40 protein-coding genes and 2 other annotated features are annotated in these 49,201 nt (G+C 33.0%); of the genes, 12 read left to right on the forward strand and 28 right to left on the reverse strand.

Translation table 11 applies throughout. The features are described 5' to 3' along the window. Positions 1-286 precede the first annotated feature (286 nt). The 4 genes from CLORY_RS13890 to CLORY_RS13905 all read right to left on the reverse strand — a co-directional run bounded on the left by CLORY_RS13890 (position 287) and on the right by CLORY_RS13905 (position 6,440). Positions 287-1,183, reverse strand: coding sequence for a carbohydrate ABC transporter permease (locus CLORY_RS13890; RefSeq protein ID WP_079425469.1), 897 nt, complete (start codon positions 1,181-1,183; stop codon positions 287-289). A gap of 36 nt (positions 1,184-1,219) precedes the next feature. Then, positions 1,220-2,203, reverse strand: a complete 984-nt coding sequence (locus tag CLORY_RS13895; RefSeq protein ID WP_341456645.1) for an ABC transporter permease — start codon at positions 2,201-2,203, stop codon at positions 1,220-1,222. A 210-nt stretch (positions 2,204-2,413) separates the two neighbouring features. After that, the gene (locus CLORY_RS13900; protein WP_079425471.1) at positions 2,414-4,561 is read right to left on the reverse strand and encodes a beta-galactosidase; all 2,148 of its coding nucleotides are present in this window, start codon (positions 4,559-4,561) and stop codon (positions 2,414-2,416) included. Between the two features lie 349 nt (positions 4,562-4,910). Continuing rightward, entirely contained in the window at positions 4,911-6,440 is a 1,530-nt protein-coding gene (locus CLORY_RS13905; RefSeq protein ID WP_079425546.1) for an MBL fold metallo-hydrolase RNA specificity domain-containing protein, read from the reverse strand. A 227-nt stretch (positions 6,441-6,667) separates the two neighbouring features. On the opposite strand from CLORY_RS13905, the gene CLORY_RS13910 reads away from it, so the two are divergent. The 6 genes from CLORY_RS13910 (at position 6,668) to CLORY_RS13940 (ending at position 15,749) form a co-directional block, all read left to right on the forward strand. Then, positions 6,668-6,976 (forward strand): winged helix-turn-helix transcriptional regulator, encoded by a 309-nt coding sequence (locus CLORY_RS13910; RefSeq protein WP_079425473.1) that lies wholly within the window; start codon positions 6,668-6,670, stop codon positions 6,974-6,976. A gap of 94 nt (positions 6,977-7,070) precedes the next feature. Beyond that, complete coding sequence (locus CLORY_RS13915; RefSeq protein ID WP_079425475.1) at positions 7,071-7,364, forward strand: DUF4491 family protein; 294 nt, start codon at positions 7,071-7,073, stop codon at positions 7,362-7,364. An 858-nt stretch (positions 7,365-8,222) separates the two neighbouring features. After that, complete coding sequence (locus CLORY_RS13925; protein ID WP_079425479.1) at positions 8,223-9,062, forward strand: CvfB family protein; 840 nt, start codon at positions 8,223-8,225, stop codon at positions 9,060-9,062. A 19-nt stretch (positions 9,063-9,081) separates the two neighbouring features. Beyond that, positions 9,082-10,275 carry an exonuclease SbcCD subunit D gene (locus tag CLORY_RS13930; protein WP_079425481.1) on the forward strand — a complete coding sequence of 398 codons (1,194 nt, stop codon included), beginning with the start codon at positions 9,082-9,084 and terminating at the stop codon, positions 10,273-10,275. 2 nt (positions 10,276-10,277) lie between these two features. Further along, positions 10,278-13,415 carry an AAA family ATPase gene (locus CLORY_RS13935; RefSeq protein WP_079425483.1) on the forward strand — a complete coding sequence of 1,046 codons (3,138 nt, stop codon included), beginning with the start codon at positions 10,278-10,280 and terminating at the stop codon, positions 13,413-13,415. An 81-nt stretch (positions 13,416-13,496) separates the two neighbouring features. Next, positions 13,497-15,749, forward strand: coding sequence for a M1 family aminopeptidase (locus CLORY_RS13940; protein ID WP_079425484.1), 2,253 nt, complete (start codon positions 13,497-13,499; stop codon positions 15,747-15,749). 40 nt (positions 15,750-15,789) lie between these two features. On the opposite strand, the gene CLORY_RS13945 is transcribed toward CLORY_RS13940, so the two are convergent. The 5 genes from CLORY_RS13945 to CLORY_RS13965 all read right to left on the reverse strand — a co-directional run bounded on the left by CLORY_RS13945 (position 15,790) and on the right by CLORY_RS13965 (position 22,307). Further along, positions 15,790-16,380: a thymidine kinase gene (locus tag CLORY_RS13945; protein ID WP_079425486.1), complete on the reverse strand. Its 591-nt coding sequence runs from the start codon at positions 16,378-16,380 to the stop codon at positions 15,790-15,792. Between the two features lie 245 nt (positions 16,381-16,625). Next, the gene (gene pyk / locus CLORY_RS13950; RefSeq protein ID WP_079425488.1) at positions 16,626-18,371 is read right to left on the reverse strand and encodes a pyruvate kinase; all 1,746 of its coding nucleotides are present in this window, start codon (positions 18,369-18,371) and stop codon (positions 16,626-16,628) included. 536 nt (positions 18,372-18,907) lie between these two features. Further along, complete coding sequence (locus CLORY_RS13955; RefSeq protein WP_207652213.1) at positions 18,908-20,383, reverse strand: flotillin family protein; 1,476 nt, start codon at positions 20,381-20,383, stop codon at positions 18,908-18,910. Positions 20,384-20,385: 2 nt separating this feature from the next. Then, positions 20,386-20,994 carry an NfeD family membrane protein gene (locus CLORY_RS13960; protein WP_079425490.1) on the reverse strand — a complete coding sequence of 203 codons (609 nt, stop codon included), beginning with the start codon at positions 20,992-20,994 and terminating at the stop codon, positions 20,386-20,388. Between the two features lie 224 nt (positions 20,995-21,218). Next, the gene (locus tag CLORY_RS13965; RefSeq protein ID WP_079425492.1) at positions 21,219-22,307 is read right to left on the reverse strand and encodes a DUF3810 domain-containing protein; all 1,089 of its coding nucleotides are present in this window, start codon (positions 22,305-22,307) and stop codon (positions 21,219-21,221) included. 118 nt (positions 22,308-22,425) lie between these two features. Between CLORY_RS13965 and CLORY_RS23315 the strand changes: the two genes are divergently transcribed. Further along, positions 22,426-22,584 (forward strand): hypothetical protein, encoded by a 159-nt coding sequence (locus tag CLORY_RS23315; protein WP_169911629.1) that lies wholly within the window; start codon positions 22,426-22,428, stop codon positions 22,582-22,584. Between the two features lie 159 nt (positions 22,585-22,743). Here CLORY_RS23315 and deoD read toward each other — a convergent pair whose 3' ends face one another. From deoD to CLORY_RS14005, 8 genes are all read right to left on the reverse strand, one after another. After that, the gene (gene deoD, locus CLORY_RS13970) at positions 22,744-23,445 is read right to left on the reverse strand and encodes a purine-nucleoside phosphorylase (RefSeq protein ID WP_079425494.1); all 702 of its coding nucleotides are present in this window, start codon (positions 23,443-23,445) and stop codon (positions 22,744-22,746) included. Positions 23,446-23,544: 99 nt separating this feature from the next. Beyond that, positions 23,545-24,729: a phosphopentomutase gene (locus tag CLORY_RS13975; protein ID WP_079425496.1), complete on the reverse strand. Its 1,185-nt coding sequence runs from the start codon at positions 24,727-24,729 to the stop codon at positions 23,545-23,547. Between the two features lie 152 nt (positions 24,730-24,881). Beyond that, positions 24,882-26,189: a pyrimidine-nucleoside phosphorylase gene (locus CLORY_RS13980; RefSeq protein ID WP_079425498.1), complete on the reverse strand. Its 1,308-nt coding sequence runs from the start codon at positions 26,187-26,189 to the stop codon at positions 24,882-24,884. Positions 26,190-26,314: 125 nt separating this feature from the next. Then, a complete protein-coding gene (deoC, locus tag CLORY_RS13985; protein ID WP_079425500.1) occupies positions 26,315-26,971 on the reverse strand; it encodes a deoxyribose-phosphate aldolase in 657 nt (218 codons plus the stop codon). 215 nt (positions 26,972-27,186) lie between these two features. Continuing rightward, the gene (locus tag CLORY_RS13990) at positions 27,187-28,119 is read right to left on the reverse strand and encodes an ABC transporter permease (RefSeq protein WP_079425502.1); all 933 of its coding nucleotides are present in this window, start codon (positions 28,117-28,119) and stop codon (positions 27,187-27,189) included. Further along, complete coding sequence (locus CLORY_RS13995) at positions 28,112-29,212, reverse strand: ABC transporter permease (RefSeq protein ID WP_079425504.1); 1,101 nt, start codon at positions 29,210-29,212, stop codon at positions 28,112-28,114. Before CLORY_RS13995 ends, CLORY_RS13990 begins: the two co-directional genes overlap by 8 nt. Next, complete coding sequence (locus CLORY_RS14000; protein WP_079425506.1) at positions 29,199-30,737, reverse strand: ABC transporter ATP-binding protein; 1,539 nt, start codon at positions 30,735-30,737, stop codon at positions 29,199-29,201. Before CLORY_RS14000 ends, CLORY_RS13995 begins: the two co-directional genes overlap by 14 nt. Positions 30,738-30,860: 123 nt before the next feature. After that, positions 30,861-31,961, reverse strand: a complete 1,101-nt coding sequence (locus CLORY_RS14005) for a BMP family lipoprotein (protein WP_079425508.1) — start codon at positions 31,959-31,961, stop codon at positions 30,861-30,863. Positions 31,962-32,366: 405 nt separating this feature from the next. Between CLORY_RS14005 and CLORY_RS14010 the strand changes: the two genes are divergently transcribed. Then, positions 32,367-33,017 (forward strand): pentapeptide repeat-containing protein, encoded by a 651-nt coding sequence (locus CLORY_RS14010; protein ID WP_079425510.1) that lies wholly within the window; start codon positions 32,367-32,369, stop codon positions 33,015-33,017. A gap of 35 nt (positions 33,018-33,052) precedes the next feature. After that, positions 33,053-33,523: a pyridoxamine 5'-phosphate oxidase family protein gene (locus CLORY_RS14015; RefSeq protein WP_079425512.1), complete on the forward strand. Its 471-nt coding sequence runs from the start codon at positions 33,053-33,055 to the stop codon at positions 33,521-33,523. Positions 33,524-33,657: 134 nt separating this feature from the next. Here CLORY_RS14015 and CLORY_RS14020 read toward each other — a convergent pair whose 3' ends face one another. Then, a complete protein-coding gene (locus tag CLORY_RS14020; protein ID WP_079425514.1) occupies positions 33,658-34,311 on the reverse strand; it encodes an HAD family hydrolase in 654 nt (217 codons plus the stop codon). A gap of 392 nt (positions 34,312-34,703) precedes the next feature. Between CLORY_RS14020 and abc-f the strand changes: the two genes are divergently transcribed. Further along, positions 34,704-36,431 carry a ribosomal protection-like ABC-F family protein gene (abc-f, locus tag CLORY_RS14025; protein WP_079425516.1) on the forward strand — a complete coding sequence of 576 codons (1,728 nt, stop codon included), beginning with the start codon at positions 34,704-34,706 and terminating at the stop codon, positions 36,429-36,431. Between the two features lie 41 nt (positions 36,432-36,472). Here the strand turns inward: abc-f and CLORY_RS14030 are convergent, their stop codons facing one another. The 4 genes from CLORY_RS14030 to leuA are packed head-to-tail and all read right to left on the reverse strand — an operon-like array spanning position 36,473 to position 40,707. Then, on the reverse strand, positions 36,473-37,555 hold the full coding sequence (locus CLORY_RS14030; protein ID WP_079425518.1) for an Ldh family oxidoreductase: 1,083 nt from the start codon (positions 37,553-37,555) through the stop codon (positions 36,473-36,475). Positions 37,556-37,609: 54 nt separating this feature from the next. Continuing rightward, on the reverse strand, positions 37,610-38,047 hold the full coding sequence (locus CLORY_RS14035) for a 2-thiouracil desulfurase family protein (protein WP_079425520.1): 438 nt from the start codon (positions 38,045-38,047) through the stop codon (positions 37,610-37,612). A 37-nt stretch (positions 38,048-38,084) separates the two neighbouring features. Then, entirely contained in the window at positions 38,085-39,026 is a 942-nt protein-coding gene (locus tag CLORY_RS14040) for a D-2-hydroxyacid dehydrogenase (RefSeq protein WP_079425522.1), read from the reverse strand. A 16-nt stretch (positions 39,027-39,042) separates the two neighbouring features. Further along, complete coding sequence (leuA, locus tag CLORY_RS14045) at positions 39,043-40,707, reverse strand: 2-isopropylmalate synthase (protein ID WP_079425525.1); 1,665 nt, start codon at positions 40,705-40,707, stop codon at positions 39,043-39,045. Between the two features lie 97 nt (positions 40,708-40,804). Further along, positions 40,805-41,076: a binding site (T-box leader), on the reverse strand. Positions 41,077-41,255: 179 nt separating this feature from the next. On the opposite strand from leuA, the gene CLORY_RS14050 reads away from it, so the two are divergent. Then, the gene (locus CLORY_RS14050) at positions 41,256-42,332 is read left to right on the forward strand and encodes a polyamine ABC transporter substrate-binding protein (RefSeq protein WP_079425527.1); all 1,077 of its coding nucleotides are present in this window, start codon (positions 41,256-41,258) and stop codon (positions 42,330-42,332) included. A gap of 127 nt (positions 42,333-42,459) precedes the next feature. Here CLORY_RS14050 and CLORY_RS14055 read toward each other — a convergent pair whose 3' ends face one another. The 5 genes from CLORY_RS14055 to CLORY_RS14075 all read right to left on the reverse strand — a co-directional run bounded on the left by CLORY_RS14055 (position 42,460) and on the right by CLORY_RS14075 (position 47,515). Further along, positions 42,460-42,891, reverse strand: coding sequence for a hypothetical protein (locus CLORY_RS14055; protein WP_079425529.1), 432 nt, complete (start codon positions 42,889-42,891; stop codon positions 42,460-42,462). A 373-nt stretch (positions 42,892-43,264) separates the two neighbouring features. Then, positions 43,265-44,440 carry an aminotransferase class I/II-fold pyridoxal phosphate-dependent enzyme gene (locus CLORY_RS14060; protein WP_079425532.1) on the reverse strand — a complete coding sequence of 392 codons (1,176 nt, stop codon included), beginning with the start codon at positions 44,438-44,440 and terminating at the stop codon, positions 43,265-43,267. Then, positions 44,437-44,916, reverse strand: coding sequence for an Lrp/AsnC family transcriptional regulator (locus CLORY_RS14065; RefSeq protein ID WP_079425534.1), 480 nt, complete (start codon positions 44,914-44,916; stop codon positions 44,437-44,439). The genes CLORY_RS14060 and CLORY_RS14065 overlap by 4 nt, the downstream gene beginning before the upstream one ends. 93 nt (positions 44,917-45,009) lie before the next feature. Then, positions 45,010-45,251: a binding site (T-box leader), on the reverse strand. A gap of 49 nt (positions 45,252-45,300) precedes the next feature. Next, positions 45,301-46,251, reverse strand: coding sequence for a glycosyltransferase family 2 protein (locus tag CLORY_RS14070; protein ID WP_079425537.1), 951 nt, complete (start codon positions 46,249-46,251; stop codon positions 45,301-45,303). Beyond that, positions 46,238-47,515 carry a glycosyltransferase family 39 protein gene (locus tag CLORY_RS14075; RefSeq protein WP_169911630.1) on the reverse strand — a complete coding sequence of 426 codons (1,278 nt, stop codon included), beginning with the start codon at positions 47,513-47,515 and terminating at the stop codon, positions 46,238-46,240. Before CLORY_RS14075 ends, CLORY_RS14070 begins: the two co-directional genes overlap by 14 nt. 136 nt (positions 47,516-47,651) lie before the next feature. Between CLORY_RS14075 and CLORY_RS14080 the strand changes: the two genes are divergently transcribed. After that, on the forward strand, positions 47,652-47,843 hold the full coding sequence (locus CLORY_RS14080) for an H-type small acid-soluble spore protein (RefSeq protein WP_079425541.1): 192 nt from the start codon (positions 47,652-47,654) through the stop codon (positions 47,841-47,843). Positions 47,844-47,936: 93 nt separating this feature from the next. Here the strand turns inward: CLORY_RS14080 and CLORY_RS14085 are convergent, their stop codons facing one another. After that, positions 47,937-49,001 carry an HD-GYP domain-containing protein gene (locus CLORY_RS14085; protein ID WP_242954420.1) on the reverse strand — a complete coding sequence of 355 codons (1,065 nt, stop codon included), beginning with the start codon at positions 48,999-49,001 and terminating at the stop codon, positions 47,937-47,939. Positions 49,002-49,201: the final 200 nt, after the last annotated feature.

A 49,201-nucleotide genomic window follows, 5' to 3' on the forward strand; every position in this document is an offset into this window, starting at 1 on the left:
TGCTACAATGCTGTGATATTGACGGTTATATCTCTCTGTTTTTGAGTTCCTTCGCCGTTAATACTTTCCTCACTGCATTAATTTGTCATGCTGTCAAGGGTGGCGACTTCTTCCTCCTACCTATTTTGCCCTAACTTTCTCTACTCTTTTTTTGCTTTTCAACTTTACTTTTCTTTACTAATTTTTTTCATAGTAAACTTTACACTATCATCAATTTCATATGTCACATCTATTGAAAGCTAATAATAATTAATTAAAGCATTCAACCATAAATTAATAGACTATATTAGCCCTTTACGGCTCCAATCGTAATACCTTGTACAAAGTATCTTTGTACAAATGGATAAAGAAGTATTATAGGTCCAGTAGCTACTACTGCTGTTGCCATTTTCAGAGATTCGGTCGGCAATTGCTGTGCCGATACATAATTAGAAGCTGTTGAAGCACTTAAAAATTGCGCACTTTGAAGTGTTTTATACAGTAAATATTGAAGCGGGTACTTCTCTGGACTCTTTATAAAAAGTGATGCCATAAACCAATCATTCCAATATCCAAGCCCTAAAAACAACCCTACTGTAGCCAATACTGGTTTTGCAAGAGGTAATACTATCCTCCAGTATATTAGGAAATCACCAGCTCCATCTATTTTTGCTGATTCAATAAGCGCCTCGGGTATGGAGCTCATGAAATTTCTTACCAGCAATATGTTAAAAGCACTTGCCATACCAGGAATTATAAGCACAAGATATGAATCCTTTAATGCCAGATATTTAGTTATCAATATATACCAAGGTACAAGTCCTCCATTGAACAGGGTTGTGAAATATATGAAGAATGATATTTTATTTCTATTTTTAAAATCCTTTCTGTGAAGGACATATCCTGCCATAGACATTATTATTATTCCTCCCAGGGTTCCTAACAAAGTTATCATAATGCTGACTCCATAAGCCTTTAGTATTTGCCCTGGATTGTCAAAGAGCAGCCTATACGCCTGTAAGGAAAATTGTTTTGGCATAAGTGAAAATCCATACTTTGAAATTGCTCTATCTGATGTAAACGATCCTGATATTATTAACCAAAATGGTACTAGACACAGTATTGTAAGTATTGATATTATTACATAACCGATTATATTAAAAGTAATGTCAGATGTACTTTTTTTAATTGAATTTGCCGCCATTTAGTTTACCTCCATCCATAAAATGTTTTTCTATCCCTAAAACAACGCATAATCCTCATTTACTCTCTTAATAACCGAATTTAAAGTTATAATAATCACAAATCCGAATACAGATTGATAAAGTCCTGAAGCAGTTCCCATTCCAATATCAAAATTTACAGCTAGGGATCTGTAAACATATGTATCTATAATATCTGTAGCATTAAACAGTACTCCGTTATTTCCTATTACTTGATAGAATAGATCAAACTGTCCTCGTAAGATGCCTCCTATACTAAACAAAAGCAGCATTATAAATGTTGGTTTCAGAAGTGGAAGCGTAAGATATCTTATCTTTTGAAAGATATTACAGCCATCAATATCAGCTGCCTCATATATTTCTCTGTCTATTCCCATTATGGCAGCCAAATATATAACAGTTCCATATCCTAGTCCCTTCCACACATTGAAAAACACTAAAATATATTTCCAATATGAAGGATGTGAATAAAAGTCAACAGGTGCTAGTCCAATACTTTTTAAGAGTGCATTAACAGAACCATGTTCAAAATTAAATAGATTATATACAAAAGCACCTACCAGTACAAATGATATAAAATATGGTAAAAACATCACTGACTGAGTTAGCTTTTTAAATAATTTTCCACTCAGTTCGCTAAGCAAAACTGCCGTTATAATCTGAAGTGAATTACCTATTATGATAAAAGCTAAATTATACAAAACTGTATTTCTTGTTAGTGTCCATATAATAGCTTTGCTTCCTCCTTGAAATAGAAATTTAAAATTATCAAATCCTACAAATGGACTGTTCATCAAACCACCATAAAAGTTGTATTTAGTAAATGCATAATATATACCCATCATAGGAAGATAGGAAAATATTATGAATAAAATAATTGCAGGTGATACCATCAGATATAAGGTTCTATGATCTCTAATGTCTTTAAGAAGACCACTTTTTTTATTCATGTTAGTTCTTCTATGGTGAGTATCTGATTTTCCTACTTGCATACTCCTCATTGTTAGCTCTCCTCTCAAAATATTTTATTTTCATCTGTCATTGGTGCAGCACCTATTCTAAAATAACTCTGAAACGTTTACTGTGTAAATTATACATATACTAATAGGTTGTACATTTCCCCAAAAAGTTATTATACTTTCAGAAAATAATTAGACTTTTATGAACCAGCTTACATTATTTAAATTACTGTAATCCCTGTGTTTACGCGCTTAATAAGAAGTTTTATAACTTCCATCGAAACCGTTTATCGAATAATTTACTATCTGCCCATTTACAACTTTAATTATAGAAACTGACTTTTTACCGCACTCGACTTCAAGCTTTTTATATAACTTTCTATCAAAAATATCTAAATATTGAACTATAATTTTCTTATCACTAATGCCTCTATTATTTATAAATAGATAAATAGCCTTGCTTTCAAAGTTAGCTAGAGATATTACTTCTGCATCTTCTTGTTCTGAATATGCATATCTGGTGTTAACCTTCATCTTGTCTAAAATCTTTTGATAAACTCTTCCATCTATAACATAGTGATCTATAAATATAAATTCTCCCTCTCCAAAACTTCTAGATATAGCTAATGTTTCATTTATCTTACCATCACTAATCTCTTTCCAATCCTCGCCATCTTCGTTAAAGAAAAAGTCTTTAAGCTTCACTGCAGGTTCAAGCTTTAAATCTTTATCTGGAATAATCGGTAAAATAATTAGCTTTCCACCGCCAAGTACGTAATTGATGAGTTTATTCTGAGTTTGAGAATCCATTATTTCTTGAGTTAAAGCTATCATTACAGGAATTTTACCCAAAGCTTTTTCTGAAGCTCTCTGTACATCAATACAGTAATAATCAATGTTATTTTCTATAAATCCTTTCATAACATTCTGCATGAATTCATTAGCTCCAACAGGTATGCTTATTTTGTTACTGTAATACTCTTTTTTTACCTCGCCATATTTTGTATATACATAGGCGTAATTATAGGGTGTATAAAATCCAATAGCCACATCAGCATTGTATTTTGCCTGAATAAACTCTTCACCTTCAGTCTCTGTGAATGTTGTGAGTCTCTTTAGTATTGCATAACAATCTGTTAGGTTACCACTTGCATCTATAGGTGAACTTCCGGGATAAGGTTCTGGACTATTGGAATAAGGTTTTTCATTCAAGGTTCCGCTTTGATTTCCATCAACTATGGTATAGACATTTGTCCCCTTTAAAAACGGCATAGTGTATCTTGTAAGAAAATCAGATCTTCCGGCATCGGACCATCCCCAATTAAGCTCCGGAGCAAAATTGGGTCGGTTTATTTGTCCTCCTTTTAATTGTTTTAATCTTCTTATACCTTGAGTATAAGCATCCATATCATTTTCAGGAGGAGCACTCAGCCAAAAATTAACCCCCATCCACATCACATCAGAAAGGCTGCCGAAATTCATTGGAGCTTCATCTTCAAGCATTCCTGCATTATGGTAAAAAGGTACCGTCATACCTAAGCTTCTAAATATGCTAGCATAAGTTTTAAGCGTTTTAACTCCATAGTATTCCCTAAACATTGTCCAGTCCTGAAAGGCAAGCCAATGCTTTTTATTTAATATCTCTCTATCAAGCTTTCTAGGCGGTTCAATATAGTCAAAACTTACATAGTTAGAAGCATGCTTCTCATTGTAGGTCTGAATATCTCTATGCTTCTCTTTAAGCCACCGCCTGAACATGTTTATAATTACTTCTGAGTATCCCCACGAAAATGGACTTGCAAGTTCACTTGTGCTGTACGGAAATTCATTTTCTATCTGCATAGCCACTATAGGTCCCTGTGGATACTGTCTATCTTTTAATATATTTTCATACACAGCTGTGTACCATTTATCAACATATTTTAAATAGACAGTATTAAGAAAATCCGGCAAAGGTTTATTGTCCTGTCTAAATCCTACAACTCTATTGTTACTATCCTTCATCGCTATTTCAGGATATTTTGCTGTAAGCCAATCAGGTATAGCTCCATGCTGTACCTCCGCACATATAAATGGTCCTGGCTTAGGAAGAAAGTACATACCAAGCTTTTCAATAAGCTTAATAAATCTAACTACATTACAGCGGTCATCCCCTGATTTACCCGTAAAATCGAATCTTCCTTCTTCTTTCTCATGTATGTTCCATGGAATATATGCTGTTATAAATTTGACTCCTGCTGCTTTTATTTTTTTTAACCTGTCTTCCCAATGCGAAGAATTAATTCTATAATATGGCATCTCTCCGGACCAAAAATATATGGGCTTCCCGTTAAACAAAATATCATCCTTTGTTATTTCAAGTCCTCTGTCGAATAGCTTATCTACCTTTTCTAATATCATAAGTTCAAACCTCCAATCAAGATTTACATTTCTAGATTAATTTAAAAATATTTACTCTGTAAATTATAAATATCTGTATCTATATAAACTTTTCCATAAAAACACACTATACTTTTCAGCAAAACTTGCACTTTTTCAATATTTTAAAATCTTAGCAAAATGAATCTATTTGAAAATATAAATGGTTTGCCACCAAAAATAAATATTGGTGGCAAACCATTTATATTTTAATATACTTTTATGGCATACTAATTTGTATTTTGCAGGAGTTAAAAACTCTATTTGTTTGTATTGATATTAGTATTAGAAATAACCTTGTGTATGCTGTTAATTTTGAACAACATTTTTCTTATTCCCAATTTCCGGCCTTTATGCTGTCAATTATCTGCTGCCTGCTCATGTTTTCTATATCCAGATTATTAATAAATTCAATCAATCTTCTCTTGGTAGAGATTTTGTTTACATATTGTCCGTTCTCTTCTATTTGTCCTTTAGCACCTATCTTAATAAGTTCATTATCTGAAACAATTTCAGCATGGATGTTGTCATTGTCCAGCAATTCTTTAAAACTAAACATACTTTCTGGATTACCATGAACTAAAAATACTTTTTGAGGCATTTTCTCAAAACCAGTTATCCATTCATATAAACCATTCCTATCCGCATGTCCTGACAGTCCATGAAAAACATGAATCTCTGCATTTACAGCTATTTCTTCACCAAATATCTTTACCTTTTTAGCACCATCTACTATAGCTCTTCCTAGTGTTCCCTCTGCCTGATACCCTACAAATACTATGGAACTTTCTTTTCTCCACAGGTTATGCTTAAGATGATGCTTTATCCTTCCTGCTTCGCACATTCCGCTTGCAGATATTATTATGGCTCCGCTTTCTATTTTATTTAATTCTGCTGACTCCTCCTGAGATTTTATAAAGGTAAGTCCTTTAAAGTTTAATGGATCATCTCCAGCCTCTACATGCTGCTTAGCTTCTGAATCAAAATACTTATTATGCTTTTTAAATATTGCAGTAGATTCCACTGCCAATGGACTATCCACATATACCTTACAATCCTTGAGTTCGTTATTTTCCACATACTTATTGAGTGCATAAATTACTTCCTGAGCTCTTCCTACAGCAAAAGACGGAATTATAACATTGCCGCCTCGTTTAAAAGTTTTCTTTATAATTCCAACCAATTGTTTCATTTCATCCTTTGCATCAGTATGGAATCTATCACCATAGGTTGTTTCCATTATTACATAGTCAGCAAATTTTATATTTGTAGGATCATTTATAATAGGAATATTTTTATTTCCTAAATCACCGCTATATACTAATCTAATTTCCTTATCTTCTTTAATAATAAGCTCTATGCAAGCTGAACCTAATAAATGTCCTGCATCCCTAAATATAATTTTAAACCCCTCAAATAGCTCAATAGCTTTATCATATGGATATCCATGAAAAAGTTTCATACATTTTGATGCATCTTCACTGGTATACATTGGTTCCAGCAAATCAAGCCCTTGTCTTATCCTTTTTCTGTTTTTCCACTCTATTTCTGCTTCTTGTATATGTCCACTATCAGGCAGCATAACAGAGCATAAGTCTTTTGTTGCGTCTGTTGTAATAACCTGACCTTTAAAACCTTTTTTAAACAGCAACGGTATCCTTCCAGAGTGATCAATATGGGCATGAGACAATATTACATAGTCAATATTTGATGCATCAAATGGAAAATAGCTATTACCCCTTTCATTAGAATCATGACCTTGATATAAACCACAATCTAATAAAACCATTTTATCTTTTATTTTTAGTATGTGACATGATCCTGTAACCGTTTTAGTCGCTCCGTAAAATTGTATCTGCATAAAAACCCTACCTTTCATATTCTTTTGAATATTGATTTTTGCCTTTATTCCTAATTTATAATTTATTTCTTCCATTATCTCATACATTTTTAATAATTAAAACAGCTAGTATAATAAGCAGGATAAACTTTTATTTTCTATGAAGTCTTACTAAAGATTACCTACAAATTAATGTTTATTTACTTTTCCTTTTTAGCGTTGTAAAATATATCTGTGAGGTGAACAATATGAATGATTTTCATCTTTGCCCTAAATTTGAAGCAGCTTTTGAGATGTTAGGGAAAAAATGGACTGGACTTATCATAAGGGTACTTATGGATGGTCCTAAACGATTTTCAGATATAAGACAGCTTATACCCGATTTAAGTGACAGAATGCTTACAGAAAGATTTAAATTTTTGGAATCTGAAGGAATTATTGAACGCAAGGTTTATCCTGAGATTCCTGTAAGAATAGAGTATTCACTTACGGATAAAGGTCAAGATTTGAAATTTGCATTAGACGAAATACAAAAGTGGGCTAATAAATGGAAATAATAAAGTGCTGTGGTGTATAAGTATGTTTCACTTAGTCAATAATTATGAATAAGTGGCTTTCACGCCACAACACTTTATTTAATAGGTGATAAAATTGTATTTAAATTATTTTGGTTTCGCAATGGGATTAGTAATGCTTCTAGCTACTGGTATAGGACATATCATAGTCATAAAAGGTGAATATTATCTTGGGATAAAATGCTGGTCTCTTTTTTTGATAGTTGGTCTAGCATGTATAACAGTATCCCTAGTGGTGCATTCGCCATTCTTGTCAGGATCTTTGGGTATTATTGGTGTAACCTTTCTATGGGGCATTGGCGAATTGTTCAAACAAAAAGAGAGAGTAAAAAAAGGTTGGTTTCCTGAAAATAAAAACAGGAAACATTAGTTGGTGATTTGGGGATGCAATATATAAAAAGTTTTAACAATTACATAAAAATATCAGTAATAAGTATAGCTATGTTGTATTTGGTTTTTCTATATTCGGATTTTACAGGTGTATATAGCTTAGTTCCTACTTATATTCTAAAGTATATATGCATCATTTTGAGTTTTTCTATAACGTTAGCTTATTCGAGAAGTTATTTGAATAAAAAAGACTTGTTTCTGATAAGAGCAGCTCTTTTTTTCACTCTAGTATCTGATTTTTTTCTCGTAGTTGAAAACAAATTTATACTAGGAGTTATGTTTTTCTGTATTGTACAGTTTTTTCACACATTACGGTATTCAAGAAACTCTGTCTATATTGTTATTCTCAGATTCTCAATATCGTTTCTAACGATATTTTCTATTTATATTTTACTTAATTTCGCTGATAAGAAAATTGATATCATTATACCATTGGCATTGTTTTATTTTACTTGCCTCTTAACTAGTGTGTATTTTTCAATCACTGCTTTCAAAAAAAGATTATTTCCACTTCCGAATAATGTGCTTATAGTGATGGGAATGACTCTTTTTCTGCTATGTGATATAAATGTTGGTATTTTTAATATAACCCCCATGATAGACTCAAATTATTGGATAGTAAAGTTTCTATACTCACTGTCCTCTAATCTGATTTGGTTTTTTTATGCACCTTCTCAGCTCTTTCTAGCGATAAGTGGTATAGATTTTGGATCATCACATCCTATTAATAAACAACGTCCTATTAATAAACAATACGAACATTAAGTGTATATTCCTGTATTTATTTTTTCAAATATGGTAGCATATATTCTATAGATAATAAAGTGAGGTAATTGATTTGATTAACATAGGTAAATTAAATACATTAAAAGTAAAACGAAAAACAAATTTTGGCTATTTTCTAGATGGCGGTACAAGAAATACTAGTGATGACATTCTATTGCCTTTGGGAAGTACTCTGGGTAACGAGTTAGAAGTCGATTCTCTCGTAGAAGTATTTATATATTTGGATTCCAAGGATAGACTTATTGCTACGATGAAAAAGCCTTTAGCATATGTAGGAGATGTAGCATACCTAAAAGTTGTTGCTTCGACTCGTATAGGCAGCTTTATAGACATAGGACTTGAAAGGGACGTTTTTGTTCCATTTAAAGAGAAATTATATCCATTGAAGGATGGGTTTTATTACTTGTTTTATCTATATGTAGATAAAACAAAGCGTATAGCTGCAACAACAAATATAGATAAGTATATTGATGTCACTGATGATTATAAAATCGGCGATAAAGTAACAGGAACTGTTTATGGTTTTCAAACAAATAATACAGCAATGATAGCTGTAGATAATAAATATAGGGGCATCATTCTTCCAAATGAATATTTTTCATCATTACATGAAGGTGATCAGCTCCATCTTAATGTAATAAAAATATATGAAGACGGCAAATTAGGCCTCACACCTCGAAAAACCCCTAAGGTAGAGCGGATTGAACTTCAAGATATAATACTAGAGTATCTTAAGGCTCATTCTGGTTCGATGCCTTTTAATGATAAAAGTTCACCTGAAGATATTTATGATGCCTTTCATGTAAGCAAAAACCATTTTAAAAATGCCTTAGGCAGTCTCATGAAGAGGAATCTTATCTCTCAGGATAACAATGGTACACGATTGATTTAAGGTCATTGGAGGATTATAGATGAAATTTATACATACAGGAGATTGGCACATAGGTAAAATAATTAATGAATTTAGTATGCTGGAAGAACAGCGATTTGTATTAAAGCAGCTTGTAGAACTAATAGCAGCCGAGAAGCCTGATGCACTTTTGATTGCTGGAGATCTGTATGACAGAAGTATTCCTCCTGTAGAAGCTGTAGAGCTGATAGATGATGTTTTCAGTAAAATTCTATTAGAATTAAAAGTACCCATACTTGTTATTGGAGGGAACCATGATAGTGGTGAAAGAATATCTTTTTGCAGCAGTATCCTGACTAAAAACGGATTACACATAGTTGGCACGCTGTCGAAAGAAATTAAAAAAATCCAATTAAAAGATGAGTTTGGTGCTGTTAACTTTTATATGGTTCCATATTCAGATCCCAGAGAAGCTAAAAGCATATTTGAAGACGACAGTCTAACAACTCACGAACAAGTTATGCTTAAAATTATTGAAAATATAAAACAGGATATTGCTTTTCATGGTTATGATAGAAATATAATGATAGCCCATGGTTATGTATCAAATATAAAAGGTTCTTCTTCGGAAGATGATTCTGCAGAAGGACCTGTCACTTGCGATTCAGAACGTCCACTGAGTATAGGAGGCACTGATATAATTGACGCCAGCATATTTGACGCTTTCAATTACACCGCTCTAGGGCATCTGCACGGTTCCCAGAAAATAAAAAGTGATAAAATACGATATTCAGGTTCCTTGCTCAAATACTCCTTTTCGGAGGTTAAGCATAAAAAAAGTGCTGCTATAGTTACCCTTGATAATATAGGTAACGTAAATGTGGTTCTGAAGGAGCTGACACCTAAAAGAGACATGCGCATAATAAAGGGTCCTCTAAAAGAGTTATTAAAACCAGAAGTATACAGTTTAGGTAATACTGAAGATTATATATTTGCACAGCTTACAGATGAAGGTGAATTAGTAGATCCTATGCAAAAACTTCGTTCAGTTTACCCTAATGCTATGGGGTTATCTCGAGAAGGCCAAGCAGCTCATTCACAAAGCAGTACTTCTGCGTCAAAAGGTTATAAAGATAAATCCAAGCTCGAATTGTTTTGTGAATTCTATAAATCAGTAAAAGGCTCTGATTTATCGCCTGAAAAATTATATATAGTAACAAATATTATTGAAAAAGTTGAGAAAATGGTGAGATAAATATGCGTCCTATAACTCTTACAATAAGTGCATTTGGTCCATATGCGCAAGTTGAAACAATAGATTTTACAAAGCTAAAAAGTAACAATATATTTCTTATTACAGGTCCTACTGGTGCCGGTAAGACCACTATATTCGATGCAATAAGCTATGCACTTTTCGGTGAAGCATCTGGAACTTCCCGTGATAAAGATGGCTTAAGAAGTGACTTCGCTGATGATTCTATGCCTACCTTCGTAGATTTCCAGTTCAAATTAAATGAACAAGTCTATAGAGTAATACGGTATCCTCAGCAGGAAAGAAAGAAAGTCAGAGGAGAAGGTTTTGCATTAAAAGCAGCTGAAGCTGAACTAATTCTACCAACTGGTAAAGTCATAACAAAGATAAGTGCTGTAGATGAAAAAATCACTTCTCTTATCGGTATTAATAAAACTCAGTTTCGTCAGATTGTAATGCTTCCTCAGGGTGAATTTAGAAAACTTCTTGATTGCGATAGTTCCGAACGAGAAACCATATTCAGAAAAATTTTTTCTACAGAAGATTTCGAAGTAATACAAAAGAAGCTTGATGAAGAAAGTAAAACGCTATATAGAAAAATTGCAGATATAAAAAAAGAGCGTGATACCTATATAAAGCATATTTCTGCAGGTGATGATGAAAGTTTGAATAACCTGCTACAGTCAGATAACTTTAACGTACCGGAAATAGTAGAAAGGTTAAAATATGCTATTTCACATGATAAAGATTCTTTTTCCGACGTTGAAAAACAGATAAATGGATTAAAGTTAAAACAAGAAAACCTTCAGAAAAGCATAATTTCTGGAGAAGAGACAAATAAAAAAATTCGTAATCTAGATAATTTATCTTATAGTTATAATGAATTGATAGAAAAAGGACAGATTTTTGTTGATAAATCAACTCATCTTCAGCTAGCACGAAAAGCTCTTAATGTTACTGCTATCGATAAGACCCTCTCAGAGAAAAAAGAAGAATTGTATTTAAAGCGCATACAATATAAACAAGCATTAGATAATTTTAATAAAATTAACGATGATATCTTAATTGCAAAAAAAAATCTGAAGCTGGAGGAATCTAAAGAAGATTACAGGAAAGAACTTTCTGATAAGATTGCTCTTTTAAAAAGTTACGAAGAGAATATAAAATCATATGAAAATGAACTCTCAACTATTAACATAATGGAAAAAGAGCTTACTTTGAAGCAAAATAATATTTCAGACCTTAAGTTAAAGATAAAAAATAACAAAGAAGCCCTGGATGACTATAGCAAAAAATTATCTGCAGCCCAAAAGGCTTCTGCTGAAAAAGAAAAAATAGATAGAATGGCATTTGAAGTTAAGACGATAATAGATAATCTGCTTTCACTTCATAAGCTATTGACTCAATATGTTAATGCTAAAAATAATTATAATTCGTCTACAAAGGATTTTAATCAATTTGAACATAGGTACTTAAGCAAGAAAAAACAATATGAATTTATGGACGATAGTTATCGTAAAGGTCAAGCTGGAATTCTTGCGTCAAGATTGATGCCGCAAGAGCCCTGCCCAGTATGCGGTTCACTTGAGCATCCATCCCCTGCGGCGCTCATAGACGGAATTCCTTCAGAAGATGATTTAAAAAAATTGAAAGCCGAATACGAGCTGCTGAAAAACGAACGAGATGATAAACTTAAATTTTTAGCTGACCTAAATGGTTCTATTACTAACATGAAATCTAGTATCTGTGAAAAGCTGGAAAACCTAAATGATTATCTTGCTGACTGTAACAAGCTTGATGAGCCAGAACAGCTTTTAGAAACCATAGTAGCTACAGGCAAGAAGCTAAGAGAGCATTTAAACGAGTTGTCTATTAACCAAAAACAACTTCTAAACGTAATTAACTCCATTGCCGGCATCCAAAAATCTATAGAGAGTCTTAATAATTTAGTAAAACAGCATGAAGATACAGTTACTAATTTTGAGGCAGAATATACTGATTTCTTCGCTAAGGTTCAAAGTAAAAAAGAGTTTATTTCAAGGATAGAAAATGAAATTCCGCCTGATATTAGATCTACATCACAGCTGACAAAAAAACTATGTGTAATTGATTCAGAAGTTGATGCACTGGATAAGTCCTATAAGCTGGCACAAAAAAGATTTAATGATTTAGAAAAAGATTTAACTGCTTGCACGACAGATATCAATTTAAAGAAACAGAATATTTCAGAACTAGAAGAATCTATTTTGAAATATGAAAAACTACTTAAGGAAGCTCTATTATCTGCTGGTTTTAAAGACTATGCAGAATATACTAAGCTCAAATTATCAGAAACTGAAATTCAGCAGCTAGATAGTGAAATAAACTCATATTATCAAAATGTAAAGAGTCTAAAGGATAGGCTTAACGATGCACAGAAGGATTGTAAAGGACTCTCTGTAATTGATATTAACACTTTTTCAGATGAGCTTAATGTCATTAAGCTTAATGAGACAAAACTTGAACAACTTAGTAAGGAGATCTTTGCCAGAATTGATAGCAATAAAAGATGTCTAGCTGCCATTACCAATTTAAGTACAAAAATTGAAAAAGAAGAAGATAGATTTAATATTATAGGTGATTTAGCTTATGCAGCTAATGGCTTTAATGCTGAACGGATAACCTTTGAAAGGTATGTGCTGGCAGCTTATTTTGATGAAATAATTTCAGCTGCTAATATAAGACTATACAAGATGAGTTCAGGTAGATTTCTGCTTTATAGGAAAAGAGAAAAAGGAAAAGGAAAAAAACAGGAAGGACTTGAGCTTGAGGTATATGATAATTACACTGGAAAATTTAGGCATGTAAAGACTCTTTCCGGCGGAGAAAGTTTTAAAGCTTCATTATCTTTGGCCCTTGGTCTTGCTGATATAATTCAATCCTATTCAGGCGGAATAAATTTGGATACCATATTCCTAGATGAAGGTTTTGGTACTTTGGATTCTGAATCATTGGATAGTGCAATTCAATGTCTTATGGAGCTTCAAAATGACGGAAGACTTGTAGGCATTATCTCTCATGTAGATGAGCTTAAGGAACGAATAAATGCTAGACTTGAAATTAATCCTACGAAGGATGGAAGTAAAACAAAATTTGTAATATAAATCATTAGTATATAAATAGTCCACTCACAATTGACGGCTTTTTATGTACTGCATCAAATAGATAAAAGTTGGAGGTAAACTATGAAAAAATACGTTGGCCCTTTTTTTAAAGGGATTCTATTGCTGGTGATACTGCTTTTTACGACTATAATCATTTCATCAGCTTATACACCTTCTTTGAGTGCTTTATCAAAGATACTGTATTTTGTACCTTATTTCCTTGCTGCACTGATCACTTTATTCATATTAGTAAAAATGAATAAAGATAAATTTATCAATTATGGCCTGAATTTTAAAGCTTTTACTGCCAATAACTTTCTTAGAGGTATGCTTTATGGATTTTTCTTTTCGCTGTGCCTGCTTATATTGCTTCTTGTAACATTTGAGGCAAATGTACTTGGTTTTGTAAAACAAGACCAGAATATCTTTTCTGTAGCTGTACTTGGAATATTAAATATTTTTCTTTATGTACTTGGTCAGGAACTGTTGTTTCGAGGGTATCTGCTTAACTACTTCAGAAAAAAATTCACACTGGTAGGCGCTATAATATTAGCATCTATAATATATGCAATAGCAATACCTTTCAATTCAGCTATAACACCTTTAGCTTTCTTTAACAATGTACTGTTTGGTGTACTATTGAGTGTAATTTACATTAAATCAGAAAAAATTGAATACGTTATTGGTATGCATTTTACATACAGACTACTATTTAACTTTCTACTCTCTACACCAGTTGAAGGAAAAGTATCAGCAGGAATCTTTAACCTTGGTTTTATGAACGTAGATCTACTTAATGGTGGAATGTATGGTGTCCAAGGTGGAATTATATTCTTAGTTGTTACAGTCCTATTTTCTGTATTTATATGCTTGAAAAATAAAATACATATAAGATTGACAGTAAAAAATATAGTACTCTCATGTTTACTGATATGTTTCACTGCTGTCTACATTTTTGTTGATGTAAAAGCGTGGTCATCACAACATGTAAAAAATGATACTGTACCTGTTAAATCTGCAGAAAAATTAAGTAACATAAACAATTACAATATGATCTGGAATCTTGACACAGATAACAAAAGAGTGAATGCTACTGAAGAAGTAGATTATATAAACAATTCGTCAGACAGTCTCAGCGAAATATATTTCCATATGTATGCTGCTGCATTCAAAAAATACAAAGGTGATATATCAATTCTCAGTGTAAAAGTAAATAATGAAAAGATCAAATACTCAGTAGAAGGTATAGATGATACTCTTTTAAAAGTACCGCTTCAAGAAAAACTACTTCCTCAAAAAAGAGTAAAAATATCTATTGAATACATTGTTTATGTTCCAAAAAGAAGCTACGATGGATTTTCTGATAGGTTTGCCTATAGTAATAAGTTTATAAATTTAGGCAATATTTTTCCTATTGCTGCAGTATATAAAGATGGTGCATGGGATAAGCATGCATACGATAAGAAAGGTGATGCGTTCTACAGTGAAACCAGCAATTTTTCTGTGAAAATTACTGCTCCAAAATCATATATTCTAGCATCAACAGGAAATATAGTATCCGAAAAACTTAGGGGCAGAAATAAGATATGGAAAATGCAGGCAGACACTGTAAGAGACTTTGCGGTCGTTGCAAGTCAGAGCTTTAAGGTTGCTAAAGCTAACGTAAATGGCACCATAGTAAAATCTTATGCATTAGATATAAATAAAGCCCAAAAGGTTCTTAAATTCTCTGTAGATGCCATAAAATCTTTTAATAACCGCTTTGGTGAATATCCTTATGCAACTTGCTCTGTAGTTCAAACTGATTTAAATGGAGGAATGGAGTATCCAAATCTTGTTATGATAGGCTCCTATGCATATGATAATATTAATGCTAATTCTATATTTACCTGGGCAATATATAACAGTCCTACTGGTGAATTAGAGTTCACTGTTGTACATGAATTAGCCCACCAATGGTGGTATGGTCTTGTAGGTAATGATGAATATAGAAATGCCTGGATAGATGAACCTCTTACTCAATTTTCTACTCTTCTTTACTATAAAGATGTTTATGGTAAAAAGAGATTTGAATCAGTATATAATAAATCTATCGCCTTAAATTACACCATATACAAAGCTGCTCTTACGACTAAGAATTTTAAGCAGCCTTTAGATAAATATAGTGATTTAGAGTACAATGCATTAATTTATTATAGAGTACCAATGCTTATAAAAAAGTACTATGATTCTGTCGGCGATGAAAAATTCAACTCCGTTCTTCAAGATACATTTAATAAATATAAATTTAAAGTTCTGGACGCTAATAATTACCCTATACCACTCAAAAATTAATAATTAACCAAAAAATCCAGCCTTAAGCTGGATTTTTTGGTTAATCAAACGGTGGTTTGAAACATACTCTGCACCTTGGTTCGTAACTTTCCTTATCTCCTTCGTAGATGGTTTGCCCCTTTTTTGTTACAGGCTTTCCATTGCTTAATCTTTGGCTGAAGATAGCTCTCCTCTTTTTGCATTTGCTGCATACTGGATACATATGCTGTACCTCATCCGCCATAGCGATTATGTCACCCATTTTCCCGAAAGGTTTTCCTTCATAATCCATATTGAGTCCAGAAACCACTACTCTCTTTGTGAATATTAATCTTTGCACCAATTCAACAATCTTTCCTTTAAAAAACTGTGTTTCATCTATACCTACTACATCATATTGTTCACAGTTTTCCAGTACATTTTCTATGACCTCATCTGTTATAAACTCTGGTAATTCTTCAGCCCTTCTCGATAAACCTGTCCTAGATACAATAATATTCTTACCGTCTCTTGTTGCTATATTAGGTTTAAATAGAATTACTTTTTTTCCTTCGTAAGTCTCCGCCATGTTTATGCTATGTATAAGCTCTCCGCTTTTTTCACTGAACATTGGCCCAGTTATTACCTTTAATCCAATCTCTTCAATAAACATTTTTTGCTCCTTTTTCAGATAAACAATACGAAAACTTAACTATCAAGCTTGAAAACATCGGATATTCGACAGGTTTGGCTGCTTGTAAGTTAATAGAATTTGTTTATCTATTGATGACAAACTGAAGAATTTACATAATTTAAGAGCTTAATCCACCATAAAAATTAGTATGTCTAATTATATTATGGTGAACAGAGCTCTAAACAATATATTTATGCAATTTCATAAATCATTATTTTGTTATACTAAATATTATCATTTAATACTAAACCATTATTTGAATCTACTGTAACTAATCTTCCACTCTTTAATATTTCTAACGCATTATGCGCTCCAACTATTACAGGTATATCTAGCGTAAGTCCAACAGTAACAGCATGCCCATCCATTTCTGGCTCCTCTACAATAATAGCTGCTGCATTTTTAAGGTATGGGATCATAGCATTATTAGTATTTTCTACAACTAATATATCTCCATCGCTAAAGTTCTTTTCTACGTCATCAAGAGTCTTACAAACACACATTTTGCCTGTGAATTTTCCTTTACCTATTCCACTGCCTTTTACTAATATATTTCCCACAGTGTGAACCTTTAATAGGTTTGTTGTTCCGCTTACTCCAGCTGGAACTCCTGCTGTTATAACAACAACATCACCGTTCTTTACAAGCCCAAATTCTAATGCCTTTTTAACCCCTATATCAAACATTTCTTCCATACTTCCAACCTTTTCAACCTTGCATGGTATTACTCCCCAAGACAGAGAAAGCTGTCTATGTACTACTTCACTATCTGTAGGTGCTATTATAGGACAATTTGGTCTAAATCTTGAAATCATTTTTGCAGTTTCACCAGAATGCGTAACTGATATTATTGCAGCTGCATTTAATTGAAGTGCTGTACTACATGTGGCATAGCTTATGGCATTTGTTATGCTGCCCATCATATCAAATTCCATAGTTTTAAGCAATTTTCCATAGTTAATTGCTTTTTCAGTAGTAAGAGCAATTCTAGCCATTGTCTTTACACTTTCGATTGGATATTTTCCTGCTGCACTCTCTCCTGAAAGCATAATAGCACTTGTTCCATCATAAATAGCATTAGCCACATCGCTGGATTCAGCTCTTGTAGGTCTTGGATTCTTTATCATTGAATCCAGCATCTGAGTTGCAGTTATTACTGGCTTACCATTTTTATAGCATTTTTCTATGATCATTTTTTGTACTATTGGTACTTCCTCAGCTGGTATTTCTACACCCAAATCTCCTCTTGCTACCATTATACCGTCTGCTACTTTAAGTATTTCATCAAAATTGTTAACACCTTCACGATTTTCTATTTTAGGTATTACCTTAATATGTTCTCCTCCAAATTTCTTTAGAAGTTTCTTAATCTCTGTAACATTAGACGCCTTTCTTATAAAAGAGCAGGCAATGAGGTCAAATCCATTTTCTACTGCGAATTTAATATCTGATATATCTTGTTCAGTTATAGCTGGTAGATGTGTATCTGTTTCAGGTATATTAACTCCTTTGTTGTTGCTTATTGCTCCGCCATTTAAAATTTTACAATATATATCTTTGTCAACTATCTTCGTAACTTCAATAGCTACCAACCCATCATTTATTAGTATTCTAGTACCAACCTTAACATCTTTATACAATTCTTTATGGGATATTGAAGCCTTTTTTTCATCGCCGAGAATGTCTTCATTTACTAATACAAATTCATTTCCCGTTTCAAGTGTAACTTCTCCCTTTTCAAACTTTCCAAGCCTTATTTCTGGTCCTTTGGTATCAATAAGTAAAGGTATAGGAATCCCAAGCTTTTCTCTTACTCTTTTTACTCTGTCTACTCTTACTTGATGTTCAGCGTGAGTTCCATGTGAAAAGTTTAATCTGGCAACATCCATTCCATTCAAAATAAGTTGTTCAACCATCTTATCATCGTCAACTGCAGGTCCTAATGTACAAACGATCTTTGTCATTCTCATTACTACCAACTCCTTTTCAATTAAAATTATACTATATCTTTTTGATTTCTCATATACTAGAATTTAGCATAATATTTATTTGTTGATTTTATATTTAAATATAAAATGAACTAAACAAGTGAATTAAATGAAGATAATATTAAGTAGTTAGTGTATGCTTTAAATAGAAAAGAGTAAAGAGTAGAGAGAAAAGTGAAAGAAGAAATTCTGCTGTGCAGAATTTCTGAGAATTTAAACTTGATTATCTGCAGATAACTTTCTAAAAACTAAGATAATACCTAATATTCCAAGAGTATTATTAAAATAATTAGGATCATCTATACAATCAAAATTCAGCATGGCTGAATTTTAACCTTCTCTTTACTCTTTTCTCTTTACTCTTTACTCTCATACCTATTTAATGCACTTTTCCTTTGCTTTTACGTCCTGCGCATTTAGTTCATCTTTTATTTAAATTGCTCATTTAATTTATAACTAAAAGCCGATATTTTATTATCGGCTTTTTCTAAATATAATTTGTATGTTTTTTTAATTTACTACTTATTTCCTTCTGATTTATCATTCTTATTTTTATTTAACATATCCATTATATTTACACCAGTTATAGCCTCAACAGTTTCAGGTAATTGAGATATTATATTGCCTATATAGCCTGTAACCTTAGCAGCACCGTTTCCCTCACCTGTACCATTGTCCACAATAACAATTTTTTCGGTCTTAGATAACGGTTCTGATATAGCTTTAGCGATCTCTGGCAGTCTTTCTACGATCATCTGTGCCATTGCAGCATCATTATATTGCTTAAATGCCTCTGCTTTTTTAAGCATAGCCTCCGCTTCTGCCTTACCTCTTTCTCGTATAATGTCTACCTCTGCCATACCCTGAAGTCTTAATGCCTCTGATTTAGCTTTACCTTCAAGTTCAATAGCTTTGGCTCTAGCCTCCGCATCTGCTATTTCCTTATATTTTGTTGCATCTGCAATCTGAACATTGCTATATTTTTCTGCTTCTGCCTGTTTCTTTACAGTAGCTTCAAGTTCCTGCTCTTTTCTTGCTGCTTCCTTCTGAGCAAGTTCTATTTCTTTATCTTTTTTAGTAATTTCAACCTGTACGGCAGCTTCAGCAAGTTCTCTTTCCTTAAGCTTTCTAGTTATTTCAACCTGCATTTCAGTTTCTGCTACTTCTTTTTTAACCTTATTTCCTTCTATCTCATAAGCCAGGTCTGATATAGCTTTAGCTTGTTCCTGCTCTTTTCTGTAAGATTGAACTTTTAATTCCTTTTCCTTGGTAGCTTCTGCTATTTGAGTTTCTGACTGAAGCTTAGCAGCTTCTCCGTCTTTTACAGCCTCAGCAGTCTTTATCTTAGTTTCTTTAGCAGCTTCGGCTTCGGCAATCTGAGCATCTCTCTTAACTGCTGCTATTCTAGGTTTACCTAAAGCCTCCAAATATCCAACTTTATCAGAAATATCTTTTATAGTTAATACCTTTAACTCAAGCCCCATCTGTGCCAAATCCATAGCTGCAACTTCCTGCACATGTGAAGCAAATTTTTCTCTGTCTTTATATATTTCCTCAACACTCATCTTGGATACAATTTCTCTTAGCTTACCTTCCATAACGTTCTTAGTAGTATGTTCTATAACTTCAAGAGTATGATGTAATCCGTTTGAAGTATTAAATTGCTCAGCAGCTGATAATATGGATTCAGTATCTGATTTTACTTTTACTACTGCCACACCATCAGCTGTAATTCCAACTCCTTGTCCAGTTATTGCTCCATCAATTCTAATATCTATCTGCATATTTTCAAGAGATATTTTATCCGTTCTCTCTAGCATTGGAACTACAAATCCACCGCCTCCGGTTATTACTCTTTTCTTAAGACCAGTTACTATAAGAGCTTTATCTTGTGGTACCCTCTTCCACATTGAGAATATACCCAATATTAATAGGATTATAACCGCAACAATAATTGCAGGTACAATCAATTGTGAGATATTAAATAGATCCATAATTAATTTTTCTCCTTTATACTTAAATTATTATTTTTTAACGCCTCTACATAAAATATACCATCTTTTATTTCCCGTATTATTACGTCTTGTCCTTGGCTTACAGACTTGCCATCTATACTTTTAGCTGGAGCATTCTGTCTGCTCCCGTTTATTACATAAGAAATCTGTCCAAAACTTTCTTCTAAAATTGGTGATAATACAACAGCTCTCATGCCTATAATTTCCTTTTGCATGACACTACTGGTATTTTGTGCTCTATATAAAGGAATTAGTATAAATTTGTACAGTATAGCTGCTATTAAATAAGCTAAGATAAATGCTAAGAAGAAAGTGATAATAGGATTTAATTTTGCATGTGTGCCAATCATTCCTACCCCGCCAAAAACAGTAAGAAATGAAACTATTACTAGTGGTTTAAATGGAGAGATTGTCATGGCACCATTACTGTTATCTACACCATTTATATCAATGTTCACATGAGTATCTAAATGTAAAAAATTTAATACTTCTCCACTTAGATTAAGAAAATCAAATAGATTTCCTAGGATGAACGTCGCGGCAGTGTAGATAACGCCTACAAAAAAAATGGTAACATAAACATATTCCATAATATTCCTCCTTTCCTTCTTAGTATAGCATATGCAATAACTTTCTTCTGCAATTATTTTAGCATACTGCTTTATAAGTTATTTGTTACTCCTTTATATGATATTATAGATTATACCATATTTATATTTTTTATCAATAATCAAAATGTCCTTAGGAAGTAGTTTCTATTCGTTTATCATCTTCATTAATAATCTACGTCTCTAAGGCTATTATTAGCTTAATATTACTTGAAATCTTGAGGATTCTTTCTGTATTGAGCTAGAAGCAGATCTACCATTCTTCCATAACTCTCTACTCCATCAGTTTGTCCATTACTTTTAAGATAAGTATTATTCACTTGATTACATGTATCTTGTACTTTACCATTGTACTTATTCCAAAATTCGTTCTCGTATTTTAAGTCTCTTTCAACTGCTGGTGAATATAAGTTGACAAGCTTTTTATATGCAGCTGCATCCTTATCATAAAGTGCGTCCATCGAGTATTCCAAAGCAAGCATGGTGCCTGAATATTGAAAATATTTATAAGGATGTCGCATGCAAGCTAAATAAGCTATATAGTTAGCCTCATCTTCAGGTGCAAAACCTCTCTGGTGAGCCATCTCATGAAGCACAGTACAAGGAAGCATAAGATCTGTATTATTTACATTTACATTTGCTTCTCCTGTATATGGTATATAAATACCTGTTATTCCAGAGTAACTCATATATTTAGATAACATTATGGGCTTAGGTTTTCCATATTTGCCTCCAAGATCACTATATGTCTTTGAAAGCTCCTTATATCCAAGAGGTGCTGCTTTAAATGCAGCCTTATATCCTCCTTTAATATACATTACTCCTTTAGAATTTTCACCGACCTGAGTTCTTAAGCTATTAGCTTTATATATAAGGGCGCTGCATAATTCTTCAAGCTGCCGTTCGGAAGATTTTTGTACATGTAAGCCTGCTATTTTGTCAAATCCTATTCTGTCATAATTAAAACCCCAGCATATCATAAACAATACATATAATGCCGAAGTATATGCTAATAAGTTTATTAATTTTTTAATGATTCCACCTTTTACTGTAGCCATAACCGTAATTATTATCATAAATAGAAGTATAATAGATAAAGTTATGACAAGTATTTCTGCTACAGAAAACAAAAAAGGACCTGTAATTGTGCTGAGAATTTGACGTATGATTCTGTCTATAGAATTTGAATAAAACTTTTCCACAGCTTGAGGGTATCTTTTAAGCACATTGTTGATAAGTATTGTGATAGGTGTTAACAAGATGATTATCAATTTAGTTTTTAAACTTTTACTCATATTATCACCTCTTAATTATAAGACGAACCAAGCAAGTGAATTAAATGAAGATAATATTTAGCAGTTAGTGTATGCTTTAAATATTGGTAAGAGAAAAGAGTAAAGAGTAGAGAGAAAAGTGAAGGAAGAAATTCTGCTGCGCAGAATTTCTGAAAATTTAAATCTGATTATCGGCGATAACTTTTTAAAAACTAAGACTATACCTAGTATTACAAAAGGATTATCAAAACAATTAGGAGTCTCTATACAATCAAAATTCAGCATAGCTGAATTTTAACCTTCACTTTTCTCTTTACTCTTTACTCTCATACGTATTTAATGCACTTTTCCTCTGTTTTTCGTCCTGCGCATTTAGTTCATCTTATATTTATTATCCTATATATATATAATAAAGGTTTGTAGAAAAATTTACTACAAACCTTCAAGCACTTTTATATTATTTTAAAGTATCAAGTGCTATTTCAATCATACCTGTAAATGTCTTTTCTCTTTCTTCAGCTGTTGTTATCTCATCATATATGAAATGATCACTTACAGTAAGAATAGCTAATGCGTCAATATGGAATTTGGCAGCTAATGTGTATAGTGCTGCTGCCTCCATCTCTACACCAAGGCATCCATAATTAGCCCAAAGCTTCCAGCTTTCATTGTCATCACCATAAAAAGTATCCGAACTAAATATGTTTCCAACTTTAGGGTCAATACCTTTTTCTATAGCTGCATCATATGCTTTCTTAAGAAGCTTAAAACTTGCTACTGGTGCAAAGTTGCAATCCTTGAACCTTATTCTATTAATATTTGAATCTGTGGATGCAGCCATCGCAATAATTACATCTCTCAGCTTAACATCCTTGCTATAACCTCCGCAGGTACCTACTCTTATTATGTTCTTTACTCCATAAAACTGAATTAACTCATTAGCATATATTGATAATGACGGCATACCCATGCCGCTTCCTTGAACAGAAATCTTCTTTCCATTATAAGTTCCAGTAAACCCATACATACCTCTTATGTTATTATAACAAACTACATCTGATAAAAAATTCTCTGCTATAAATTTGGCTCTAAGCGGATCTCCTGGCATTAAAACACTTTCTGCTATCTGTCCTTCTTTTGCTCCAATATGTACACTCATCTTTTTCCTCCTATTATTCATATAATAATTATAAATGAAGAATTAAGGTAACAGGACTTCATTCTAAATTCCTTATTCCTTATTCTGAATTTCTAGCCGCTATTTTAAAATCTGTTTTGCAAAGCTCTCTCCATCTTTAGTGTTTTCTATTCCAAAGATTTCTGCTACAGTTTGCCCTATATCCGAAAATGTGTTTCTAGTTCCCAGATTAACATTTGTTTTTAAAGCTTTTCCACAGGCTATGAAAGGAACATATTCTCTCGTATGATCTGTTCCTGGTGTTGTTGGATCACACCCATGATCTGCAGTAATAAACAATACATCTTTGTCATTCATAGCATCAATAACCTGTTTTAGTCTTACATCAAAAGCCTCGAGTCCTTTGCCGTACGACTCTACATCGTTTCTATGTCCCCATTTCATATCAAAATCTACAAGGTTAGTATATATAAGTCCTTTCTTATTATCACTCATATATTCCAATGTTCTGTCAATACCATCCATATTATCTGAAGTATGAACAGCTTCAGTTATTCCTTGTTTACAGAATATATCTTCTATTTTACCTACCGCCTGAACATTCAAGCCTGCTTTTTTTAATTTATCCAGCACTGTTTCTGCAGGAGGCTTAAGAGAAAAGTCTCTCCTGTTGGCTGTCCTAGTAAATCCACCCTTCTTCTCACCAATAAAAGGTCTAGCGATAACTCTGGCAACTGCATGTTTACCTTTTAAAATAGCTCTGGCTTTTTCGCATATCTCATATAATTCATTAAAGGGTACTACATTCTCATTTGCAGCTATTTGAAAAACACTATCGCCTGAAGTATATACAATAAGTTTTCCTGTCTTTATATGTTCTTCACCGAGTTCATCCAGTATTACCGTACCAGAAGCCGGTTTATTTCCTATTATTTTTCTCCCAACTGCTGCTTCAAAGGCATCCACAACTTCATTTGGAAATCCGTCTGGATAAGTTGGAAAAGGTTCATGAGATATTACTCCTGCCATTTCCCAATGTCCTGTAGTAGTATCCTTGCCTTTAGATGCTTCTGCCATTCTTCCATAGCATCCCAATGGTGCTGACGAGCTTTGTGGACCAATCATACCTTCTATATTTCCTAGTCCAAGGCTTTCAAGATTAGTAAGTTTCAACCCGCCAAAATGTTTTGATACATGTCCTATGGTGTTACAATCATGATCTCCATACTTTTCAGCATCAGGCATCGCTCCCATTCCAACACTGTCTAATACTATCCAAATTATTCTATTTATATTAGATGACATTTTTTCCCTCCATTACATATTATAATTAATTGCCTACCAAGAGGCCTTGTAAATATGACAAGGCTCCTTAACTAACACGAGCTCTGAAGTTGAGACCTGTCACAAAAATACTGAAACTATATTATCTTATAATTAAGGAAAGGTAAGATTAATTATTTTCTTATTATATTATATATCAGCGGTATATCGCTAGCTTTTTCTTGAGATATAATGTAATTTTCTAATATTCGCTTTTGTGCTATATCTATATTTCCCTCATCATTTGAATGAATATACGCAAGAATATCTCCTGTGTTTACACTATCTCCTCTTTTTTTATTTAGTACAATTCCAACAGCTAAATCGACCTTATCTCCTTTTGTAGCCCTTCCTGCCCCTAGTTCCATCGCTGCAAGTCCTATATTCTGTGCATATATTTTAGAAATATAACCACTTCTATCACTTTTTACTGGAACTATGTATCTAGCTCTAGGAAGTAAATCAGTATTATCTAACTGATTCACATCTCCACCCTGGGCAGTAATAAACTCTCTTAATTTCTTAATAGCAGACCCATCCTCTATTGTACCTAACAGCATTTCTCTTGCCTGCTCTACCGATTCAGCTTTTTTCGCTAAAAATACCATATTACTGCCTATTGTAAGACATAATTCTAATAAATCTTTAGGTCCATTGCCTTTTAATGTATGTATGGCCTCTTTAACCTCTAATGCATTTCCCACAGCAAATCCGAGAGGTTGATCCATATCTGAAATTACAGCTACAGTTTTTCTGCCTAACCTTTCTCCAATATCTACCATAGTCGATGCCAATTTTTCTGCTTGCTCATAATTTTTCATAAAAGCACCATCACCGACTTTTACATCCAGCACTATACAGTCTGCTCCAGAAGCTATTTTTTTACTCATTATGCTCGAAGATATCAATGATAAATTTTCTACTGTTCCTGTAACATCTCTTAACGCATACAATTTTTTATCAGCTGGTACTAAATCTGCTGTCTGCCCCATAATGGCAAGCTTTATGTTATTTACATTGTTAATAAATTGCTTTTCAGAGATCTCTACTGAAAATCCATTAAAGGATTCCAATTTATCAATAGTTCCACCAGTATGCCCTAAGCCTCTTCCTGACATTTTGGCTACAGGAATGCCCAAAGCTGCTACCATAGGCGTAAGTACAAGAGATGTGGTATCTCCTACTCCGCCAGTACTATGCTTATCAACTTTAATACCCTGAATTTTGGATAGATTAAGCGTATCTCCAGAATTTATCATGGCCTTAGTTAAATCTACCGTTTCTCTCATATTCATCTTTTGAAAATATATTGCCATCATCAATGCAGATGCTTGATAATCAGGTATATCACCTTTCGTGTATCCATGGATAAAATAATTTATTTCATCTGTACTTAATTCTTCACCATTTCTCTTCTTTACAATTAAATCATACATCTTCATAAAATCACCCGCTATTTATTATTATATAAATTGCGAAAGTTCTAAGTATATTCTGACTTCTAAAATATCCTAAGGTCGAACCTAGTTAGCAGCGATATTTTAGAAAACACAATATAAGAACTTTATCACATTTTATTAGCTTCGCTTATGATAGCTATTCCAGCACTAGCCCCTATCCTGCTAGCTCCTGCTTCTATCATTTCCATCGTTGTCTTGTAATCTCGTATACCGCCTGATGCTTTCACACCCATTTCCTTGCCTACACACTCTCTCATAAGAGACACATCAGAAGCCTTTGCACCTGCTGTGGAAAAACCAGTAGATGTCTTAACAAAATCTGCCCCGCACTTTTTAGCTATAATACATACCTGCTTCTTTTCTTCATCTGTAAGCAAACAGGTTTCAATGATAACTTTAACCAATGCTTTTCCTTTAGCCGCATTTACCACAGCAGAAATATCCTGCTCAACTAATTTATAATCATTGCTTTTTACAGCACCAACATTGATAACCATATCAACTTCCTGAGCTCCAAGTTCTATGCATTGAGCAGCTTCAAAAGCTTTAACCTCTTTTGTATTTGCTCCTAAAGGGAACCCAATGACAACACAAGTTTTTACATCTGTATCCTGTAGTTCATTATGTACTAATGCAGTATAGCAAGGGTTTACACAAACTGATGCAAAACCATACTCCTTAGCCTCTTTACATACTTTTAGTATTTGCTCTTTACTAGCTTCAGGTTTCAAAAGTGTGTGATCTATATATTTTTCAAGTTTCATATTAATACCTCTTCCATAAATTTATTAAAATAGGTCATCTAAAGTTGATGTCCTAAATTCATAAAAAGTCTTATAGGGACATCGCCTTATGGGTGTGTCCCTATAAATATTATATCAAATATATACTTTATGTTCTATAAAAGCAGTCAATAATTAAAAACTATGAATCTATAGAAATTCTGTGAAACAGAATTTCATTCATAATTCCTAATTAACTATCGTTCGCCCTTCTGATATGGAATACCATCCTCTGCTGGTGGTTTTGATTTCTTTACAAAGCCAGCTAATGCCAGCATTGTAACCACATATGGAAACACTGAGTACACCTCAGTAGGAAGATTCCAGCCAAGCATCTGTGATTGAAGTCTAAGCGCATCTGCAAAGCTAAAAAGCAAGCACGCAAGTACAGAACCAATTGGTTTCCAGTTTCCGAATACAACTGCAGCAAGTGCTATAAAGCCTTTACCTGCAACCATACCATCTCTGTATAATGGAACAGTCCCTAGTGATAATGTAGCACCGCCAAGTCCAGCGAGTATTCCTGATATTATTACACAGGTATATCTAACCGCATACACATTTATTCCTAATGTATCTGAAGCTCTAGGATGTTCTCCTACTGATCTTACTCTGAGTCCCCATGTAGTTTTATAAAGCGCAATATAAGAAATTACAACTGCAACAAGAGCTATAAATACAAACCAATTTAAATCCCCCATGAAGGTTCCTACAATCGGCATATTTTTTATAAATTTAGGAAGTACATATGGAAGTCCGTTAACACTATCAGTTTGACCGCCCTTATGAAACAGTGTCATTATAAGGAACGCAGCTAACGCAGTTGACAACATGTTTATTGCTGTACCAGATACAGTCTGATCTGACTTAAGTGATATACACAAAAATGCATGAAGAAGTGCTATAGCCGCTCCAGCTACAACTGCAAATATAAGTCCAACTAACGCGTTTCCACTTACATATGAACCATATACCCCGAAGAAAGCTCCAATGGTCATCATACCATCAAGACCTATATTTACAACTCCAGATCTTTCTGAAAAAACTCCTCCTAAAGCTGTAAATATAAGCGGTGTGGCCAATGCCAATGTTGATGCTAAAAGATGGATAATTACATTTACATTACTCACTGACAGTCGCCCCTTTCTTTCTTCTCTGAGAGATATACTTTACTATATAATCTGTAGCTACAAATATTATTATGATAGCCTGAATAAGTTCAACAATCTCCTTAGGTATTCCATTAATCTGCAGGATTTTTGAACTGCTGTCTAGCGTACCAAAAAGTACTGCTGAAAATATACAACCTATAGGATTATTTTTAGCAAGCAAAGCTACTGCCATTCCGGTGAATCCATAACCCGGAAGTCCACTGAGCGTATTTAAAAAGTGGTTACCACCTGCAACTTGAGCTGCTCCACCTATACCTGATAATAATCCAGACATAACCATAGCAAGCACAATATTTTTCTTAACGTTTATACCACTATATTCTGCTGAATAAAGGTTATTTCCAACTGCTCGCATCTCATAACCCACTGTGGTTTTCCATAATATCCATGCTAAAATAATGGCAAGCACAATTCCAACTATTATACCTGCATTAGCTTGATATTGAGGCATAAAATTAAAAAGTTGTGCACTTTCCTTTATATTAAAAGTTCTCGCTTTTCCTTTCAATCCTAATGGAGTTCTAAGGATTAAAAAGTTAACAACATACATAGCTATATAATTCATCATTATCGTATTTATAACTTCACTGGTTCCCGATTTTGCCTTTATATACCCCGGAACAGCTGCCCATAATCCTCCTGCAAGCAAGCCTGCAAATAAAACAAGCGGAATATGAATAACGGCTGGAAGTCCTGGTATAACTCCAACGAATGCAGCAGCTAACATTCCCATAACGAACTGACCTTCTGCACCTATATTAAAAAGACCGGTTTTAAATGCAACAGCATTTGAGATTCCTGTAAAAACAAGCGGAGAAGTATAATATATAGTGTTCATTATGGACATTTTGCTTCCAAAACTGCCTGTCCACATAATTGAAAAAAATTCTTTACCAGCTGAAAAGTATTGATTTATGCTGTATCCTTTAGCCCACAGAACAAAGAATACTGATATAAATAGTGACAATACTATTGAAACTATTGGAAAAGCAAGAGGCCTTAAAACTTTTATTACAGCATTTAAAAATTTATTTTCTTTAATTTTGCTCATTATCTATCACCTCTTTTTCTGCTTTTCCTCCAGCCATAAGTATGCCAAGCTTCTGCTCTGTGGCATCCTTTGAATCGATTATATCAACTATTTTTCCATCATACATTACAGCTATTCTATCTGATAAAGCCATTACTTCATCAAGTTCAAGTGATGAAAGCAAAACAGCCTTTCCTTTGTCTCTTTCCTGTACAATTCTCTTATGTATATATTCTATTGCACCTACATCGAGTCCTCTAGTAGGCTGCGCAACTATCATAAGCTTAGGATTCCTAACTATTTCCCGGGCAACAATGAGTTTCTGCTGATTTCCTCCAGAAAGTGCGGATGCCATAACATTTTCATTAGGAGTTCGTACATCGAATTCCTCAATTAATTCCTTGCAATGCTGCCTTATTGCTTTATAATCCATAACAATTCCTTTGGAGAATTTTTTATTTTTATGCATTCCTAAAATTGAATTTTCCAAAAGAGAAAATTTAAGAACCAGTCCCCTTTTCTGTCTGTCTTCTGGTATATGACTTATTCCATCATTTATTCTCTGTTCAACGGATTGGTTAATTATTTCTTCGCCGTTAACTTTTATAGAACCGCTTTCAGTCTTTCTGAGACCAGTAATCGCCTCCAAAAGCTCGGTTTGTCCATTCCCATCTACACCTGCTATTCCAAGTATCTCTCCTGATCTTACCTGGAGACTTAACTCTTTTACCGCTGGCAAATCTCTGTGGTCCCTTACATTTAATTTATCTATTTCAAGCACAACTTCACCTGGATGGGCTTCAGCTCTTTCAACCTTTAAATTTACCTTTCTCCCCACCATAAGTTCTGCCAATTCGTCTATGTTAGTTTCCTTTGTATTAACTATTCCAGTAACTTTTCCTCTCCTTATTATAGTTACTCTATCGCTCATACTCATAACTTCCTTTAATTTATGAGTAATAAGTATTACTGATTTTCCCTGCTTCTTTAAATTATCTATTATTACACCAAGTTCTTGAATTTCCTGTGGCGTTAAAACAGCCGTAGGCTCATCAAGAATCAATATTTCAGCTCCTCTATAAAGGGATTTCAATATTTCTACTTTCTGCTGTTGACCAACAGATATATCTTCTATAACATCATTAGGATTAACATTAAAACCATATTTCTGAGATAATTCTCTCACATCTTCTATAGCTTTTTTCATATCTACAAAAATACCTTTTTTAGGTTCTTTTCCAAGCACTATATTCTCTGCAACAGTATAATTATTAACAAGCATAAAATGCTGATGCACCATGCCTATTCCATTGTTTATTGCATCCTTTGGAGAATTTATATTAACAATCTTACCATTAATAAGAATATCTCCTTTTTCTTGTTTATATAATCCATAGAGTATATTCATTAAAGTAGTCTTACCAGCTCCATTTTCTCCAAGCAGTACATGAGTTTCACTCTTATTAAGTTCAAAATTCACATCGTCGTTAGCTATGATACCAGGAAAGATTTTTGTGATATTTCTCATCTCAACTACTTTGTCCACTTTTAAACCTCCAATCATATGTTATATAGGAATTGTATATTCCATTCCTATAATTATAATAGCTTTACCTAAAAAGGAGCTAGATATATAGCTATACATCTAGCTCCAAAATTTATCTATTCATTATTTTATTGTTACTGGCTTAAATGCCTGAATGTCGGCTTTTGTTGCAGGAACCGTGATTTTTCCGTCAATTACAGCCTTTTTATACTTATCGACTAAATCAAGCACAGCTTTAGGTGTATGTACACTAGATGATGGAGCTACATCAACACCGCCTTCTTTAAGACCAAGGACAGTTACCTGATTGCTCTTTAAAGAACCGTTTATAAAATCTTTTGTAGCCATATATGTTCCATTATCAACTCTCTTCATCATAGAAGTAAGTATTATATCTTTATATTTTGGTAATGACTTGTACTGATCCATATCAACACCAATACCCCATACTTTCTTTCCTGACTTGTTTGCATCCTGTATAGCTTGGAACATACCTACTCCAACGCCACCAGCTGCGTGGTATATAACATCACAACCAGCGTTTATAAGATTTTTACCTTGAGTTTTACCTAACTGGGGATCTTGGAAACTATCTACATACACTGAAGTTTTTCTTGCAATAAGATCCTTAGCAGCTGCTGGATTTACTGACTCAACACCAGCAATAAATCCATACTCAAATTTGTTTATTGTTGGCTGATCCTTACCACCTATAAAACCTACTTTATTAGTTTTAGTCATCTTTCCTGCAATTACGCCAACAAGAAAAGATCCTTCATTTTCTTTAAACGTAATAGAAGATAAGTTTGTACCTTTATCAGGTGAATCTATAATTACAAATTTTGTATCTGGATTGGATTTTGCAGCTTTCTTTATAGCTTCCTCCATTTGATAACCTACCCCGAATACCAGCTTTGACCCATTTTGAACAAGTGCAGTTAAGTTTGGTTCATAATCATCTGAAGAATGTGATTCCAATGCACTATATTGAAATCCAAGTTCGTTCTTTGCTTTATTTATTCCTTCATTTGCAGACTGGTTAAATGATTTATCATTTAATCCACCTTCATCAGTTGTAAGTCCTACTTTAACATCACTTTTTTTACTTGTAGTCGTTTTTTCCTTTGTGTTGCTACCTGCGCTTGTCTTCTTTGAACATCCAACAGCTAAAGTAGCAATAACTGCTATTGCAGATATAACAGCAATTACTCTTTTCTTATTCATTATAAAACACACCTCCAAAAAATCTAAAAAGCTTACAAAGAATACTATAAGCATATACATTTGAACTGTCAATAACTTTATTTTTTTCCTAATTATATTTTAGAATCTTCCCATAATAAAACTTTTTTTAGTATAAATTTATCTTTTTTTAAATTAGTAGGCTATCTTTTTATTCATTTAATATAAAGTGCCTGTACTCATGCTTATTCATTAAAATAAGAGATATTGGTAAATACGAACTTTCTCGCCTTTTTTCTCGATTTACTTCGTCAATTTCAATTAGCTATTTACATTTCTCGACTATTATTATTAAATATGTATATAACATTTTATTAAATGTATTCTAAAAAAACTTCTTATTAAATTTTTTATAGTAATAATTTATAATATATATTGGAGGTATATATGAATACTTATCAAACTTTTAAAATTCAAAAACCAAAACTCTCTTGCTATATAGGTGAATCTAACTTTGATAAAGATATACTTTATAAAGACGGTATAATAAATTCAGCAATAGTTAGTAACTGCTCATTAGAGAATTTTTCCTATGAAAATGCTTCATTTGATGAAGTAGTATTTAAGAATAGCGATTTTAGGAATTGTTCTTTAAAAGGAGCTGAATTGACAGATATACGTTTTATCGATTGTGATCTTTCTAATGCAGATCTTTCTGAAACAATTATATATAGGACAGAATTTATCAATTGTAAACTTGTTGGTACAAACTTTAGTGAAACAACTTTGAAAAATGTACTCTTTCAGAATTGTAACAGTAAGCTTATATTCTTAAGATTCTGTAATCTAAAACAAATTGGCTTTGATAATTGTAACATGTCAGCTTCGGACTTTATAAATTCTCACTTTTCCAAAATATATTTTTCTAAGTGCGATCTTTCTAAGTCCCAGCTATCTGGATCTTCACTTAAAGGTATTGATTTTACAAGTTGTAATATTGACGGTATTGTAGTGAATATCGAGGATCTAAATGGTGCTATAGTCTCAGTATTTCAGGCTGCTTCTCTAGCTGAATTAATGGGATTAATCGTTAAATAATCTATATAATAATATTAAAGGAGCATAAGTCTGCAATGTTTAGAAACATGAAAAGAGCTAATAGAAAACTTCCTGATGAAACTACATTGGAACTGCTGATAAACGGAGAATACGGAGTACTCTCTACCGTAGGCTCAGATGGCTATCCTTATTCCACTCCACTGAACTATGTATATTGGAATAATGCTATCTATATTCATTCTACTACTGACGGTCATAAACTTGACAACATAATTTTCAATCCAAAAGTATCGTTTGCCGTAGTAGCTTATGAAAAAGTATTACCAGTCAAATTCTCGATGGCATACAAAAGTATTGTAATTTTCGGTCAAGCATCTTTATTAGTACAAGAAGAGCTAAAAAAGAACATTCTGGTTTCATTTCTGAATAAATATTCAATTAATTATAAAAGTAAAGGAATGGAATATCTGGATATGGCTATTGCTAAAAGTACTGTTATCGAAATATCAATAGAGCATATCTCTGGAAGAGGCCGAACTGAATAACTTTGTTACTTGCTTAAAATAGTTTATCATTTAAAATACCAATGAGGAATTTTGGAAAAGAATTCTGTTTTGCAGAATTTCTACCAAATAATTTTCTAAACACAAAAGAAAACTCCCCATTTTATATATATTTTTTATAAAGAAATGATTTTAGTATATACTTCTTCTACTGAACCTTCGATATAGTCAGCACCAGCTTTTTGTAACTCTTCGTAGGATCCATAGCCATAAGTTATACCCATGGCATCTATATTATTTTGTTTAGCTCCTATCATATCATGTTTTCTATCACCTATCATAAGCACACTAGACAAATCACTAATTCTATGCTTTTCTATTACATACTTTATAACTTGTCCTTTTTTACTTCTCGTATTATCCATATTACTTCCTACAATATCAGTAAAATATTTATCTAAATTAAAATGTTTCAATATTCTTTTGGCAAATATTTCAGGTTTAGATGTAGCAACGATTAATACAAATTTTAATATATTAAGTTTATCAAGCAGTTCAATTACGCCTTCATACACCTTGTTCTCAAACAACCCTTTTTCTTTATAATATTCTCTGTAGTATTTCGTAGCTTCTTCAGCTTTTTCTTCACTAAAATTACAAAATTCCATAAATGAATCCTTTAATGGAGGACCTATAAACTTTTCTAATGATTGCACATCTTCCTCTACAATTCCATATTTTTTCAATGCATGCTGTACAGCGTTAATTATTCCTTCTTTTGAATCTGTAAGTGTTCCATCTAGATCAAATAAAATATATTTATATTTCAAAATCTTCTTCCTTTCTCTTGAATGTGTATTGTAATATTATTATAACTATATTAATATATATTGTAGTATATATTGTGATGATTGACAATTTATACTGATAATGAAGATTAATTAATATTGAAAGGGTCAGTGTGATGAAATGAGGATTACATTCTTAGCTTAAATTAATTTAATAGTTTGAAAACAATAGAGGAGCTCTATGTTCTATTGTTATGCAAGCATTAGCTAAGGATTGAATTCATTTTTTGCACTTTAAATATAGTTTTTTGTAATGCAGATGAATATATCCATCTGCATTTTTTTGTTCTGTTCAACATTTATTTAAAATCTCAATTTTCAATTCTTATCTTCGCTTCTTAACATGATCATATTGCTCCAAAAGGAGTGATTTTATGTCTTTACTCATGCAATGCTTAAACATAAAAAAACAATATGGTGAATTTAACATTTTAAATGGTGTTAGTTTCAATATAAATACAGGAGACAAATTAGGGCTTGTAGGTATCAATGGAGCCGGTAAAACTACACTAGCCAATATACTTTCTCGGAATATATCCTGTGATGAAGGGAGCCTAATCTACCATAAGCAGGCTATGTGTTTATCCTATCTAAAGCAAACATCAGATTATGATGAGGATTCTTTGGGAGAATTTAGAAGTGATCGCAGACAGCAAAAAGCAGAATTCTATAAGGCTTGCGATGAATTGAATGTTTCTTACTTGGTTAACGGTAAGAACAGCTGCCACTGGGATAAATTAAGCGGAGGAGAAAAAATAAAATTGCTGCTGGCAAAGGTTATAACTTCCAAATCAGATTTTCTAATTCTAGACGAACCTACAAATCACTTGGATCTATCTGGAATCACCTGGCTTATAGATAAGCTTTCCAAATACAAAGGGACTGTGCTTGTCATTTCTCACGACAGATATTTTCTAGATGCCGTGGCTACAAAGATAGTAGAGCTTGATAATGGTAAAGCTCATATGTACCAAGGAAACTATTCCTTTTATAGAGATGAAAAAAAGAAAGCCTATGATAGTCAGCTAAATGCTTATTTGCTTCAGGAAAATTACAAAAATAAAATCGATTCTGAAATAAACAATCTAAAAAACTGGTCCTATAAAGCCCATAAGGAATCTGCCGCAAAAGCTATAGCTATGGGCAATAAAATGGGCGGCAAAGAGCACTTAAGAACTAAAGCGAAAAAGATGGATAATCAAATTAAATCCAGAATTAAGAGGTTAGAAAAAATAGATATTGAAGGTGTTACAAAGCCTAAAGAAGAAAAAAATATAAATTTTTCGCTGATGGATAGTCATAAGGTTACAAAATCGATACTATCAGTAGTGGATCTATCAAAATCATATGGAAGTAATATTGTATTTCATAAAAGTACTTTCTATATAAATCGTGAGGAAAAGGTTGGAATATATGGTATAAATGGATGCGGTAAAACTACGCTTCTTAAAATACTTCTTAACAAAGAAACATATGAAGGAAAACTTAGTATATCTAAAGGAATTAATATTGGTTATATAAGTCAGGATGTATTAGATCTTCCTGAAGATAAAACTATTCTTGAATACCTTGATCCTAAGAATAATGATGAAATGGGAACAATTATTTCAAATCTATATAATTTAGGATTTGACTCTGCAGCTGTAAGTAAGAAGCTTTTTCAACTTAGTATGGGTGAAAAAATGAAAATAAAACTGACAATGATGATAAAAAATAATAACGATGTTTTAATTCTTGATGAACCCACTAACCATATGGATCTCCATTTCCGAGAGCAGCTTGAAACCGTGCTTGAAAACTTTACCGGAACCTTGCTACTAGTCACTCATGATAGGTATATGCTTGAACGAATCTGTAATAAGCTGCTTGTCTTTGAACATAAAGCTATTAAAAAAGTAGATTCTGGATTTAAAGAATATATCTCAAGGCCGCAAATTAAAGAAAAGCAGGAAGATAAACTCACACTTATCAACAATGAGTTAACTTTCGTAATAAGCAAATTATCTACCTGTAAAAAAGATAGTGAAGAATATAAAGAACTTGATACTAAATACACTGAACTTATTAAAATGAAAAGAAAACTTTCGTCCAATTTTACGTAGTAGAACTAAAAAATGTCAAGTGCCTGGCACTTGACATTTTTTTATATATATTCTTCCATATCTATCCTTAGGTAATCACATATTTCTTTAATCTCTTTTATAGTACTGTCATTTATAGGAATTCCATTTTTCTTTCTGTCCTCGTATGCTTCAACTTCTTTTTCTCCATGAGTATATATTCTATCATGTCCGTCAGCCTTAGCAGATTCTCTTAACTTTTGAAGATATACAGACATACTTTTTTCTATTTCAGTCTTGTCCCCAAACAATCCATAATCAATAGCCATAAATCCATGGCTTACACCATCTATATTACCAGCAAAACGTACTCTGTCACTTGTAAGTCCTCCTGAAAGTATAGATGTGAATAATTCCACTGCTACCCCAAGTCCATAACCTTTATGCCCGCTGAACAATTCACCTTCACCGCCTAAAGGCAGTATTCCGCCCTTATCACTGTTATTTGTAAGATAAACAATTTCATTAGCATCCGCTGCATTCTTTCCATCTGCACCTACAGCCCAACCTGCTGGAAGAGGTTTATTATTCTTGCCATACACTTCAATTTTTCCTCTAGTTACAACACTAGTAGACATGTCCAATATAAACGGAATAGGCTTTGCAGGCATGGCTATAGATATAGGATTTGTACCTATAAACTGCTGCTTTCCAAAGGTAGGAGTAACTACAGCTTGAGTATTAGTCATAGATATCCCTAAAAGTCCTTCTTTTTCTGCCATTCTTGAGTAATAGCCGGCTATCCCATAATGGTTTGAATTTCTAACAACTGCCATACCAATTCCAGTAATCTTAGCTTTCTCTATAGCCTTTTCCATAGCCATTTTAGATACTAATTGTCCCATGGCCTTATTTCCGTCTACGACTACTGATACAGGAGTTTCTTTGACAATTACAGGCTTGTTATTAACCTCTATTCTTCCACATTTTATTCCGTTATAATACAAGATAAGCCTTTGTACCCCATGTGACTCTATTCCAAACATATCTGAAGCTATAAGCACATCCGTAATAATACTACTATCCTCTTCTGAAAATCCATAGCCCTTGAAAACTCTTTTGCTTAATGCTTCTATCTTTTTATAATTATACTTCTTATAACTCATTTCTTTCGCCCCACAATTATAATTTTTAATTTTTAACAAAACATTGTTGAATATCTATATATCAGTTGCTTCATCCTCTGTATATACTTCAATACCATTTTTCATTAGTAATTCTGCAGTAAAACCTTTGCCTTCTATAAGCTTACCTGTAAAGGATCCATCATAAATAGACTTACAGCCGCAGGATGGACTTTTAGCTTTTAGTATGGCTTTTTTTATTTCTTTGCTTTCGGCTATCTCAAGGCTTTTCTTAGCTCCCTCAGTATATTGTTTTGTATAGTCTTTTCCGTCTTTCCCTATAACTCTTCTATTGCCTTGTTCATCTTCAATTATCTCGCACGGGATTCTAGGTGTGGAAAGGCCTCCAAGCTGCTCAGGACATATAAGCACAGCTTTTCCATCTTCAACTAATTTTTTTATATATTCAATTTCACTGCTTTTGCCATCATATCTGCATTTTTCCCCAGCTAAACAAGCACTAACCAAATACATAATTAATTCATCATTCCTCGTCTATAATTTCTAATTATTAATACCCTCTCCTTATGTCTACTAAGTTTACTAAATCAATTTTATCTTGTTCCAGTTGCTGTAGAGTACTCAAGAAACATTCCACTGCTTCTTCTGGAGAAGTTATAGCCGCTATATGAGGAGTTATAGTTATCTCCCGCTTGCCCCAAAGCTTGGAAGCAGAACTAAGTGGCTCCTCTTTAAAAACATCTAACACAGCTATTCTAATTTTTCGCTTACCAATTGCCTTTAACAATGCTTCTTCATCTAGGGTAGTCCCCCTACCTACATTTATGAAACCAACATCGTTAAATTTATTTAAAAAGTCCCCATTTATCATGTTTTCAGTGCTTTTAGTATGAGGCAGTGTGCTTATTATCCAATCTATCTTTATATTTAATGCCCCCATATTATCTATAGTCACTACCTCATTAAAATACTTTTTGGCTTTTCCACTGGCAGATATTCCAAATACACTGCACCCAAATACTGATAATCTTTTTGCAACTTCTTGGGCAATCTGTCCTGTTCCCAAAATCAGTACATTTTGTCCAAAAAGTCCTTTAGGTGTATGCATCTGCCATAGTTTTTCCTTTTGCTGACAGCTGAATATATGGTGTTTTTGTGCATCTGCCAACATATAACTGATACAGTATTCACTGATCTTTTCCCCAAAAGAACATATAGTCCTAGTCAGCAAAATACCGTCCTGCCATTTTCTATTCAATATAAAACTATCCACTCCTGCCCCTAAGGAATGTATCCATTTCATATTATAGAAGCTGAAGTTATCTACAGGTTTGAATCCCACATAAGCATCAGCCCACTTTAGTTTTTCTTCATCCACTTCATCCTCTGGAAGGAATAAAAACTCTCGATTGCGACTTTCCGCTCTTTCCTTGATTATGCCTTCGATATCTTTATATAACCTTCCAGTCACTAATATTCTATTAATATTCATAAGTGTTTTACCATTTCTAGCTGCATCTATTAAGTGCACTTATTAGTGCATTAAGTGATGAAGTGTCAATATTTTCTGATATTCCTACTCCAAAATATCTTTTTCCTTTGTTTTCAATCTGAATGTATGTTACTGCTCTTGAATGCGATCCGCCTTCCAATGCATGTTCATCATACGAAATAAATTTACATCCATTTATATTATTGTCATGCAGCGCATTAAAAAATGCATCTACTGGTCCGTTGCCTATACCTTGAATTGTCTTTTCCTTTCCCCTAATAACCATCGCTGCTTTTATACTTACATTGTTCTTCTCGGTTTCAACATCCTGAACGGATTGTATTTCATAGTTCTTAAGTTTGTAGGGTTCCTTTTTTGCTAGATATTCTTCTTTAAATAGGTCAAATATTTGTTCAGGTGTAAGTTCTGTTCCCAATGTATCAGACTTTTCCTTAACAACGGAACCAAATTCTCCATGCATAGCCTTAGGAAGTATAAATCCAAAATCACTTTCCATTATATAAGCGGTACCACCTTTTCCAGATTGACTGTTTATACGTATTATTTCCTCATATTCTCTTCCTACATCATGTGGATCGATAGCTAAATATGGCACTTCCCAAATCTTGCTTTGAGATTTTTCCATAGCATGAAGGCCTTTTCTTATAGCATCCTGATGTGAACCTGAAAATGCGGTATATACAAGCTCTCCTGCATAAGGATGTCTAGCATGAATATCCATTTTAGTACACTCCTGATACATTTTAGCCAAACCGCTTAAATCCGAAAAATCAAGCTTAGGATCAATTCCCTGAGAATAAAGATTCATTCCCATTACAACTATGTCCAAATTACCTGTTCTTTCTCCATTGCCGAATAGTGTGCCTTCAACTCTGTCAGCTCCAGCCAATAGTCCCAATTCGCTAGCTGCAGTACAGGTTCCTCTGTCATTATGTGTATGAAGACTTAATATAACTGCTTCTCTATTAGAGAGATTACCTAAAAACCATTCTATTTGATCTGCGTACACATTAGGTGTAGCCATCTCCACTGTAGCTGGAAGATTTATAATTGCTCTATTTTCTTTAGTTGGCTTCCATACGTTAAGTACCTCTTCGCATATTTCAAGTGCATACTCAAGTTCTGTTCCTGTAAAACTCTCTGGAGAATATTCAAACGTGAAATTAGTTTCTGGATATTTTTCCTTATATTCATTTAATAGCTTTGCCCCATGTACAGCTATTCCTATTATTTCACGTTTACTCATTCCAAATACTACTTTTCGTTGAAGCACTGAGGTTGAATTATAAAGATGTACAATAGCATTCTTTACACCTTTTAAAGCTTCAAAGGTTTTCTCGATAAGATGATCTCTAGATTGTGTCAGCACCTGTATTGTTACATCATTTGGAATTAAGTTTTCTTCTATCAATCTTCTTATAAATGTGTATTCTGTATTAGATGCTGAAGGAAATCCAACCTCAATTTCTTTAAAGCCCATTTTGACTAATTCCTTAAACATCCTTATTTTTTCATCTACATTCATAGGTACTGGAAGAGCTTGATTTCCATCCCTAAGATCAACACTGCACCATATCGGAGCCTTTTCTATCTGTCTGTCAGGCCATTTACGATTCTTTAAATTCACACAAGGATATTTCTGATATTTTTGAAAATTCATTTTTTTACACCCCTCTATCTTATTTCAGCTTGCCCTATACTGAAAGGTATATACCTTACGGTAATTACCTAGAAAAATAAAAAAGCTCGTCTCTTAACAAAGAGACGAGATATAACCCGCGGTACCACTCTAATTGACTTTCTAAGTAAAAAACTTTAGAAACCCTCTTTTTCGATGGCTTCAAAACATTGACACTCGTTCAATGGCCATTACCATCTATCCCTGTAACGTGGGAACACGTTCAACCCTACAAAAACTCTTAGGCGACAGCTCAGAGACGAGTTCAAGATATGGAAACTACCGAATCGCAGCACCTTCGGCTCTCTTAAAATTTCTTTCATCTTTACTATTTCTCTTCAAAGCATTTTGTTGAGTATAATTATACAACGGCAGAATATATTTGTAAAGGATAATTTTAATAATTTTTTCCTCATTCAAAATTCCCAATTCCTATTCATTGACAATTATTATTACTAATTATATAATTATCCCAGTTTGTTTTATTGGAATTCTTATTATTAGAATATCAGATAAGGTGGTAAATTGTTATGTTAAAAAGCAAGTACGTTAGTTTATTTTTATCAGCAATATTAGTTGTTTCAACTCTATCTTTGTATGGCTGTAATTCTTCAAAAAGATCTAAATCTGGTGATGAAAAAGTTCTTAATGTATTTACCTGGGCCAATTACATACCTGATGCTGTAGTAAAAGATTTTGAAAAAGATACTGGAATAAAGGTTAATTATAGTCCTTTTTCTAGTAATGAGGAAATGCTCACTAAGCTTCAAGCAGTAAACGGTGGTCAGTATGATGTAATTGTATGCAGTGATTATATAATACAACTTATGACAAAGCAGAAGAATGTTTTGCTAAAGCCCATAATAAAAAGTAAAATTCCTAATTTTAAAAATGTAAATCCAGTGTATTTAAAACAGTATTATGATAAAACAAATAGATACTCAATTCCGTATGTAGCTGGCAGTGAAATGATTGTATATAATTCAGATAAAATAAAGACTCCTATTACAAGCTACAAACAATTGTGGAATCCCTCATATAAAAATTCAATTGCATTACTTGATGATGAACGTTCTGTAATAGGAATGGCTCTAAAGGTTTTGGGATATGGTATTAATGAAACTGATCCTAAAAAATTAGATCAAGCTAAAAAACTTTTAAAGAAACTTAAGCCAAATGTTAAGGTATTCGATGCAGATACTCCTCATAAGAGTCTTATAAGCGGTGATTGCAATATAGGTGTTATGTATGGATCACAAGCTTCTGCTGCAGTAAAAGCTGATCCTAAGTTTAAAATAGCATATCCTAAAGAAGGTATGAATGTAAGTATAGACAATTTTGTGATTCCTATTAAGGCTCCCCACGAAAAAAATGCCGAAAAATTTATTAATTATATGCTGAGTGGTAAAGAAAGCAGTAAAGCTTCTAAAATAATAGAATATTTAAACACAAATACTGATGCAAAAAAATATATGTCAAAATCATACCTAAATAACAAAGCTGTCTTTATTCCTGAAAAACTTATAAAGAGTGCTCAGCACTTGGTGGATGTAGGCTCATCCAACAAGACATATGATGCAATTTGGACAGAATTTAAGCAAGAATAGTATACCGAGAATGTGGGACGTACTCAGATTTATTTACACAAATCTGAGTACGCTCTTGTTTCCAAATCTCCTTATTCTCTCGCTGCTGAAAATTAACTAAATTTCATTTAGCAAATATAAAATAGTTTTATGGTCTGATTCTTGCAGCTGTAAAAGTTATTGGTCCTGCAACATAAGCATTCTTATTACCGGTTGTCTCTTGAACAGTTAATACATACTTAACATTTGTAGCATTTTTATTTATAGCATCTACATAAGACAATGGTACATTCACAAAATCGCCGTCGCCTTCCTTGTCAACTTCTTGAGTAACTTGATAAACTTCTCTTCCAGGAATCAGTACATCACCTTTAAATATCTTTATATCAAAAGTAGCATAGGTTGTTTCATCATCATTATCAACGCCGCCAACTACAGCATTTAGCCAGATAAGATCACCTACTATAACTTCGTCTATAACAAGTTCTCCTATTACAGTAGGAGTAGCTGTTACAGGAATTAAATTATCAGTTGGTACATTTCCTGCAACAAAATAGTCAAATTGCTGTACTGTTGCCATATAAATTCCTCCTAGATTATTAATTAATTTAAACTTTAATTGATTATGCCCTAATTCATAACACTATAAAGGCAATAGAACCTCTGATAAATACATATTTATGTCGCTACCAAACTGCGTTGTTAGTATATACCTTCCATCGGTTGCTACTTTATTTATAGCATAATCTCAGTTCAATACATTGTATGACAATAGTACCTTACTTGTTACTCCATTTGACAATAAACATATTTTGCAGTATCTCTTAACATAATTAGTACTCGATTTATGTCACTATAGATGTATAAACCACCAAATTTAATTGAATGTTAAAAAAATAGAACCTTTCATTAATAATTTCTAATTACTAATGAAAAGCCCTAATCTCTCATTCCTAATTCTTAGCTTCCAATTTATAAACAAATCTCTTTATTCTCTTCATGGCCTCAATAATGTTCTCCATCGAAGAGGCATAGCATGCTCTTATAAACCCTTCTCCACACTCTCCAAAAGCATTTCCTGGTATAGCAAGGACTTTCTCCTCTATTAAAAGTTTTTCACAAAAATCATCAGAAGTCATGCCTGTACTCTTTATTGAAGGGAATACATAAAAAGCACCAAGAGGCTCGAAACATTTCATGCCCATATTTCTAAAGCCATCTACCATTACTCTTCTCCTTCTATTATACTCCTTAACCATTTCATCAACTGAATTTTGACTGTTTTTAAGTGCTTCAATAGCTGCATATTGTGCCAAAGTTGGAGCGCACATTATTGCATACTGATGTATCTTTTTCATCTGTTCTATAAGCAGTGGATGTCCACAGACATATCCCAGTCTCCACCCTGTCATTGCAAAAGCTTTGGAAAAACCATTTATTACAATAGTTTTTTCTTTCATCTCCGGAAAGCTTGCTATAGAAACATGCTCTTTAGCATACGTAAGCTCTGAATATATCTCATCTGATATAACTATTACATCCTTATCTTTTAGATACTCAACGATAGGTTTTAACTCTTCTCTAGTCATTATAGCCCCTGTTGGATTATTAGGATATGGCACTATAATGACCTTAGTTTTTTCGGTCATAACACTATCTAAAAGTTCCGGAGTAAGTTTAAACTCATCTTCCTCTCTTAAGTTAAGTACTTTAGCTGTAGCACCAGTAAAAGCTGTACATCCTTTATATGCTACAAAGCTTGGTTCTGGCACTATAACCTCATCCCCAGGTCCTACTAAAGCTCTAAGAGCTATATCTATACCTTCACTCCCCCCGACTGTCACTATAATTTCATCAGAGGAGTTATATTTCAAGCCGTATCTTCTGTTAAGATACTTTGAAATTTGGTCTCTCAGCTCAAGAAAACCGGCATTAGAAGAATAATGTGTATGTCCTTTCTCTAACGAATATATACCTGCTTCACTTATGTTCCATGGAGTTATAAAATCTGGTTCACCAACACCAAGAGATATAACGCCCTCCATTTCATTTATTAGATCAAAGTATTTCCTTATACCCGAAGGCGGCATCTCCATTACGTTCTTTTTTATCATTGATTCTATATTCATATAAATATAGCCTCCCTATCGTCCTTTGGTTTTTCTTTAAAAATAGTCCCTTTATCCTTGTATTTTTTCAGCACAAAATGTGTAGCTGTACTCAATACATACTCTTGAACCGCCAGTTTTTCCGCAACGAAAAGCGCGACCTTCTTCATTGTTTCACCCTCAACTATAACGGTCAAATCGAAACCTCCAGACATTAGATAACAGGCTTTTACCTCAGGGAATTTATAAATTCTCTCGGCAACTTTATCAAAGCCTTCTCCTCTTTGAGGAGTAACTCTTACCTCTATAAGCGCAGTAACACTTTCTTTAGAAGTGTTCTCCCAGTTGATTAATGTACTGTAACCAACTATGATGTTTTCTTTTTCATACTCTTCAATAGCTTTGTTTACTTCCTCAACTGTTTTACCAGTCATCGCAGCTATTTCTTCATGAGTGTATCTGCTGTTCTTTTCTAAGATTTCAAGAATTTCCTCCATAAAAATTGCCCTCCTTTTAATGTAAGGAACATATTTAAAGTTAATGTTCCTAAATTAATAAAAATAAATATAAAAAAACTTCTTCACTCCCCATAAAGGGACGAAGAAGTTACCGCGGTACCACCCTAATTGATGCAATAATGCATCCTGCTCTAAGGAACAACAATTCCTTTACTCTATAACGTGAGTAGACGTCTATATCTAATTGGATATAAATCCATTTTTCAACAAGAGATTCAGAAGCTGCTTTCTATAGAACTAAACTGCTATATTTCCATCAACAATAGCTCTCTTTAAGTTTCATTCTATATACTCCTCTTCATCAATATCTTTATTATATATCTTTCTAGCTATTATACTCGATATAAAAAAATATTTCAACCATTATTCGTCTTCATCTTTAAAATTTAATTTTTCTTTTATAACATACATAGGCCTGTTTTTACTTTCATCATATATCCTGGCTATATATTCTCCTATTATGCCCATGGCAAAAAGTTGCATACCACCTAGAAACGTTATTGTTACCATGATAGAGGCCCACCCTGCTGTCGCATGTGAAGTCGTAAGTTTTATAACTATAGAATAAATTAATAATACTATAGAAATAAACACTGTAGCAAGGCCCATGAGGCTAACAAATTTTAACGGCTTATTCGAAAAGGATATAATACCATCATATGCAAAGTTAATCATTTTGCTAAGAGAATATTTGGTCTTTCCTGCAAATCTTTTTTCTCTCTCATATTCAATTGCAGTCTGTTTAAAGCCTATCCAGCTTACCATCCCTCTAATGAATCGATTTCGTTCAGGCATAGTTTTAAATATATCCACTACTTTTCTGTCCATAAGTCTAAAGTCACCTGTATCTTTTGGTATATCTACATCAGACATATAATTAATAAATCTGTAGAAATATTTGGCGGTAATAAGCTTAAATAAAGTTTCACCTTCCCTATGCTTTCTTTTTCCATATACAACATCATAACCTTGTTGTTTAATTTTTACCATTTCCTCAATAAGTTCTGGCGGATCCTGAAGGTCTGCGTCTATCAGTACTACAACATCTCCCTCAGCATTACATATTCCTGCTGTAACGGCAGTCTGATGCCCGAAATTTCTAGAAAAATTTATAACCCTTGCTCTCGTATCTGTAGCCGCTATGCTCCTGAGAATAATTTCCGTGTTATCTCTGCTGCCATCATTCACAAAAATTATCTCATATTCAATTTTAAGAGAGATAAGTACCTTAGTGAGTCTCTTATAGCATTCTTCTACTACTTTCTCCTCATTATACATCGGTACTACTACTGATATACTTCTAACTTCGTTCATAGCTAGCTTTGCCTCCTCTGTACTTTTTAATTACTGATTCTGCTACAGCCAACGCAGCCATTATATAGTAAGACCACAATGGAAACAGGTATCTAGGCTGACCTTCAAATATAAAACTTATAGCGGCGTAAAATGCCATAAGAAGAATTATAAAAATGTGAATTTTACCCAGCTTGTGTTCTCGAAATAATGTACTTATTCTATCAAGTAGATATATCAGTACAGCAATTGAAAATACCATGTGGATAATTAATGTGATTATGTTAATTACCGAATAAACGCTTTGAGGTAAATGCTTTTGATCTTTTAAATAGCCTGTAGCCCAAAAAGCATTATCTGGAACTACAAATACATTAGCTAATTTCTTAAATCCAACTTTAACAAAATCCACTGGGTTATGAAGAATCCAATTATAGGCAAGTTTTTTCCCTTCCTCATCTACTTTCACTTCATTCCAAAACTCATCATTTTTATGTTTGTATATTTTTAAAGGACTGTTCGGAATTTTAAATGGATCCTGCCATGCTCCTGTTGCATAGGGATTATTATTTACATACAAGTTATACCCACCATTTGTAGATATAGGTATGAACTTATGAAAAATTGTATAATTCCTTATAGTCCAAGGAGCTATGACAATTGCCATCATAACGGTGATTAGCATCAAGCTTTTCAATGCTAATTTCAAGTTAAATTCCGTAAAAATATAATAAACAAAGATAAGAAATTGAAATATCATCATATAAGGCTTAATAAGTGCAGCTATTCCTATGATAGCTCCAAGTAGAATGTCTTTATATTTTAAATTTGAAAATAATACATATGTAATAAGCAGTAATGACGTAGTAAACAATACCTCGGTACTAACTACACTAGTGTACATTATTTGTATTGGCATTACTGAAAAAAGTGCTGCCGCTAATAGAATAACTTTTTTATTGAATCCTGTCTGCTTCATTATAGCCATAATTAATAGTATATTTACAACAGACAATACTATATTCGCTATTTTAGCTGCTATAATACTGCTGCCAAATAGGAAATAAATCGTAACAAGAAACGCTGAATATCCTATAGGCTCGTATGCTGATAAATATCCATATATCCTATATCCTTTTCCACTTAATATTGACAAGGCTCCTTTATGATATAAAAGGAAATCAGAAACTGGAACAGTTGGAATAAATACCATCCATAGTATCCTTAGCGCTACAGCTGCTAGTAAAATAGCTATTATAGTTTTATTGTTTTTTAAATATTTCAAAGCCATCACATCCATAAAATTATCCTATCATATTCTTAAAATAATATAAAGATTATAATAACCTCTATTTATATAGAATTTCAACAGAATCTATGGACATACTAATATTATAATAATAAATAAAGAAGGTGATAGCTTGGATAAAAAAAGAGTTATTGAAATTATGGATTCTTTAGGCGTTATTGATGTTGAATGTAAAGGCAAACCTGTATGGATAGAAAGTATCAGAAGTAATGGTCAAGCCAAAGTACGAGACTTAAATGAAGAAAATGAACTTTTAGTTGATATTTCCGATTTACAAGAAGTTGACTCCCATTTAGATATGTAAAATGTATATTTTTTACTTTAATCATAAAAGCTGTGCCATATCAGTTCTTCTGACTATTACGGCACAGCATGTACACTAAATAATTTAAGTTGATTAAAATACTAAACTCTCTACTCTAAGATTCTTCTCTTTTTTTAAATCAATAAATGTTGAACCATCCAGCACTAAAGGTCTTAAAATATCATTAGGGTCTACCTGTATTATTTTACACACTCTTCCATCGTTCATGCGTGCATTTTCACCCATATAGTAATTTACAATATGCTCTACAAATATCTTTGTATATTCATAATCTAACTTTAATAAACTTTCTTTTTTAATTTCTTCAAGAGCACTAAATGGATCACTGTTAGCTTTATGATTTTTATTTGAACTTATAGCCTCGAAAGTATCAGCTATAGCTATTATCTTACCAAATGCATGTATCTTTTCACCACTTATTCCCAATGGGTACCCAGAACCATCACATCTTTCATGGTGCATAAGCACCCCATAGCTTACAGAACTATCTAAAAATTGTATCTGCTTTACTATCTCATATCCTATTATAGGATGAGATTTTATAGTCTTCCATTCACTTTCTGTAAGTTTTCCACTCTTATTGAGTACGCCCTTATCAATTTTTGTCTTTCCATAGTCATGAAGTATAGATGAATAGTTAATTAAATTTATTTGATTATCGTCTAGTCCAATCCATTTGCCTAGCAAAGTACTAAGTGCAGCCACATTCACTGAATGTCTATATATACGATCATTCCCGCTTCCATAAAGGACTATGTTCTTTATTATTATGCTCGGAGAATCTAAATGCTTCTGTATTTTTTTTACGAAATTACGAACATCATCAATATTTGCCTTTCCAGTGTATCCAATTTCATTAAACATGTCCTTCATTTCATAAGAATACTCTTGAAAAATTTCGTCCACCTGTGCCATAGTTTTAGATTGACTGGTTTCACTTATTCCTTCTTCTTCCAGATACACCGCAAGTATGGTCTCAGCATACTTTTCCATTAACGTACTTATTGTTTCAGCTTTAATTTCTTTTCCTTCTGCTACAAGCAAAATATTATTTGATTTAATATCTTCCGCAGCAATCATCCCTGGGATTATATCTTTAATGTTCAAAAACCTTTTTACTCTGTTCACACCTAACATAACCTTTCTTATTAAAATTACTCTTCAGTAATTTATCTGACTAAATTTAGTATATAAAATACTGCTCCAAAAAAAGTCGCATAAAGTCCATTAGCTTTTATTTTATTTTTATTCTTAACAGAAGTATCTTATCTTCAGTATGTTTTCTGCATATTAAAGTTATTATGTCTACTAACATCTAATAAGCTTCTATATATAAT

Source organism: Clostridium oryzae, from assembly GCF_002029235.1.
Classification (GTDB): Bacteria; Bacillota; Clostridia; order Clostridiales; family Clostridiaceae; genus Clostridium_AE; species Clostridium_AE oryzae.

Coding starts and splice junctions, on each gene's coding strand:
- CLORY_RS13940 (WP_079425484.1), top strand. CDS start 13,497: ATGAAAAAATACGTTGGCCCTTTTTTTAAAGGGATTCTATTGCTGGTG.
- CLORY_RS14065 (WP_079425534.1), bottom strand. CDS start 44,916: ATGGAGGAAATTCTTGAAATCTTAGAAAAGAACAGCAGATACACTCAT.
- CLORY_RS13910 (WP_079425473.1), top strand. CDS start 6,668: ATGAATGATTTTCATCTTTGCCCTAAATTTGAAGCAGCTTTTGAGATG.
- CLORY_RS14035 (WP_079425520.1), bottom strand. CDS start 38,047: ATGTATTTGGTTAGTGCTTGTTTAGCTGGGGAAAAATGCAGATATGAT.
- CLORY_RS14085 (WP_242954420.1), bottom strand. CDS start 49,001: ATGTTAGGTGTGAACAGAGTAAAAAGGTTTTTGAACATTAAAGATATA.
- CLORY_RS13945 (WP_079425486.1), bottom strand. CDS start 16,380: ATGTTTATTGAAGAGATTGGATTAAAGGTAATAACTGGGCCAATGTTC.
- deoD (WP_079425494.1), bottom strand. CDS start 23,445: ATGAGTGTACATATTGGAGCAAAAGAAGGACAGATAGCAGAAAGTGTT.
- CLORY_RS13955 (WP_207652213.1), bottom strand. CDS start 20,383: ATGGATCTATTTAATATCTCACAATTGATTGTACCTGCAATTATTGTT.
- CLORY_RS14010 (WP_079425510.1), top strand. CDS start 32,367: ATGAATACTTATCAAACTTTTAAAATTCAAAAACCAAAACTCTCTTGC.
- CLORY_RS13905 (WP_079425546.1), bottom strand. CDS start 6,440: ATGCAGATACAATTTTACGGAGCGACTAAAACGGTTACAGGATCATGT.
- CLORY_RS14005 (WP_079425508.1), bottom strand. CDS start 31,961: ATGAATAAGAAAAGAGTAATTGCTGTTATATCTGCAATAGCAGTTATT.
- CLORY_RS14070 (WP_079425537.1), bottom strand. CDS start 46,251: ATGAACGAAGTTAGAAGTATATCAGTAGTAGTACCGATGTATAATGAG.
- CLORY_RS13960 (WP_079425490.1), bottom strand. CDS start 20,994: ATGGAATATGTTTATGTTACCATTTTTTTTGTAGGCGTTATCTACACT.
- abc-f (WP_079425516.1), top strand. CDS start 34,704: ATGTCTTTACTCATGCAATGCTTAAACATAAAAAAACAATATGGTGAA.
- CLORY_RS13890 (WP_079425469.1), bottom strand. CDS start 1,183: ATGGCGGCAAATTCAATTAAAAAAAGTACATCTGACATTACTTTTAAT.
- CLORY_RS14030 (WP_079425518.1), bottom strand. CDS start 37,555: ATGAGTTATAAGAAGTATAATTATAAAAAGATAGAAGCATTAAGCAAA.
- CLORY_RS14015 (WP_079425512.1), top strand. CDS start 33,053: ATGTTTAGAAACATGAAAAGAGCTAATAGAAAACTTCCTGATGAAACT.
- CLORY_RS13995 (WP_079425504.1), bottom strand. CDS start 29,212: ATGAGCAAAATTAAAGAAAATAAATTTTTAAATGCTGTAATAAAAGTT.
- leuA (WP_079425525.1), bottom strand. CDS start 40,707: ATGAATTTTCAAAAATATCAGAAATATCCTTGTGTGAATTTAAAGAAT.
- deoC (WP_079425500.1), bottom strand. CDS start 26,971: ATGAAACTTGAAAAATATATAGATCACACACTTTTGAAACCTGAAGCT.
- CLORY_RS14060 (WP_079425532.1), bottom strand. CDS start 44,440: ATGAATATAGAATCAATGATAAAAAAGAACGTAATGGAGATGCCGCCT.
- CLORY_RS13965 (WP_079425492.1), bottom strand. CDS start 22,307: ATGAGTAAAAGTTTAAAAACTAAATTGATAATCATCTTGTTAACACCT.
- pyk (WP_079425488.1), bottom strand. CDS start 18,371: ATGAGAATGACAAAGATCGTTTGTACATTAGGACCTGCAGTTGACGAT.
- CLORY_RS13930 (WP_079425481.1), top strand. CDS start 9,082: ATGAAATTTATACATACAGGAGATTGGCACATAGGTAAAATAATTAAT.
- CLORY_RS13900 (WP_079425471.1), bottom strand. CDS start 4,561: ATGATATTAGAAAAGGTAGATAAGCTATTCGACAGAGGACTTGAAATA.
- CLORY_RS13975 (WP_079425496.1), bottom strand. CDS start 24,729: ATGTCATCTAATATAAATAGAATAATTTGGATAGTATTAGACAGTGTT.
- CLORY_RS13935 (WP_079425483.1), top strand. CDS start 10,278: ATGCGTCCTATAACTCTTACAATAAGTGCATTTGGTCCATATGCGCAA.
- CLORY_RS14055 (WP_079425529.1), bottom strand. CDS start 42,891: ATGGCAACAGTACAGCAATTTGACTATTTTGTTGCAGGAAATGTACCA.
- CLORY_RS14050 (WP_079425527.1), top strand. CDS start 41,256: ATGTTAAAAAGCAAGTACGTTAGTTTATTTTTATCAGCAATATTAGTT.
- CLORY_RS13895 (WP_341456645.1), bottom strand. CDS start 2,203: ATGAGGAGTATGCAAGTAGGAAAATCAGATACTCACCATAGAAGAACT.
- CLORY_RS13980 (WP_079425498.1), bottom strand. CDS start 26,189: ATGAAGATGTATGATTTAATTGTAAAGAAGAGAAATGGTGAAGAATTA.
- CLORY_RS14040 (WP_079425522.1), bottom strand. CDS start 39,026: ATGAATATTAATAGAATATTAGTGACTGGAAGGTTATATAAAGATATC.